Source organism: Xanthomonas sp., from assembly GCF_017163755.1.
Classification (GTDB): Bacteria; Pseudomonadota; Gammaproteobacteria; order Xanthomonadales; family Xanthomonadaceae; genus Xanthomonas_A.
This window is the reverse complement of record NZ_JAFIWC010000004.1, coordinates 167,274-210,431: the sequence shown is the minus strand read 5'-3', so window position 1 is coordinate 210,431 and position 43,158 is coordinate 167,274. Positions and strand designations below refer to the sequence as shown.

The window sequence follows — 43,158 nt, the reverse complement described above, 5'->3', positions numbered from 1 at the left end:
GCGGTGGGACAGGGTCATGCGATGGCTCTCCGGTTCGGTCAACGCTTGGCGGCGGGGGGCGCCTGCGCGGTGGTTTCGATCAGGTGGACGGCGCCGATGGCGTAGTACGGGCCGCGGATGGGGGAGGTGTAGCGCAGGCACAGGTCGTGGACGCCCTTGTGCGGGGGCAGCGCGGCTTCCAGCGGGAACTGCTCGCCCAGGGCGTCGCCGCGCGGCAGCGGGATCCGCGCCAGCAGCTTGCCCTTGCAGTCGTCCAGGCGCACTTCCAGTTCGCCGCGCGCGGTCCGGGACGGGTACTTCTTGACCTTGGCCTGGTCGTGGGCCAAACCGTAATTGCGCGCCAGCCGCGCCGCGTCCACGCGCAGGCGGGCGATGCCGTCCAGCCGCGCGGCCGGATAGCGCCAGCAACTGGTGAACAGGTCGATGTTGAACACCGGCGCGTCCTTGCCGGGCAGGTCCGGCAGCAGCGGCACGCGCAGGCCCAGGCCGCCGTCGGCGCAGGCGCTCAGGCCCTGGGTGTCGCGGCTGAGCAGGCTGGGGCGGTCGAGCACGCGGCCGCGCGCGGCGGCCAGCAGGCTGCCGTCGTCGGCGAAGGTGGCCGCGCGCACCGTGGCCGGCAGGGTCACCTCGAACGGCGCGGCATAGCGCGGCGATTTGAGCGTGGGTTCGCTGCCGTCGGTGGTGTAGCGGAAGCTGCCGAATTTGGCCTGGTTGCCGATTTCGACGGTGGCCTTGCCGCTGTCCAGCGCGGCGTTGTCGCCGCCCTGGATCTGGAAGTCGGGCGCGAACGCGCCATCGCCGTAGTCGATGCCCCGCGCGCGGTAGCGGTTGAGCTGCGCCGGCAGGCGCTGCAGGAAGCCGTCCCAGCTGCGCGCGGCCATCGGCGACCACGCCGCCTCGGCCAGCGCGTCCAGGCGCGGGTACAGCGCGTGGTCGATGTGCCAGGCCGAGGGGATGTATTCGGACCACAGCGCGGCCTGGGTGCCGAGCACGTGCTTGGCCTCCTCGGCGCTCAGCGCGGCCGGCACCGGGTCGAACTCGTAGACCTTGGCCAGCGGCAGCACCGACAGGCGCCCGTTGGGCTCGTCGCTGCGCGCGCTCTGCAGGTTGTCCAGGTACAGCCAGCCGGCCGGCACCAGCACCACGTCGTGGCCCTGCTTGGCCGCGGTCACCGCGCCGTCGACGCCGCGCCAGGACATCACCGACGCGCTCGCCGGCAGGCCGCCTTCGAGGATCTCGTCCCAGCCGATCAGGCGCCGGCCGTTCTTGGCCAGGTAGTCGGACAGCTGCTGGTTGAACCAGCCCTGCATCGCGTGCGCGTCCTTGACCCCGAGCTTGCGCATCTGCGCGCGCACCGCCGGCGAGCGCTCCCACTGGTCCTTGACCGCCTCGTCGCCGCCGATGTGGATGTACTGCGAGGGGAACAGCGCCAGCACTTCGTCCAGCACGCCCTGGATGAAGGTCAGGCTCTTCTCGTCGGTGTCGAACAGGTAGGGATTGACGCCCCAGTCCACCGACACCTTCGGCCGCTGCCCGGTCACGCCGACCAGTTCCGGATACGCCGCCACCGCCGCCTGCGCGTGCCCGGGCATGTCCAGCTCCGGCAGCACGGTGATGTGGCGCGCGGCGGCATAGGCGACCAGGTCGCGGATCTGCTCCTGGGTGTAGAAGCCGCCGTAGCGTTCCGGCACGCCCTGGGTGCCCGCGCCGGGCGGGGTGCGCCAGGCGCCGATCTCGGTGAGCTTGGGATAGCGCTTGATCTCGATGCGCCAGCCCTGGTCGTCGGTCAGGTGCAGGTGCAGCACGTTGAGCTTGTGCTCGGCCATCGCGTCGATGACGCGCTTGACCGTCTCCGGGTCGTGGAAGTGGCGCGCCACGTCCAGCAGCAGTCCGCGCCAGCCGAAGCGCGGCCAGTCGCGGATCCGCACCTCGGGCACGCGCACCTCGCCCTTGCCGGCATCGGGCGTGAGCAGCTGCCAGGCGCTCATCGCGCCGTAGAACAGGCCGCGCTCGTCGCGCGCGTGGATCAGCATGGTGCTCGAGTCCACGTCCAGCGCGTAGCCTTCGGCGGCCTCCACCGGCGTGCTCGGGTCGACCTGCAGGCGGATGCTGTTGCCGGCCGGGATCTGCTCGCTGCGGATTTCCAGCGACAGGCCGCGGGTGCGCTGCAGCAGCGTGGCCAGTTGCTGCGCCACGCGCATCGCGGCCGGGTCGTCGACCGGCACCGACAGCGTGCTGCCGGCGCCGATGGTCAGCGTGTCGTCGCCGCGCTCGGCGCGCGCCGGCGCCGGAATCAGCGGCAATGGTGCATTGCTCGCCGGCGGCTTCGGCGCCGCGGCGGCAGGTGCCGCGGCGGGCTTGGTGGCGTCGGCAGGCGCGACGTCGTCGCGCCCGCAACCGCCGAGCAATGCGCTGAGTGCGAGCAGCGCAAGCCCCAGCCAGTGGGTGCGGGAAACCGCCGCGACGCCCGCCGGGGCGGTCGTCGGGCAGTGCGGCATACGGGGGCGTGCACCCACTTCGGTCATTCGGTCTACCTCGTGCTGTCCAGATACATATCGTAGGGCCTGCTAACGCTATTGGGACAGGCCACGTTGTCGTGTCCGGCGTCCAGGTGGCCGTGCGTGGCGCCGTGGCAGGCTGGCCGCCTGTCCAAGCCACGCGCGGCCGCCTGGGCGCCGGACACGGCAACCCGCAGGGCCGCGCTTGGGCGCGCACGGTGCGGCGTCATCGCTCGGTCGCTTATCGGCATAAGCTCCCTCCCTCTTCCTTGCCCCGCACGCGCCCAAGCACGGCGTGGCCTATCCCAATAGCGTTAGCAGGCCCTAGTAGATCAGCGCGACGCGGCCGGCAATTCGTCCCACACCTTCGGGTCCTCGGCGCCGAGCACCCAGCAACTGAAGCCTTCCAGGCCGTATTCCTTCACCAGGTCGTAACGCGCGCGGAAGCTGCGCGCATCCGGGCGGAACACCCATTCGCGCATGTCGTCGCGGTAGAAATAGAACCACGATTCCTGCTCGACCGGGTCCCATTGCACGGTGGCGTTCTGCTCGATCGCCAGCGGGAAGGATTCGTCGGCGTCGATGTAGGTCGCCGAGATGTTCGACGCTTCGGTGCCGTCTTCCTTCACCGGGTTGCCGGTGTACCAGCGGTAGCCGTAGGTGGCGATGCCCAGCGACAGCTTCTCCTTCGGCACCTGGGTCAGCGCGTAGTCCAGGTGCTTCTTCATCCACACCATGCCGTCCACCGGGCCGGGCGTGGTCCAGCGGGTGTGCTGGTCGTAGGTCATGATGCTGACCAGGTCCACGGCCTGGCCGAGCGCCTTCAGGTCGTAGGCGCCGCGCCAGTATTCCCACATCCACTTGGAGAACTGCCCGCCCTCGCCGTAGCCCGGCGCGTTCGGCACCACCGCCACCGACATCTTGAAGCCGGCCTTGTGCAGCGCGTCGGCGGTCTGCTTGACCATCAGCGTGTAGGCGTCGCGGTCGGTCCAGGCGATGTTCTCGAAATCGAACTGGAAGCCGTAGTAGCCGTGCCTTTTGCCGTGGATCAGCAGCGAGGCGATCATGCGCTTCTTCGCCTCCTCGTCGTGCATCAGCTTGTGGAAGCCGTCGCGGCCGGTGGTCATCGACAGGATCGGCATCACCCGCAGCTTCTTCTGCTTGGCGATGCCGTACAGGTACGGGTTGGGGGTGCCGTTGACCAGGCCGTTCTGGTCCACGCCGTACCAGGTGGGCACCACCACGTCGATCTTGTCGACGTTGGCCAGGAACGAGTTGGTCGATTTCTGCGTGTTCATCAGATAGAACAGCGCGGTCGGGTTCTTGGCCAGCGCCGGGGCGCAGGCGAAGGCCAGCGCGAGCAACAGCCAGGTCAATCGCTTCATCATCGGGAAGGGCGTCCGTTAGCGGGTGGGGGAGGGCAGGTCGATGCGGAACACGTAGGCGTGTTCGCCGGCGGGCTTGGCCGGCAGGCTCAGGTGCAGGCCGTCGGCGCGCTGTTCGAACGGTATCTTCCTGCCGTTGCCGAGCAGGGTGACGCCGCGCACGCGGTCTTCGGGCTTGAGCGAGCGGATCACCGCCTTGCCGTCGGCCGGCCAGCCCATCTCGATCGCGTACAGCGCGCCGTCGCGGGTGGTGAAGCGGAAGTCCTCGGCGGTGTAGGGCTTGGTCTTGGTGTCCTGGAAGGTGCCGCCGACCACTTCGGTCGGGCCTTCGCCATAGGTCCGCCACGGCTGGCTGTCGTAGATCGCTTCGCCGTTGGTCTTGAGCCACTTGCCGATCGCCAGCAGGATGTCGCGCTCGGTGTCGGGGATCGAGCCGTCGGCGCGCGGGCCGATGTTGAGCATCAGGTTGCCGTTCTTGCTGACCACGTCCACCAGCATGTGCACGATGAAGGTCGGGGTCTTGTAGGTGTCGTTCTCGATGTAGCCCCACGAGGCGTTGCTGACCGAGGTGTCGGTCTGCCAGTGGGTGGGGTGGATGCCGGTGAGCTGGCCGCGCTCGATGTCCAGCGTGCCGGCGCCTTCGGGCAGCGCGCCGAGCTTGTAGTTCACCACCACCCCGTCGCCGCGCGCGGCGCCCTGGTTGTAGTAGTACGAGAGCAGGGTCGGCAGGGTGCTGCGGAAGGTCGGGTGCGCGATCCACCAGTCGAAGTAGATCAGCTCCGGCTCGTAGCGGTCGATCAGCTCGGTGGTGCGCGCCAGCCAGTCGTCCAGCCAGGCCTGCGACACCGGCGTCCAGTCGTTGTGCACGTCGGCGTCGTCCTTGCCCGGCAGGCGCACCTGCGCCGGGCCGTACAGGCCGGCGTAGCGCGGGTCGTTGACGTCCGAGTCGAAGTGGCGGCCGCCGTCGAAGAACCAGTCGTGCTCGGCGCGGTGCGAGGACAGGCCGAAATGCAGGCCTTGCGCGCGGATCGCCTTGGACAGCTCGCCGATCACGTCGCGCTTGGGGCCCATCTTGGTCGCGGTCCAGTCGGACAATTGCGAGTCGTACATCGCGAAGCCGTCGTGGTGCTCGGCCACCGGCACCACGTAGCGCGCGCCGGAGGCGCGGAACAGCTTGGCCCAGCCCTGCGGGTCGAACTTCGGCGCGGTGAACAGCGGGATCAGGTCCTTGTAGCCGAACGTGGCCTGCGCGCCGTACTTCTCGATGTGGTGCGCGTAGTCCTTGCTGCCTTGCTGGTACATGTTGCGCGAATACCACTCGTTGCCGAACGCCGGCACCGAGAACACGCCCCAATGGATGAAAATGCCGAACTTGGCGTTGTCGTACCAGCCGGGCGAGCGGTAGTGCTTCAGCGATGCCCAGTGCGGGCGGAACGGGCCGTTGCGGGCGCCGGCGTCGGCCTGGCGCACCAGCCGCGCGCGTTCGGGCGCGTACTGGGCGGTGGCCTGGAGCCACTGCTGGTCGAGCTGTTCGGGACTGAGCGTGGTGGCGGTGGGCGCGGTCGGCGACGGCGCATCCGCGGCGCAGGCGGGCAATGCCGCCAGCGCCAGAATCAGGGAAAGCGCATTGGCCAGAGTCCTGCGTGCAGCTCCGGCGTGGCGGGATCGGTCCGCGCGGGGGCGGGTCTCGGACGTCATGGAACTGCACTCCTGTGGCGAAGACGGTGCCGGCGATAGCGCCCGGAACCGCGGATTGTAGGAGCGGACCTGGCCGCCACTGCGTCCGTGGACGAGCCGCGCGCGGAGGCGCTCCTGCATGTAGCTTCGTTGCGTGGATCGTGGATCGGCCCGGTAAAAAAAGGCGCGCCACCGTGGAGGGTCGGTGACGCGCCAGCCCTACGTCAGAACTTGAAGTTCAGCTGCGCCTGGTAGCCGCGGCCGTTCTTGTACATGCCGATCGGTGCGTACTTGACCTCGTTGTACCAGTAGTACGTGGAGTCGAGCAGGTTGGTGGCACTCAGGCTCACGCTCATCCAATCGTTGATCTCGTACGAAGCGGTCAGGTCCAGCTGCTTGTACTCGTCGGTAAAGATGTTCGAGTTCAGGCGGCCGATCTGGGTGAAGTACTTGGAGCGGTAGCTGTAGTTCACCCGCACCATCCACGGACCGTTTTCCCAGTACGGGATCACGTTGTAGGTGTTGCGCGACAGGTACGGCAGGTTCAGGCCGTCGCTGCCGCTGGATTCGGCGTAGGTGTAGTTCGCCTGCAGGCCGAAGCCGTAGCCGAATGCCTGCTGGTAGTTCAGCGACGCGCCCTTGACCTTGGCATCGGAGGCGTTGATCGGCGAGCTCACCGTATAGAGGCCGCTTACGCCGGTTACCGCATCGGTCAACTGCTGCTGGGTGGTGGTGGTGACGATGTACGAGCTGATGTCGCGGTAGAACACCTCGGCCGCCAGCATGCTGGACGGGGCGAAATACCACTCCGCGGCCAGGTCGTAGTTGGTCGACTCGTACGGTTCCAGGTCCGGGTTGCCGCCGCTGGCGGTCAGGTTGCCGTTCGTACTGTTGATGGTGAAGGAGCCGGCCAGATCGCCGTAGCGGGGACGGGCCATCACCTTGGCAGCGGAGAAGCGCAGCACCTTGTTGTCGTCCAGATCGTAGGCGACGTTGAAGCTCGGCAGCGGCTTGTAGTATTGCTTGGTCTGCTGCACCTGGTTATAGGTGCTGCCACCGTCGTTGCTCTGCCAATACAGCGACTTGTCCTTGGTGTCGACATAGCGCAGACCCAGGTTGCCACGCCACTTGCCCGACTCGAAGTTCAGCTGCGCATAGAGGTTGCTGGTGATCTCCTTGACGTTGAACGAGGAGCCGTAGTCGATCCGGTAGGGGCCCTGCGGCTGCGAGCGCAGGTAGGCGATTACCGAGTTCAGGTTGGCGGTGGACCAGTTGGTCAGGTCGCCACTGGCGCCCAGGCCGTCGTACAAGCCGCTCGGCGTGGTGCCGGGGCTGAAGTCGGTCAGCGAGACGGCACCGGTGGTGTTGATGCGGTTGCCACGTGCGTCCACGCCATTTTCATGGTTGATGTACTTGTAGCCGACCTGGAGCTTGTTCAGCATGCCCCAGTCCAGATCGCGCGAGGCGTCGAACTGGAAGTACTGCTCCTCGTCCGTGCTCTTGGCGTAGTAGATGCCGCCTGCTTGCATGGCCGAGGCATCGGTGGAGCCAGCAGCCAGCCCGGCCGGCGTGGAAGGCAGGCCCCAGTTCGCCGCGCTGCCATCGGCATAGTTGACCGTGGTATGGCTGCCGTCGTATGCGAAGTCGTAGCCACCGTCCTGCAGCAGGAACTTCATCAGGTACTCGGGGCTTTTGCCGCCGGTTGCCTTGGTGGTACCAGCCTGCGAGGTGAACACCCACTTGTCGCCATACCAGTCGTGGCGCAGGTTCAGGCTCTTGGTGGTGACTTCACTCTGGCGGTAGTTGGTGTCGAGCTGGGCGTACGGCTGGCCGGCGGCGCCATCGCTGACGGTGCCCGAGGTGACATAGCCGTTCTCGACATTGGCGCTGGTGACCTTCTGCAGGTCGTTGTTGCACGCCGGACAGACGTAGCGCGACTCGCTGAAGTTGTTGTACTTGCCCTTGATGTACAGGCCGGTCAGGTTGAACTCGTTCTGCTCGTTCGGCTTCCACTGCAGCGCGCCCTGCAGGCCGCTGCGTTCGCGGGTCTGCTGGAAGAAGGCGCTGTTGATGCCGGCCGGCACCTTGGCGGTTGTAACGTTACCTCCGTCGCCCGTGATAGTGGCACTGCCCGGGATATTGGCGCCGGTGGTGTAGCCGAAGAACTCGATGCCGGCGCGCGCGAGGTCCTGCTTGTCGTGCGTGGCCGAGATCAGCGCGCCGAAGGTCTCCTCGTCGTTCTTCCAGCTCCACAGCGCCGAGCCGCGCGGGTTGCCTTCTTCGGAGCGGTCGTTGTAGTTGTAGCCGACCGAGCCGCGGATGGTGTTCTTGGGCAGGTCCAGCGGCTTGCGGGTGTGCACGATCACGGTGCCGCCGATCGAGCCTTCGTCGATGCGCGCTTCCGGGGTCTTGTAGACCTCCATCAGGCCGATGATTTCCGGCGACAGCAGGGTGTAGTTGAAGGTGCGCCCGCTGGTGTCGGTCGGGTTGCCGCCCCAGTCGCCCGAAGCGATGGTCTGGCCGTTGAGCAGCACGCGGTTCAGCGCCGGATCGGTGCCGTTGATGCTGACCTTCTCGCCTTCGCCGAACTGGCGGTCGACGCTGATGCCGGGCAGGTGCGACAGCGACTCGGCCGCGTTGGTGTCCGGGAACTTGCCGATGTCCTCGGCGCTGATCGCATCGACGATCGAGTTGGCCGAGCGCTTCACCGTCTGGCTCTTCTCCAGCGAGGCGCGGTAGCCGGTGACGGTGATGGTGTCCAGTTCCTGGACGTTCTTCGACTCGGCGCTGGCGGCGGGCGCTTCCTGCGCAGCCGCATTGCCGGACAGATACAGCGCGGCCATGATGCTGATGGCTAACGTGGTGGTGCGGCTATTCATTGGCTAAACCTCTGGGTTAGTACATTGGGCATGAGGTGCCAACCGATGTTCCGGCGTGCTGGCCGCTGCCCGGCCTATGGCGCACGGCGCCTTGCGGCGGTCGCGCGTATCGCGTTTCGGTGCGCGTCGTCCGGGCGCTGACGCGGAAGTAGCCGGCCGGCGGCACCGAGGCGCCGGTCCTTCCGTGTTTCCTGTTGAGATGAGCCAACAATCCAGCAAGTCATTCGCGGTGGTGCCGAGGCCGCTGCGCCGAGCCGTGCGTCGCTTTGGCGCGCTTGGATCCGGTGGTCTGTCGCGTCCGCGTCGTCGAGCGCCGGTGTCGCTCTCGTTGCGGATGCTCGACGTGCCTGCGTAGCGCGGTTTCTCCGCCCCCTGAACGTTATGTGTCTTGAAGATGTAAACGTTGTGTGTCTCGAGTCTGTAATAGCGTTGACAGCGTTGTCAATACTTCCTTCACGGGTTTTTGACAAATCGGCGGTGGATCGCCTCGATTCGCGGGTGCGGCTAGCGGCGCCGGTGCCCTGTCATGCGTGCATGTGTTTGTTTAGCAAGCGTAATTCTGCCGGGCGGGCCTGGGCACAGGGAGTTTCGTTCGACTCCGTATTCATTTTATCGACCGGCAAAACCGGACTTGCATCCCGGAATTTTGTGCGATGCGGCGAAGCGTTTGCGTCGATACTCGGCTGCAGAGGCTCTGCAGCCCGCATCCTGACGAGGATCATGTAGACGTCTTCGCGCATGTCCACCCGTCCGCGTCACCGTCGGCGATAATCGTGGCCGGCAGGGCGTGAATTCGTCTTGACAACGTTGTCAAGATGGCTCGACACTCGGCCGATCATCGTGGTTCGGCGCGCGCCATGTGGCGGCGCAAATGGGAGAGTACGTGTCCGCAAGCAGTTCACCAGTGGCAGCGGCCGGTTCGCGCGCCGAGCCCTTCATTGCCGCCGATGTCGGCGGCACGCATGTCCGTATCGGCCTGGTGTCGCGCGATGACGCCACCGACGCCGCGCAGCCGGTCAAGGTGCTGGATTACCGCAAGTACCGCTGCGCCGACTATCCGGGGCTGGCCGAGATCATCGGCGACTTCCTGTCGCGCGTGTCCGGCCCGGCGCCGACCCGCGGCGTGATCGCCAGCGCCGGCTACGCGCTGGAGGACGGCAGCGTGATCACCACCAACCTGCCGTGGACGCTGTCGCCGCCGGAGATCCGCGAACGCCTCGGCCTGCAGGCGTTGCATCTGGTCAACGACTTCGAGGCGGTGGCCTACGCCGCCTCGTCGATGGACGCCAGCGAAGTGCTGCATGTGACCGGCCCGCGCAAGGCGCAGCGCGGGCCGGCGCTGGTGATCGGCCCCGGTACCGGGCTGGGCGCGGCGGTGTGGATTCCGACCGGCCACGGCGCGGTGGTGCTGGCGACCGAGGCCGGCCACGCGGCCTTGCCGGCCGGCAACGCGCTGGAGATGGCGCTGGTGCAGCACGCGCTGGCCACGCGCAGCTACGTGCCGGTGGAGCACCTGCTGTCCGGGCCGGGCCTGCTCAATCTGTACAAGGCGCTGTGCGTGCTGCGCACCGCGGCGCCGCTGCATGCCTCGCCCAGCGAGGTCACCGCGGCGGCGCTGGCCGGCGACGATCCGCTCGCGCACGAGGCGCTTTCGGCGTTCTGCGGCCTGCTCGGCAGCGTGGTCGGCGACATGGCGCTGCTGTACGGCATCCAGAGCGGCATCTATCTGGCCGGCGGCTTCCTGCCGCAGATCGGCCAGTTCCTGGCCGGCAGCGGCTTCGTCGAGCGCTACTTGAACAAGGGCGTGATGCGTCCGGCGCTGGAGCAGATCCCGGTGAAGGTGGTCGAGCACGGCCAGCTGGGCGTGATCGGCGCGGCGAACTGGTTCCTGCAGCAGCAATAGCGCGCTTGCGGCGCGCTGGCCGCGTTGGCGAGATCGGAACGCGACGTCGTGGCGTGTGGCGTGTCGGGATCGTCGTCGTCGCTGAAAGGACCCCTAGAAAACCTCGCATCCGGAATCGGTGCGATAGGGCATCACCGGCGTGTGCCTTTTTTCTGTCGCGGCTGAAGCCGCTCCTACAAGAGCGAGCGGTGCGGCTTCTGTAGGAGCGGCTTCAGCCGCGACAGAAAGATGAAGCGGTCGCGATGCCAAGGTGCCCCTGAAAAACGCGGCATCAACGCCAGCGACTCCCTCATCCCCGATCCTCCTTTGCGACTTCCCGCGATGTGGGACCTCAGGCCGGAAAACTGCACGCCGAGCGCATCAACGAAGTACGAGCGCATCGGCGCGCGGTTCCGGGCCGCCGCATCGGCCGGGCCGGGGGCTGTCAAAGTTGTGGTGGATCGGCGCTTTTCGGTCGCGACAGGCTGTTCTTGAAGTCGTCGGTGGCGACCGCAAGTGCCGGCGTAGCAACGCTCGCTGGTGCCGCGATGACGAGCCCGCGGAGCGCCGATGCGTGCGACACGGCGGCGGCCCGTGCGGCCGCCGCCGTCGCCACGCCTTACAGGGTGAAGTGCACGCTGAGCATGTAGCCGCGCCCGTTCTTGTACAGGTAGTAGGGCTGGCTCTCCTGGCCGACGTAGCTGTAGTAGGTCTCGTCGAGCAGGTTGGTGCCTTCCAGCTGCAGCTTGACCTTGTCGGTGATCGCGTAGGACACCGATGCGTCGAGCTGGGTGAAGTCGTCGGTCATCTGGTTCGCGCCCAGGCGCCCGATCTGGGTGAAGTAGGCCGAGCGCCAGCCCAGCGTCAGCCGCGCCTCCCACGGCCCCTGCTCGAAATAGGGGCTGAGGTTGTAGCTGTTCTTGGAGTTGTACGGCAGGTTGTAGTCGCCCTGGGTGTCGGCCTTGGAGTAGGTGTAGTTGGCCGCCACGCCGAAGCCGGCGCCGAGCTCCTGCTGGTAGCTCAGCGACACGCCCTTGACCTTGGCCGCGCCGGAGTTCTGCGGCAGCGTCACCTCGTAGATGTCCTCGCGGTCGTAGGTGTTGTTGTGCAGCGGCTGGTTCACCAGGGTCTGCAGGATGTAGTTGGAGATGTCGCGGTAGAACAGTTCGCCGGCCATCACGCTGTTGGGCGCGAAGTACCACTCCAGCGACGCGCCGTAGTTGTTGGAACGGTACGGGTCCAGTTCGGGATTGCCGCTGCTGGCGGTGAGCTTGTTGTCGTCGGCGTTCACGTACGGGGTCATGTCGGCGTAGCGCGGACGCGCGATGACCTTGGCCGCGGCCACGCGCAGGATCAGGTCGTCGGACAGGTCGTAGGCGAAGTTCAGCGACGGCAGCCATTCGCCGTAGGACTTGTTGTAGCGCACCGGCGCGTAACTGTCGCCCTGGTACTGGTAGCCGCCGATCGCGTCGCGGGTGTTGACGTAGCGCACGCCGACGTTGCCGCGGTAGTTGTAGCCGGAGAAATCCGCCTGCACGTAGGCCGCGCGGTTGCGCTCGACCACGTCGAAGGTGCTGCCGTAGCTGGGCTCCAGCGCATCGGTGCCGGGCAGCCCGTTGACGTAGTCGACCAGCGCGCCCGGGCTCTGCCGCGCCCAATGGCGCATGTCGTCGCTGACCGACAGGCCGTCCAGGTAGCCGCCGGGCGTGGTGCCGCCGTAGACCGCGGCCAGCGTGGTGGCCGGGTCGGCCGGGTAGCTGTCGTAGTACATGTCCTGCTGGGTGCTGTGGCGGGTGGCCTTGACCCCGAAGCGCAGCTTGGTGACCGGCCCCCATTCGACGTCGTGGTCGAAATCCAGTTGCGCGTAGCGTTCCTTGTCCAGGTTCGGGTAGCGGTTGACGGTGGCGCCGATGACCGACATCGCCTCCAGCGCGTCGGGCGGCACGGCGTAGTTCACGCCGACGTTGCGATGGTCGATGGCGTAGTCGTAACCGCCGTTGCCGCGCAGGGTGAGGCCGTAGATGCGGTCGGCGCCGCCGGCCGAGCGGGTCGCGCCGATCTGCCCGGACAGGTTCCAGCCGTCGCCGTGCCAGTCGCCGCGCAGGGTGTTGCTGCTGGTCTTGACCGTGGTGTTGCGCACGTAGGAATCGAGGATGGTTTCGGCGTTGTCGCCGTAGGCGCCGGAGGTGGCGATGCCGTCGCTGACGTTCAGCGCGGTGGCGTTGGCGGGAACGAAGTTGGCGTAGCGGCTCTGATTGACGTTGTCGAACTTCTCCTCCACGTACAGGCCGGTGTAGGTCAGCTCGAAGGCGTCGTTCGGCTTCCACTGCAGCGAGCCGGTCACGCCGTCGCGCTTGCGGGTCTGGGTGAACAGCGCGCTGTTGATCGCCGTGGGGTACACGCCCTGCTGGCCTGCGGCCACCGCGTCGGGAAAGCCGGCGCCCTGGATGTCGCTGTAGCCGAAGATCTCCACGCCGTCGCGGCGCAGCGAGCGCTCCGAATGCATCACCGAGCCGAGGATGCCGAGCGTGCCGGCGTCGTTCTTCCAGTTGTACAGCAGCGAGGCGTTCGGCTTGCCGTCCTCGGAGCGGTCGTTGTAGCCGTAGCTCACCGTGCCGGTCAGCAGGTTCTTTTCCAGTTCCAGCGGCTTGCGCGTATGCAGGATCACGGTGCCGCCGAGGCTGCCTTCGTCGATGCTGGCCTGCGGGCTCTTGTACACCTCGGCGCTGCCGATCACCTCCGGCGCCAGCAGCGAATAGTTGAACGAGCGGCTGTCCGGATTATTGGGGTCGCCGCCCCAGTTGGTGGAAGCGATGCTCTGGCCGTTGAGCAGCACCCGGTTCAGCGCCGGGTCGGTGCCCAGGATCGACACCTTCTCGCCTTCGCCGAACTGGCGGTCGACGCTGACGCCCGGCAGGTGCGACAGCGACTCGGCGACGTTGGCGGCGGGGAACTTGCCCACGTCCTCGGCCGAGATCGCATCGACGATGGCATCGGCATTGCGCTTGATGTTGAGCGATTTCTGCAGGCTGGCGCGGTAGCCGGTGACCTTGACCGTGTCCAGGTCCTCGACCGGCGGCTGCGCGGGCGCGCCACTGGCGCTGGCCGCGGCAGCGGGCGTCGAGGCCTCGGTGGCGGGCGTGCCGTCCTGGGCGGTGGCGGCCTGCTGCGCGGACGCGGCGGTGGGCAGCGACAGCGTGGCGGCGATGGCGAAGGCCAGGGGCGTGGATCGGATGGTATTCAAGGGGCGGTCTCCGAGGGGCTGCGTACATACGCGAGAACGTCGCCGGCATCGTGGCGACGAAGCGACGCCGGCCGGCCCCGGAAGCGGGCGCGGCAGGCAAATGAAAGACGACACACGTGCGCTGGCAAAGGACGGGCCCGGCCGCGGGCCGGCAACGCCGATGCCGTGGTGGGTGAGGCGCGAGGGGAGCTGCGGACGGGAAGCCCGGCGGCGCGACATCGGCGATGTCGCGGGCGGGCGGTCCGCTGGCGGCGCGGCGGCGGCCGGTCGCGCGGTGCTGCGGACGAGGGTTCGCATGCGGCCGAACCGTGGAGGGCGAAGCGCCGGAACAAACCGGAAGCACCCCGTGGGATGGCTCAGGAGGAGCCGACTGTCGCGCGCTTGTCCTTCGTTGTCAACGCTTGCTGGCGTAACGTTTTCTGCACGAAACCCGTTGTTTCATGCAGAAATCCAATCGCCGCGACGCCGCCGTTCAGGCGCTGGATTCCATCGTTGCCATCGGGCGCGGTGCGCGCCGCGGCGCCGCTACAGATCGCCCAGCTGCGCCTGCAGCGCGGCGATCGCAGCCAGCCCTGCGGTTTCCGTGCGCAATATGCGCGGGCCCAGGCGCAGGCCGCTGAAGCCGGCATCGCGCAGCGCGGTGCGGTCGCGCGGCGACCAGCCGCCCTCCGGGCCGATCGCGATCGCCACCGTGGCCTCGGCCGTCGCCGCCAGCGCGCGCAGGCGCAGTTCGCCCTGCGGGTCCAGGGTGAGCTTGAGCATCGGCGCCGGCAACGCGCGCGCGGCATCGGCCAGCGCCAGCGGCATGCCCAGCGCCGGCACCCGCGCGCGTCCGGACTGCTCGCAGGCCGAGACGACGACGCTGCGCCAGTGCGCCATGCGCTTGTCGGTGCGCGCCGCGTCGAGCTTGACCTCGGTGCGTTCGGCCAGCACCGGCACGATCGCCGCCACGCCCAGTTCGGTGGCCTTCTGCAGGATCAGGTCCATCTTCTCGCCGCGCGCGATGCCCTGCAGCAGGGTGATCGCCAGCGGCGATTCGTTGTGCAGCCGCTGCGCCGCGCCCAGGCGCGCGCTGGCGCCGCGCTTGCCGACCTGCACCAGCTCGGCGTCGTAGTCGCAGCCGTCGCCGTTGAACAGCACGCACCGCTCGCCTTCGCGCAGCCGCAGCACGCGCACCAGGTGGCCGGCCACGTCCTCGGGCAGCGCCAACTGCGCGCCTTCGTGCAGCGGCAGGTCGACATGGCAGCGGGTCAGGCGCATGCGACGGCCTCGTCGATCGCGGCCAGCGTGGTCTCGGCGAGCAGCGCCAGCTGGGCGTCGTCCACGCAGTACGGCGGCATCCAGTACAGCACGTCGCCGAGCGGGCGCAGCACCACGCCGCGTTGCAACGCGGCCCGATACGCGCACAGGCCCACGCGCGCGCCGGCCGCGAACGGGGTGCGCTTGTCGCCGTCGCGGGTCAGTTCGAACGCCACCACCATGCCGGCCTGGCGCACGTCGGCCACGTGCGCGTGGTCGTGGAACGGCGCGGCCAGCGCGCGCAGCGTCTCGGCGGTGCCGCGGTTGCGCGCGATCACGTCGTCCTGCTGGAAGATCTGCAGCGACGCCAGCGCCGCGGCGCAGGCCAGCGGATTGCCGGTATAGCTGTGCGAGTGCAGGAACGCGCGCTCGCGGCTGTCGTCCAGGAAGGCGTCGTACAGGTGCTGGGTGGCCAGCACCGCCGACAGCGGCAGGAAGCCGCCGGTCAGGCCCTTGGACAGGCACAGCAGGTCCGGCATCACCCCGGACTGCTCGCAGGCGAACAGGGTGCCGGTGCGGCCGAAACCGGTGGCGATCTCGTCGGCGATCAGGAACGCGCCGTTGGCGTCGCACAGTTCGCGCGCGCGGCGCAGATAGGCCGGGTCGTGCATGCGCATGCCGCCGGCGCACTGCAGGCGCGGCTCCAGGATCAGCGCGCAGATCTCGCCCGGGTGGCGGTCGAACAGGTCGGCTAGCGCGTCGGCGGCCACGTCGGCGCGTTCGGCCGGCGATTGCCCGGGCTCGGCCAGGTAGGCGTCGGGCGACGGCGCGAACAGCGCCTCGGCGAGCAGCGGCGCGTATACGCGGCGGTACAGCGGGATGTCGCCCATCGCCAGCGCGCCGAGGGTTTCGCCGTGATAGCCGTTCTCCAGCGCGACGAAGCGGGTGCGCCGTGTCTCGCCACGGTTGTGGAAATAGTGGAACGCCATCTTCAGCGCCACCTCGACCCCGGCCGAGCCGTTGTCGGCGTAGAACACCTTGGCCAGCGGCGCGCGCCCGGCCTGGCGCGGTGCCAGCGCCAGCAACTGCTCGGCCAGGGTCACCGCCGGCTCGTGGCTGAAGCCGGCCAGCATCACCTGCTCCAGCTGCGTGGCCTGCGCCGCGATGGCGGCGGCGATGCGCGGTTCGCTGTGGCCGAACAGATTGGTCCACCAGCTGCTGACCGCATCCAGGTAGCGGCGTCCGGCGTGGTCGATCAGCCACGCGCCTTCGCCGCGGGCGATCGGCAGCAGCGGCAGGGTGTCCGGGTGCTCGCGCATTTGCGTGCACGGGTGCCACAGCACCGCCAGGTCGCGTTGCCGCCATCGCTCGGCCGTCTGTGATGCGGTTAGGTCTGTTAGCATTTCGCGCTCATGAACACGTCCCTCGCTCCGCACATTCTATCGGCCCGCGCTCCGCGGCGTGGCGGGGTGTGCGCGTGACGCGGCGCCTGCCGATCATCCATGCCCGGCGCGAGCGCAGCGAAAGCGCGTCCGGCCGCAACATGGAGGAGCTGGACCTGGAGTTCAGCAACGGCGAACGCCGCGTGTTCCACCGGCTCAAGGCGCCCGGCCACGGCGCGGTGGTGGTGGTGCCGATGCTGGACGCGCAGACCGTGCTGCTGGTGCGCGAGTATGCCGCCGGCGTGCACCGCTACGAGCTGGGCCTGGTCAAGGGCCGCATCGACGCGGGCGAGTCGCCGCAGCAGGCGGCCGACCGCGAACTCAAGGAAGAGGCCGGCTATGGCGCGCGGCGGCTGGACGTGCTGCGTGCGATGACCCTGGCGCCCACCTACATGAGCCACCAATCGTGGCTGGTGCTGGCGCGAGATCTCTATCCCGAAAAACTGCCCGGCGACGAGCCGGAGGAACTTGAAGTCGTGCCCTGGAAACTGGCTGAACTGGATCAATTGATGTTGCGCGATGATTTTTCCGAAGGACGTTCGCTGGCGGCGCTGTTCATCGCCCGCGAGTGGTTGGGTCGCGCCGGATGATCCGCATCACCGCAGACCTGCGTGAAACCGTAATCGCCATCGCCATCGACGCCGCCGCCGCCATCATGGCGGTGTACCGCACCAGCTTCGACGTCGAGCACAAGGCCGATGCCAGCCCGCTGACCGAGGCCGACCTGGCCGCGCACCGGATCATCGTCGAAGGCCTGGAGCGATTGACCCCCGACCTGCCGGTGCTGTCCGAGGAATCGGCGGCGATCGCGTGGGACACCCGCCAGCACTGGACCAGCTACTGGCTGGTGGACCCGCTCGACGGCACCCGCGAGTTCGTCAAGCGCAACGGCGAGTTCAGCGTCAACATCGCGCTGATCCACCAGGGTGCGCCGGTGCTCGGCGTGGTCCAGGCGCCGGCCGACGGGCGCCTGTGGCATGCGGTGCGCGGCGAGCAGGCGTACCGCCGCGATGGGTTCCGCGACAGTGCATTGAGCACGCGGCGGCCCGCCGCCACGCCGTTGCGGGTGGCCGCCAGCCGCTCGCACCGCGATCCGCGCACCGACGCGCTGCTTGCGCGGATGGGCGACACCGAGGTGGTCGCGCAGGGCTCGTCGCTGAAGTTCTGCCGCATCGCCGAGGGCGAGCTGGACGTGTATCCGCGTTTCGGCCCGACCTCCGAATGGGACACCGCGGCCGGGCAATGCGTGCTGCATTCGGCCGGCGGCGCGCTGCTGGCCGCCGGCACCGGCAAGCCGTTCCGCTACAACCGCCGCGACTCGCTGCTCAACGGCGACTTCATCGCGCTGGGCGACCCGGCGCTGCCGTGGCGCCAATGGCTGGATTGAACCACTAGGGCCTTGCAGGCCCTGGCGTCGGCGCGCCGTCGATGCGGGCGCGCCGATGCCTCCTGCCGCACTGCCGCGCGACGCCGGAAATGACGCCGCTGCGCAGCCGGCAGGCGGCGCCGGCGCTGGACGCTGCCGTTCCGCGTCCGTTCGTTAGGGGCACTGACGCCGCCTGGCTGGGCGCAGGTCTTCCAACCAGCCGGTGAGCGTCGAGCGCCGCGTCACGTTGCGTTTGCGCCGTCCGCCGCGCGGCAGCGCTCGGCGCCGGCGCCGTGTCCCGCTGCCCGCGCCGCGGCGCGCCGCCGCCACGGCGGCTCTGCCACACTAACGGTCAGGCGGCACCTTGGCCGTCGCATCGGAAACCCCCACGTGACCGCAGCACGCTACGACCTCCCGGCCCTGCTCGACATCATGGCGCGCCTGCGCGACCGCGAGCGCGGCTGTCCCTGGGACATCGAACAGGATTTCGCCAGCATCGCGCCCTATACGATCGAGGAGGCCTACGAGGTGGCCGACGCGATCGACCGCAACGACCTGGCCGACCTGAAGGGCGAACTGGGCGACCTGCTGCTGCAGGTGGTGTTCCATGCGCAGATGGCGCGCGAGCAGGGCGCGTTCGATTTCGGCGACGTGGTCGCGGCGATCTGCGACAAGATGGTGCGCCGGCATCCGCACGTGTTCGGCGACAGCCAGGTGGACGACGCCGCGCAGCAGACCCTGAAGTGGGAGGAGATCAAGCGCGGCGAGCGCGAGGCCGCCGGCGACACCGACGCGTCGGCCCTGGCCGGGATCTCGCGCGGGCTGCCGGAATGGCAGCGCGCGGTGAAGCTGCAGTCGCGCGCGGCGCGGGTGGGATTCGACTGGCCGCATCCCGGCCCGGTGCTGGACAAGCTGCAGGAAGAACTGCAGGAACTGCGCGCGGAGTTCGCGCATGGTGCGGTGCAGGACAACCAGGCGCGGCTGCAGGACGAGATCGGCGACGTGCTGTTCGTCTGCGCCAACCTGGCCCGGCACGCGCAGGTCGACGTCGGCGCCGCGCTGCGCCATGCCAACCTGAAGTTCGAGCGCCGCTTCCGTGCGATGGAGCAGCTGGCGCAGCGCGACGGCGTGCCGCTGCAGGACCTGTCGCTGGAGCGGCAGGAGGACTACTGGCAGCAGGTCAAGCGCCAGGAACGCGGCGCGCAGTGAAGACGCTGCTGCTGTTCGTGTTGACCGCGCTGGCCGAGATCGCCGGCTGCTATCTGCCGTACCTGTGGCTGCGCGAGCAGCGCAGCGCCTGGCTGCTGCTGCCGGCCGCGGCCAGCCTGGCCCTGTTCGTGTGGCTGCTGACCCTGCATCCGGCCGCCAGCGGCCGCGTCTACGCCGCGTACGGCGGGGTCTATGTCGCCGTCGCGCTGGCATGGCTGTGGGCGGTGCAGTCGATCCGGCCGACGCGCTGGGACCTGCTCGGCGCGGCGCTGTGCCTGCTGGGCATGGCGGTGATCATGTTCGCCCCGCGCCAGGGCTGACCCGGCCGCGTTGCGGTCGCGGCGTGGACGTCGCGCAGCCAGCGACGCCATCGCATGCCGCGCGGTCTGGCGAGCGCTTCCTTCTATCTATATATATGTATCGGCGCGCCCTGGCCGCCGCACGCTCGCGTCCGCCGAGCGCGACCGCCGCATACGCCGAGGCCGCCAGCGTGCTCGACCACGTCCTGGTCACCGCCACCCGTGCACCGACAGCCGGCCGCGCGTGCCGCGACCGCTGTCCGCAGGCACCGCTCGCGAAGGCGCCCGACGGCGGGCGCGGCGGCACGTGCGGTGCCCGCGCATGCGTGGCGATGCACTGCTTGGCTTAGATCGGCAGAAGCGCTGGCCGGCAGCCGGGTCGCTTTTCGTTCGCTTCGCCGCCGGCGCTCGGCCGTCCGGCTCGCCGCCGGGCGCGCGGCCGCTGGCGCGCAGGCCATGGCTATACTGCTTGCTCGACTATCTGGGTAACGGAGCGCCTGATGCCTTCCACCTTCATTCTTGCCGTGGTGATCCTGATCTTCGGCGTGATCGTGCTGTTCAAGACCGTGCGCATGGTGCCGCAGGGGTTCCAGTGGACGGTGGAGCGCTTCGGCCGCTATACCCACACCCTGTCGCCCGGCCTGCATTTCCTGATCCCGGTGGTCTACGGGGTGGGGCGCAAGGTCAACATGATGGAGCAGGTGCTGGACGTGCCCAGCCAGGACGTCATCACCAAGGACAACGCGGTGGTGCGCGTGGACGGGGTGGTGTTCTTCCAGGTGCTGGACGCGGCCAAGGCCGCCTACGAGGTGTCGAACCTGGAGATCGCCACGATCGCGCTGGTGCAGACCAACATCCGTACCGTGATCGGCTCGATGGACCTGGACGAGTCGCTGAGCCAGCGCGAGACCATCAACGCGCAGCTGCTCAGCGTGGTCGACCATGCGACCAATCCGTGGGGGATCAAGGTCACCCGCATCGAGATCCGCGACATCCAGCCGCCGCGCGACCTGATCGATTCGATGGCGCGGCAGATGAAGGCCGAGCGCGAGAAGCGCGCGCAGATCCTCGAGGCGGAGGGCTCGCGGCAGTCGGAGATCCTGCGCGCCGAAGGCGAGAAGCAGGCGGCGGTGCTCGAGGCCGAGGGCCGCAAGGAGGCCGCGTTCCGCGACGCCGAGGCGCGCGAGCGCCTGGCCGAGGCCGAAGCCAAGGCGACCGCGATGGTGTCCAGGGCCATCGCCGAAGGCGACGTGCAGGCGATCAACTACTTCATCGCGCAGAAGTACGTGGAGGCGTTCAAGGAACTGGCGACCGCGCCGAACCAGAAGTTCGTGCTGATGCCGATGGAGTCCAGCGGCATCATCGGGTCGATCGCCGGCATCGCCGAGCTGGCGCGCGAGGCCCTGGGCAAGCAGCAGTCCGCGCCGCCGCCGGTGCCGCGCGCGCCGCGCAACGGAGTCTGAGCCATGCGCACGGAGGTGGTGGTCTGGGGCGCGCTGACCCTGCTCCTGTTCGCCGCCGAGGCGATGGCGCCGGGCGCATTCATGCTGTGGATGGGCTTCGCCGCCGCGGCGGTGTTCGTCGGCGTGCTGGCCGTGCCGGGCATTCCGCTGCTGTGGCAGATCGGCGCCTTCGTGGTGCTGAGCTTCGTCGCGATCCAGGTGTACCGCACCTGGTTCCGCGGCCGCGACCGGGTCAGCGACCGGCCGCTGCTCAACCGCCGCGCCGAGCAACTGATCGGCCGGGTGGTGCTGCTGGACCAGCCGATCCAGTCCGGCCGCGGGCGCGCCAAGGTGGACGACGCGTTCTGGGTGGTCGGCGGCGACGACTTGCCGGCCGGCACCGCGGTGCGCATCGTCGGCGTCGACGGCATGACCTTGCAGGTGGAGCGGGCGTGAGTGAGGCCGGGACTCGGGACTCGGGACCGGGGACTCGGGGACTCGGGGATGATCGCGAGTTCGCTGCATTCGCGCTTTTTTGTAGGAGGGGCTTCAGCCCCGACGCCTTACCGGTAGAGCGTTGGGGCTGAAGCCCCTCCTACAGAAAAGCGGTTGGGCTGAAGCGGGAAGAGCCGTTTTTTCTTCAAAAAATCGGCACTTTTTTCATCAAATCGCTTGACAGCGATCTAGCCCGGGGCAGCATCCTGCCGTCCCGAGTCCCGAGTCCCGAGTCCCGAGTCCCGAGTCCCGAGTCCCGAGTCCCGAGTCCCGAGTCCCGAGTCCGCCTCCCATTCCGCCCCCCTGCACAGGCGGCGATAATGGGGGACTTTACCGACGGACCTGCGCCATGACCCAGAAGACCCTACTCAACGATACCCATCGCGCGCTCGGCGCCAAGATGGTCGATTTCGGCGGCTGGGACATGCCGATCCACTACGGCTCGCAGATCGAGGAGCACCACCAGGTGCGCCGCGACGCGGGCATGTTCGACGTCAGCCACATGACCGTGGTCGACCTGCATGGGGCGCAGGCGCGCGCGCTGCTGCGCCACCTGGTGGCCAACTCGGTGGACAAGCTGAAGGTGCCGGGCAAGGCGCTGTACACCTGCATGCTCAACCCGCAGGGCGGGGTGATCGACGACCTGATCGTCTACTACCTGGCCGAGGACTTCTTCCGGCTGGTGGTCAATGCCGCCACCCGCGCCAAGGACCTGGCCTGGATCGGCGAGCAGGCGCGGGCGTTCGCGGTGCAGGTGCGCGAGCGCGAGGACTTCGCGATGATCGCGGTGCAGGGCCCCAACGCGCGCGCCAAGGTGATCGGCCTGCTGCGCGAGGACGACCGCGCCGCGGTGCGCAAGCTCGGCCGCTTCGCCGCGGCGGACGCGCTGTCGGCCACGGGCGTGCCGCTGTTCGTCGCGCGCACCGGCTACACCGGCGAGGACGGGTTCGAGATCGTGCTGCCGCAGGAGCACGCGGTGGCGTTCTGGAACGCGCTGCTCGAGGCCGGGGTCAAGCCTGCCGGCCTCGGCGCGCGCGACACGCTGCGGCTGGAAGCCGGCATGAACCTGTACGGGCAGGACATGGACGACAGCGTGTCGCCCTACGAGGCGGCGCTGGCCTGGACCGTGGCGCTGGACGAGGACCGCGCCTTCATCGGCCGCGAGGTGCTCGAGGCGCAGAAGGCCGGCGGCGCGCCGCGGCAGATGATCGGCCTGGTGATGGACGACAAGGGCGTGCTGCGCCACGGACAGAAGGTGCTCACCGCGCAGGGCGAGGGCGAAGTGCTGTCCGGCACGTTCTCGCCGACGTTGGGCAAGGCGATCGCGTTCGCGCGGGTGCCGGCCGGCGAGCCGGGCCAGGTGCGGGTGGACATCCGCGGCAAGGAAGTGCCGGTGCGGGTGGTGAAGTTCCCGTTCGTGCGCGAAGGCCAGGTCCAGCCCGGCGTCGCCGGCTGAGCCGGCGGCGACGCATGGCTTCTTCCTTGCGCATCGTGTTCGCTACACTAGCCACCCGTCCCCGACCATCGTCTTTTCCCGGAGCAGCCCCATGAGCGAGATCCCTGGCGACCTCAAATTCCTCAAGTCCCATGAATGGGCGCGCGTCGAAGGCAACGGTCGCGTCACCGTCGGCATTTCCGATCATGCCCAGGGCCTGCTCGGCGACCTGGTCTATGTCGAGCTGCCCAACGTCGGCGACCACGTCGAGGCCGGCAACGGCGCAGCCGTGGTCGAGTCGGTCAAGGCCGCGTCCGACGTGTACAGCCCGCTCACCGGCACGGTGGTCGAGGTCAACACCGCGCTGAGCGACAAGCCGGAAACGATCAACGAGGACGCGTACGGCGAGGGCTGGATCTTCGTGCTGGAAGTCGACGACCCGGAGCAGTTGAACGAACTGCTGGCGCCGGACGACTACGCCGAGCTGCTCGAGGAAGACGGCCACTGAGCCGCCGCTCCCGCATCGATCACCCGACCGGCCGCTCATGCGGCCGGTTTTCGTTTTGGGCCCCGCATGCGTGCCGGCGCGTCCGCGGTGCGCGCGCCGGTGCGCTGCGACGGCGCGTTCGCGGTCCGCTCGCCCGGGATGCGTCAACGCCGTGTGGAGACGATGGCCATCGGCGCGTCTCGATGCGCGCGGCAGCGCGCCAGCGGCATGCGGGCGTGTGCGGACCGCGGCGTGCGGCAGCCTGCGGCGGTGACGCGAGCGGCGGACCGCAGCGCCGGCAGCGGACGTGCCGGCGGCACCGTCAATTTTTTGCCGCTTACCGGATGCCGTTTTTTGTCCGGCAGGCGCGCGTACGCACCGCTCGCTCGGCTTTGCGGCGCCGACCGCCGCGCCGCGCGATGCCATGGCGATGCGTCGGCGGTGCCGCGACCGCGCCTCGCTCGCGCGCTGCCGCCGCGCGGCCGCGCTCGACGCGCTTGCTGCGTTGCTGTCGTCGACGGCGGGCGATGCGCCGCCGCCGAGCCGCCGCATCTCGCCTTCGCCGGTCGATGCGCATGCGCACGACGAACGCCGAGATGACGCCAGCGTGAGCGTGCAGCGGACGCCATGCGATGCGTCGCGGCGACGCGATCGCACCCGCGCCGATGCCGATCCGGCGCTTGCATGCGCGGCGTTCGGCGCCGACAGCGGCGAAAAAGTTTGCGCAGTTTTGCGCATTTGCTCTTGTGCGACGCCAGAAGCGCGCAACGCATGCAAAGTTTTTTTCAGCTTGCGGACAGGCTGGGCGAAGCGCTCGTCGCGCCCGTGGCGATGCGTCCGCGCCGGTCGCGATGGCGCGCTCGTATTCGGGCGATTGCAAAAAACCACGGGAATTACCGCTGTTTTTTTTCGAAGCGATGTTTGTCGGCGCGTGTTGCGGGCATCGCGGCGGCGGTTTCGGCGCGCCTGTCCGGACCGGCAACGGCGTCGGCGCGTGCGGCTTTGGAAAAAAATCGTGCGCAGAAGTGTTGACAGTAAAAAAAAGCGTGATTAGGTTTCGCCCAGCAGACGTTGCTGCGAAAAGAGAGTGAGCCGGATCAACATCGAAACTCGAAGCACAACTTGGACATCCGCCAGGAACCCGACGATGGTGGATCAGGTGTCGCTTCCCTCCGAGAAACGCAACGTCTCCCCTGGCATGGCACCCGTATCGGCCTTCGATGCGGGTGTTTCTGTATCCGACCCGGCACGCGCGACGCGTCGGCGGATCCTGCAGGCGGCCCATCGCCGCGGGTTTGCTTCAACTGGGCGTTTTCAATCCATAGTTCACTGACGAGGAGCCATCCCATGGCCACGAAAAAAGCTGCGAAGAAAAAGCCGGCCGCTAAGAAAGCGGTCAAGAAGTCTGCCGCCAAGAAGTCGGTAGCCAAGAAGGCCTCCGCGAAGAAGGCGGTCAAGAAGGTAGCCAAGAAGTCGGCCGCCAAGAAGGCGGTGAAGAAGACCGCCAAGAAGGCAACGGCGAAGAAGGCGGTAAAGAAGTCCGCCACCAAGAAGACCGCGGCCAAGAAGACCGCCAAGAAGGCCACCGCGAAGAAGGCGGTGAAGAAGTCCGCCGGCAAGAAGACCGCCAAGAAGGCGACCGCGAAGAAGGCAGTGAAGAAGTCCGCTGCCAAGAAGCCGGCTGCGAAGAAGGCGACGGCAAAGAAGGCTGTGGCTAAGAAGAAGCCGGCTGCTCGCAAGAAGAAGGCCGCTCCGGTTGCACTGCCGGCAACGCCCGCGCCGCTGATCTAATTCCATTCCGATTAGCCGTACCTAAGCTCTCTCCCCGGTGCCCAGCGGGGAGGGAGCTTTTTTATTGGGCGCCTGACGGGTGCCACGATACGCTCCGCGGCTCCTCCTGCGTGCCGCGCCCCACGCCTGCACGGCGAGCCCGACGGGCGCGGGAAAGCGGCGATGCGCAGTGGTGCCATCGCCAGTGCCATCGCCATTGCCGCCATCGCCGCGTCCGGCGGCGTAGCCGCAGCGTCGCCGGCTGCAACGTCGGTCCGAGGTCGTTGATCGAGGGCCGTGGAATGCAGGTGGCTTGAAGATGTCCTCGTCGATATCGGCGCAGGCACGATCCGGCTCGCTGCACGTGTCGCACACCTGGGCACTTGCTCCGGATCGGGACGGGTTGACAGACCGGTGGACGCGGGTCGGTGCGAGCCTGCCTGCGGGCCGCTCATCCCCGGCAGCGACACGTCCATCGGCAGATGTGCAAGGCGCCCAGATGCTGGTGGCATCGATGGGGATCCGCCACCGCGACCCGGCCCTGCAATGCGGCTTTGCGAGTAGCGGGCTGTCCGCCGACAGGCCGCGCGAGGTGCGTGGCGCCTAATGGCGCGACGCGCGCCTCACATGGCCTGTGTGCCGCCGCATCGCCAGCGCGAGGGTCGCGCCGCGCCGGACCCGGGCGAGGCAGGGCGCAGCGCACGCCGCGCCGCCCGCATCGACACGTTTGCCTGAGCATGGTGCCGGCTCCAGACGGCGGCGGGCGCCGCGTCGTCGTGCCGCGGATCTGCCGAGCCGGACCGGGCGAGCGCAGACTGCAGTGCATGCCGCTATGCGCGCACGATACGTCGTGTGTCTGAGCAAGATGGTGCCGGCTCCGGACGGCGGCGCTGCCGCGTCGTCGTGCCGCGATCTGCTCAGGACCGAAACCTCGCCGTACGCCGTTCGCGATTCGGGTTGCCGACGCACCGGTATCACTCCGCTCCCGTGGTGGTGGAACGGCGTCGATGCCGCCGCGCGATCGCCCGGCCCGGATTGGCGCCGCCCGTGCCGGCGGCAACTTCCGGAACGACGCCGGCCCAGACAGCACGAAGGCGGCTCGCGCCGCCTTCGTGATTCCGTGGCGTGCCGGTTGGCGTATCAGCGCGGCGAGGCGACCGACTTGGACGACGAGGCGCCCTTCTTGTCGTTCGGGTCCGGACGTTCGGCCATCAGGTTGTCGCTGCCGAAGTCGGTGTCCACGTCCAGCCAGCGCTGCGCCGGCAGGCCGATCGCGCGGTCGAGGATGGTCGGCAGCAGTCCCGACGGCAGGCCGCTCTCGCCGTTCCACAGGATCGCCACGCCAAGGTCGCGTTCGGGCATCAGCGCGACCAGGCCGCGGTAGCCCTGCACCGCGCCGGCATGGAACACCACCTGGTGGCCGGAGTAGTCGAACACGCGCCAGCCCAGCGCATAGCTGGCCGAGTTGACCCGTTCGCGGCGCCAGCCCGAGCGCATTTCGCCGGGCGTGGAGATCAGCGGCGCGTGCAGCGTGGCCAGCAGCGGCGCCGGCAGCACGTCGGGACGATGGCCGGTCTGCGCGATCAGCCACTGCGCCATGTCGCTGATGCTGGCGTTGACGCCGGCGGCCGGCGCCAGGCGGTAATAGGTGGGCTTGGGCGTCAGCGACACCCAGCCGTTGCGGCTGCGCACGTGCGGACGCGCCCAGCGCGGGCTGGCCTGGATGCCGGCCAGGCCCATGCTGGCGTCGTTCATGCCCAGCGGTTTGAAGATGCGGCGCTCCACCGACTGCTCGTAGAAACTGCCGGACGCGGCGAACACCACGTCGCCGATCAGGCTGAAGGCGACGTTCTGGTAGGCGTAGCACTCGCCCGGCGCGCACTTCAGCGGCGCGTAGGCCAGCTTGTGACTGAGCGTGTAGTAGTCGGCGTTGGACTCGACGTCGCGGTCGTAGGCGTTGTAGGTGAGGCCGACGCGGTGGCTGAGCAGGTCGGCGACGTTCAACTGGCGCGTGGCGACCGGGTCGCTGAGCTGGAAGCCGGGCACGTAGTCGGTGACCTTGCTGTCCCAGCGCAGCGTGCCGTCGTTGACCAGCAGCCCGGCCATGGTGCCGGCGAAGGCCTTGGACAGCGACGCCAGGCGGAACACGGTGTGCGCATCGACCGGCTGCGGATTGTTGACGTCGGTGACGCCGTAGCCGCGTGCGCTGATCACGCGGCCGTTCTGCACGATCGCCACCGCCATGCCCGGTACGCGTTCGCCGTAGGTGAGCTGCTCGGCCATCGCCTCGAAGCTGGCGGCATCGAAGTCCTTGGCCAGCGGCAGCACCCGGCTCTCGGGCAGCGCGGCGCGATAGGGCAGCGGCTGGGTCGGGGAGGTGTAGCGCGTGGCCTCGGTGTACAGCGGCTCGGCCGGTGTCGGCGTCTGCGCGGTGGAGGACATCGCGAGGGGCAAAAGCGCCCCGAGCAACCCGGTTGCCACCGGTCGTAGGATCCGGTGCCTGCTGTTCTGTGTCATCGCGCGTGATGCCTGTGAGGTGCTGCCGAAACCGATTCTAGCGCCGCTTTTCGCCATTGCACAAACCGGGAGAAGATGAATGGGCATCGCCTTGATCCTGCTGGTGATTTGCCGTGCCAGGACAGCCGCTTCCGCGGCCCTGCCGAGGCCCGCCGCCACGAGCTTGGCGGTGCGGGAAGCCATGCAATCCGCATGCCGCGGCATGTGCCGGCATGGCGGCACATGCGCTGCCGCCGGCCGGCTGCGGTTAAGCCAGCCGCGACCAAAGCCGCAGTGACCGGGCCTGGCGCGCAGGCGATGATGGCCGCCATGACCGCAATGCGCTCGACCACGCAGGCAGGAACCCACGGCACGACCGGCCTGCTGCTAGGCTGGGCGTTCGTGCTGGTCTGGTGCACCGGCTACATCGCCGGCAAGTGGGTGGTCGCCGAGGCCGCGCCGTTCACCGCCCTGCTGTGGCGCTTCGGGCTGGCCGCGCTGTGCTTCGCGCTGGCGGCCGGCCCGGCGCGGCTGGCGGCGGTCGACCGCACGGCGTTGCGGCACAGCGTCGTGGTCGGGGTACTGATGCTGGCGATGCAGTTCGGCGGCGTCTACGGCGCCTTCGCGCTGGGCGCCAGCTCCGGCGTCGCCGCGCTGGTGATCGGCGCGATGCCGTTGCTGGTCGCCTGGGCCAGTCCGTGGTCGGGCGGCGAGCGTCTGCGGCTGCCGCAGTGGGGCGGGATGGCGCTGGGCTTCGCCGGGGTGGCCACGGTCGCCGCCGACCGCATCGACGGCGCCACGCCGTGGTCGGGCTGGCTGGCGCTGCTGGTGGGCCTGCTCGGGATCAGCGCCGGCACCCTGTACCAGAAGCGCCACGCCTCGCATATCGACCTGCGCGTGGGCCTGGCGATCCAGAACGCCGCCGCGGCGCTGGCGTTGCTGCCGCTGGCGGCGATGGAGGGCTTCCGCTTCCATGCCGGCAGCGCGTTCGTCGGCGCGATGGCCTGGCTGGTGCTGGTCAATTCGGTCGGCGGCTTCGCGTTGTTGTTCCTGCTGATCCGCCGCGGCGCGGCGACGCGGGTGGCCGCGCTGTTCTTCCTGATGCCGCCGGTGACCGCGGTGTTCGGGCACCTGCTGCTCGGCGAGCATCTGACCGCGCTGAAGCTGTGCGGTTTCGCGCTGGCGGCGCTGGGCATCTGGCTGGCGGGACGCACGCGCTGAGGCGCGCGCGGCGAAGCCTCATTCGCGCAGCGGCGCGCGTCCGCGGATCAGGTCGGCGGCGCGTTCGGCGATCATCATCGTCGGCCCGTTGGTGTTGCCGCTGACCAGCCCCGGCATCACCGAGGCATCGATCACCCGCAACCCGGACAGCCCGCGCAGGCGCAGCTGCGGATCGACCACCGCGTGCGCGTCGCTGCCCATGCGGCAGGTGCCGATCGGGTGGTAGATGGTCTCGGCCTTGGCGCGGATGAAGGCGATCAGCCCGGCCTCGTCCAGGTCGTCGCGCGCGGGGAAGATCGGCGCGCCGCGGTAGGCATCGAACGCCGGCTGCTGCAGGATGCGCCGCGACAGGCGCGCGCACTCGACCAGCATCTTCAGGTCGAAGCCGTCGGCATCGCTGAGGTAGCGCGGCTGGATCCGCGCCGGCGTGCGCGGGTCGGCGCCGTCGAGCGATACCCGGCCGCGGCTGCGCGGCTGCAGGTGGCAGGCGTGCAGGGTGAAGCCGTCGCCGGGTAGCCGGTTGCGGCCGTGGTCGTCGAGCATCGCCGGCACGAAATGCAGCTGGATGTCGGCGCGCGCGTCCGGCGCCAGCGGCGAGCGGACGAAGCCCCCGGCCTCGGCGATGTTGCTGCTGCCGGCGCCGCGGTGCCCGCGCAGGAAATAGTCGAAGGCGATCTTCGCCTGGTTGCTGCGGTCGTAGCTCAGTCCGGGGCGGGTGCGGTACAGCGTGCAGACATCCAGGTGGTCCTGCAGGTTGGCGCCGACCTGCGGCTGGTCCAGCCGCACCGCGATGCCGTGCCGCCGCAGCTCGTCGGCCGGACCGATGCCCGACAGCATCAGCAACTGCGGCGAGTTCACCGCGCCGGCGCTGAGCAGCACCTCGCGCTCGGCGCGCGCCTGCAGCTCGCGGCCGCGCAACGCGTAGGCCACGCCGGCCACGCGCCCGCCCTCGACCAGCAGCCGCAGCACCAGCGCGCCGGTGACCACCTGCAGGTTGGCGCGCGCGCGCGCGGGCGCCAGGTAGGCGGTGGCCGCCGAACAGCGCGCGCCGTCCTTCTGGGTGACCTGGTACAGCCCCACGCCCTGGTGCTGCGGGCCGTTGAAGTCGGCGTTGTGGGCCAGGCCCGCCTGCTGCCCGGCCTCGATGAACACCTCTGACAGGGGATTGTGGTGGCGCAGGTCGCTGACATGCAGCGGCCCGTCGCCGCCGTGCAGCGCGTCGCCGCCGCGGCTGTTGCGCTCGCTGCGCTTGAAGTAGGGCAGCACGTCGCGCCACGCCCAGCCGTCAGCGCCGGCCGCGGCCCAGTCGTCGTAGTCGGCCGGCACGCCGCGCACGTAGCACATCGCGTTGATCGAACTGGAGCCGCCCAGCACCTTGCCGCGCGGCCACCACAGCCGGCGCTGGTTCAACTGCGGCTCCGGGGCGGTGGCGTAGTTCCAGTTGATCCTGCGGTTGTTCGCCAGCCGCGCCAGCCCGGCCGGCATGTGGATGAACGGGTTGCGGTCGCGCGGCCCGGCCTCGATCAGCAACACCTTGCAGTGGCGGTCTTCGCTGAGCCGGTGGGCCAGCACGCAGCCGGCCGACCCCGCGCCGATGATGATGTAGTCGTACACCCGTTGCCCCTTGTTCCGGTGCGCCGACGCTAGCCATGGGGGATAGAGCATATGCTCGGCGCCGCTCCGCGGTGCAACGGGGCAGGCCGGGCGAGGCGCGGCCGCGCCGCGCTGGCGGTGTTGCAGTGCATCAGCTACCGTGCGCGTTTCGCGCCCCAGGAATTTCGGATGTCCCGCCGCCACACGCCGTTCCCATGTCGCCGATGAACGCCCGTCCGCCGCCCAGCGGCGCGCTGGCCCGGTTGCGCGGAGCCCTGCGCGAGTCGCCGCCGCTGGCCTGGGCGTTCCTGTATTTCTTCTCGCTGCTCAGCGGCTACTACGTGCTGCGCCCGGTCCGCGAGGCGATGGGCGCGTCCGCCGACGTGGCTGCGGTGTTCCCGCCGGGCATGATCGCCTTCTTCGCCGCGCACGGGATGCCGCTGAAGGACTTCACCCTGCAGGTGCTGTTCACCTGCACGTTCCTGATCATGCTGCTGCTGCAACCGGTCTACGGCGCGCTGGTCAGCCGCTATCCGCGGCGGGTGTTCCTGCCGGTGGTGTACGGCTTCTTCATCGCCACGCTGCTGCTGTTCTACGTGCTGTTCGACAGCGGCGTGCCGGGGCGCGGGATGGCGTTCTTCCTGTGGATCACCGTGTTCAACCTGTTCGCGGTGGCGGTGTTCTGGAGCTTCATGGCCGACGTCTTCAGCAATGCCGAAGCGCGCGCCTACTACGGCTACATCGGCGCGGCCGGCACCGTCGGCGCGTTCCTGGGGCCGGCGATCACCCGCGGCCTGGTGGAGCGGATCGGCATCGCCAACCTGATGCTGGTGTCGGCCGGGTTCCTGCTGGTGTGCGTGGTGTGCCTGCTGCGCCTGCGGCTGTGGGCGGTGGCGCGCGAACGGGCGCGCGGCATCGTCGGCGGCGAGGTGCCGATGGGCGGGGAGGTGCTGGCGGGACTGAAGCTGATCGTGCGCGAGCCCCTGCTGCGCTGGCTCGCGGTGATGGTGGTGTTCGGCGTGGGCGTGGGCACCCTGCTGTACAACGAGCAGGCCGCCATCGTGCGGCGGCTGTATGCCGACTCGGCATCCAGCACCGCGTACTACGCAGGCATCGACCTGGCGGTCAACGCGCTGACGCTGGTGCTGCAGTTGCTGGTCACGCGCACGCTGCTGTCGCGCTTCGGCATCGCGCCGGCGCTGCTCATCCCCGGCGGCGCGATCATCCTGGGCTATTGCGCGCTGGCGGCGTCGCCGCTGCCGATGATGGTGGCCATCGTGCAGGTGGTGACCCGTGCCAGCGAATTCTCGCTGGCCAAGCCGGCGCGCGAGACGATCTACACCCGGGTCGCGCGCGAATGGCGCTACAAGGCCGGCGCGGCGATCGATACGGTGATCTACCGCGGCGGCGACCTCAGCTTCGTCTGGCTGCACAAGCTGCTGTCGGCGTTCGGCTCGCAGGTGGTGTTCGGCGTCGGCCTGCTGGTGGCCTCGGGCATGACGCTGGGCGCCTGGCGCCTGCTGCGCGAGGCGGCGAAGCTGCCGGCCGAGCGCGCGCCCGACGCACCGCCGCCGGACGCACAACCGCGCTGATCCGCGCCGCGGCGGCGGCCATTTGGCCGCGCGCAGGCGAGGATCTATGCTGTGGCCTTCCTGGTCTGCCGGTGCGCGCGTGATGATCCTGATGGCCTCGGTTCTGGTGGGCATGGTCGCGCTGCTGCACCTGTATTTCCTGGTGCTGGAGATGTTCCTGTGGACCCGCCCGCTGGGCATGAAGGTATTCGGCAACACGCCGGAAAAGGCGCAGCTGACCCGCGTGCTGGCAGCCAACCAGGGGCTGTACAACGGCTTCCTCGCCGCAGGGCTGGCGTGGGGCCTGGCCGCGCAGCGCCTGGACGTGATGCTGTTCTTCCTCGGTTGCGTGGTGGTGGCCGGCCTGTACGGCGCGTGGAGCGTCAGCCGCAAAATCCTCTACGTGCAGGCGCTGCCGGCGGCGCTGGCGATTGCCGCACTGCTGCTGGCCAGGTAACGCGGCGCACGCGTCGCGGACCGGTCAGCCTCGCCCCGGCGTGCGCGGCGATACCCACATCGCGATGCGGGCGAAGAATACCGATTCGCCGCGCGCATCGCGGATGTCCACGCTGACCGGCAGTTCGTAGCCGCTGGGCGCCTCCAGCAGCGGGATGTCCGGGGTCGCCACCGCATGCAGGGTGCCGGTGGCCTTCTTGCGGTATTCCACGGTCATGCCCTTCGGGATCCAGCGCATGGCCGCCGGCAGGCTGGCATCGACCATGACCCCGCCGACCAGCTCGGCCAGGTTGCACAACGCGATCGCATGCACGGTGCCGAGGTGGTTGCTGACCCTGCGCCGGTGCGCGATGCGGCCTTCGCAGCGGCCCGGCTCCAGCCGGGTGATGCGCGGCGCGATGCTGGCGAAGTAGGGCGCCTTGAAACACACCGCGCGCGAGAACAGCCAGCCGCCGGCCGGCCAGCGTTGCATGCGCCGGTAAAGCGACAGCAATCGGCTCATCCGTCCTGCTCCCAATGAAGGACGGCGGGCCAAAGCCCGCCGTCGTGATCGTTCGTCCTGGCTCTCTACCGCCGTCAGGCGGCTTCGCGCGAGCGGCCGTCGTCGGCCGCTGCGCGGTCGTAGTGGCTGGCCGCGCGCAGTTCGTGCGTATCGAAATCGTCCACGCCGATGGTGTCCAGCGTGATCTCGCGCAGTTCCTCCAGCTGGCGGCGCTCGTCGGCCGACAGCACGCCTTCGCGCACCGCTTCGTCCAGCTGCGAGGCGAAGTCCAGCGCCTCGATGCCCTTGCTCTTGAGCGCCTTGATGAACTTGCGCTCGACCGGCTCGGCCAGCACCGCCTTGGTCAGGTAGCTGGCGATGCGCCCGCCGGGGTTGTTCTCGCACGGGGTCAGGAACACGCCCTGGCCAAGCCGGTCGCGCGCTTCGTTCGGCGCCATCAGCAGCGCGGCGACGCGGTGGCCCAGGCGGTCGCCCGGCGCTTCGGCGCGGCGGCCCCACGGGAAGATCAGCGCCCACATCAGCCAACCCACCGGACGCACCGGGAAGTTGCGCAGCGCCGCCGACAGCGCCAGTTCGATCTTGTGCACGCTGTCGTGGAACGCCCACGCCAGCAGCGGCTGGTCGGCGACCGGCGTGCCTTCGTCGTGGTAGCGCTTGAGCATCGCGCTGGTCAGGTAGATATGGCTCAGCACGTCGCCCAGGCGCCCGGACAGCGATTCCTTGAACTTCAGCTTGCCGCCGAGCATCAGCATCGACACGTCGGCCATCAGCGCCAGGTTCGCCGAGTAGCGGTCCAGCTTGCGGAAATAGCGCCTGGTGTAGGCGTCGCCCGGCGCGGCGCCGATGCGCGCGCCGGTCAGGCCGAACCAGAACGAACGCACCGCGTTGGAGATCGCAAAGCCGATATGCCCGAACAGGTTGCGGTCGAACTCGTCGACGCCGGCCTGGTGGTCCGGGTTGGCGGCGGCCTTCATCTCCTTCATCACCCACGGATGGCACAGGATCGCGCCCTGGCCGAAGATCAGCAGGCTGCGGGTCATGATGTTGGCGCCCTCGACGGTGATGCCGATCGGCGCCGCCTGCCATGCGCGGCCGGCGAAATTGCGCGGCCCCAGGATGATGCCCTTGCCGCCGACCACGTCCATCATGTCGCTGACGACCTCGCGGCCCATCGTGGTGCAGTGGTACTTGGCGATCGCCGACGGCACCGACGGCACGTCGCCGCGGTCCACCGCCGCGGCGGTGGCCTGCGACAGCGCACTGATTGCGTAGGCCTTGCCGCCGATGCGTGCCAGCGCTTCCTCCACGCCTTCGAAGCGGCCGACCGACAGGCCGAACTGCTTGCGGATGCGCGCATAGGCGCCGGTCACGACCGCGCCGAACTTGGCGCCGCCGCTGGCAGTGGAGGGCAGGGTGATCGAGCGGCCCACGGCCAGGCACTCGTTGAGCATGTTCCAGCCCTTGCCGACCATGTCCACGCCGCCGATCAGCTGGCTCAGCGGGATGAAGACTTCCTTGCCGTGGATCGGGCCGTTCTGGAACGGCGAGTTCAACGGGAAGTGGCGCCGGCCGATCTCGACCCCCGGGGTCTCGCGCGGCAGCAGCGCCAGGGTGATGCCGATGTCCTTGGTGTCGCCGATCAGCCCGTCCGGATCGTACATGCGGAACGCCAGCCCGATCAGCGTCGCCACCGGCGCCAGGGTGATGTAGCGCTTGTCGAAGGTCAGCTTGACGCCGAGCACGTTGGCGCCGTTCCACTCGCCCTTGCAGACGATGCCGTAGTCGGGGATCGAGGTCGCGTCGGAGCCGGCGAACGGGCCGGTCAGGCCGAAGCAGGGCACCTCCTGTCCGACTGCCAGGCGCGGCAGGTAGTAGTCCTTCTGCTCCTGGCTGCCGTAGTGCAGCAGCAGCTCGCCCGGGCCCAGCGAGTTGGGCACGCCGACGGTGGAGCTGACCACGCTCGACACCGAGGCGATCTTCTGGATCACCTTGTGGTGGGCCAGCGCCGAGAAGCCCAGGCCGCCGTATTCCTTCGGAATGATCATGCCGAAGAACCTGTGCTTCTTGACGAAGCTCCACAGTTCCGGCGGCAGGTCGGCATGGACGTGGGTGATCTCCCAGTCGTTGGTCATCCGGCACAGCTCTTCCACCGGTCCGTCGAGGAACGCCTGTTCCTCCGGCGTCAGCTGCGGCTTGGGCTGGTCGAGCAGCTGGTTCCAGTCCGGGTCGCCGGTGAACAGTTGGCCTTCGAACCCGACCGAGCCGGTCTCCAGCGCGATGCGCTCGGTCTGCGACAGCGGCGGCAGCACCTTGCGGAACACCGTGAGCATCGGCGCGGTCAACAGCGGCTTGCGCACGAACGGCAGCAGCAGCGGCACCGAGACCAGCGCCAGCAGCACCGCGGCGACGATCGTGGCGGCGGGATTGGCGCCCAGCAGCCAGCACGCCACCAGCAAGGTGGCGCTCAGCGCGGCCCAGACCGCGAGCCGCATGCGGTGATAGGCAGCGAAACCGCCCGCCAGTAACAACACAAGGAAGGGTGCGACGATGCTCATGGACTTGCTCCGGGGACGTGCTCGGTGACGGCGGACGGTGCGCCGGCGTGCGCCGGTGGCAGTGCGTCCAGATAGTGCAACACAGTGGCGGTAAATGCGCCGTTGTCGTCGCCGGCCAGCATATGCGTGGCATCGGGCAGATGCGCGTGCTGCGCATGCGGCACCAGCGACAGGAACTCGGATATCGTCTGCGGCGTGACCAGGTCGCTGCGCCCGCCGCTGATCAGCAGCAGCGGGCAGCGCACGTTGCGCGCGGCCTGGGCGATGGCGTCCTGGTGCTGTTCGCTGTCGCGCGCCAGCTCCTCGACCAGGCGCGGATCCCAGTGCCAGTACCAGCGCCGGTCGTCGTGCTGGCGCAGCACGCTGCGCAAGGCATCGGCGGATTTGCGCGAGCGCTGCGGCAGATAGGCGGCGATGGCGTCGCCGGCGGCGTCCAGCGAAGCGAACCCGTGCGGGTGCGCGGTCATGAAGGCGAGGATGCGCTCCACCCCGGCCGGCTGCCAGCGCGGAGTGATGTCCACCAGCACCATCGCGCGGAACAAACCGGGCCAACGCGATTCGGCCATCAGCCCGAACAGCCCGCCCATCGACGCGGCCACCAGCACCGGCGCCTGCGCCATCTCGCCGGCGATCACGATCAGGTCGTCGGTGAACTGCTCGCCGCGATAGGGAACGGCAGCCGGATTGCGCTGCGAATCGCCGTGCCCGCGCGCGTCGTAGGCCACGCTGCGATAGCCGCTGCGGTTCAGCGCGGCCGCGGTCGCCGACCAAGCATGGCGGGTCTGGCCGAAGCCGTGTGCGAACAGCACGCTGCCGGCATCGCCCTGCGGCAACGTGGTGGCCGCCAGGCGCAGGTCGTCGGCAACGGTCAGCGGCGCGGTCGACACGGCAGGGGCGGAGGTGGCTGAAATGACCATACGAGATGGTATGGATAAGCCGACCGCCTTGTCAATACGATAGGGTATGGTTTGCCAAACCCTTCGCCGACAGGCATTTGCGCGCGGTTCATGGCGTGCACATACTGCAACCGACTGCGGCGTATGGTTAAATCGTCGGATGAACGACGCCTCCGCTCCCTCTTCCGACGATGCCGCCGCTCCGAGTGGCGGCCGCAACAACCGACTCAGCGCCGAGGATTGGGCGCAGGCCGCTTTGGACCTGATCGCCGAACAGGGCGTCAGCGCCGTCGCGGTGGAGCCTTTGGCCAGGCGTCTTGGCGTGACCAAGGGCAGCTTCTACTGGCATTTCCCCTCGCGCGATGCCTTGCTGCAGGCCGCGCTGGAACGCTGGGAGGTGGTGGAACAGCAACAGGTGTTCGGCAGCCTGGAAGAAGTCCCCGACCCGCGCACGCGCCTGCGCGCGCTGTTCCAACTGGTCGCGCACGAGGTCAAGCCGCACATCATCTACAGCGAGTTGCTCAAGGCGCTGGATCACCCGGCGGTGCGCCCGGTGATCGACCGCGTCTCGCAGCGCCGCATGGACTACCTGATCGCCTCGTTCCGCCAGGCCGGCCTGAGCCGCACCGACGCCCAGCACCGCGCGCGCCTGGCCTATGCGGCCTACGTCGGCTTCCTGCAGCTGTCGCTGCAGCTGCACCAGCCCAAGCAGGCCCGCGAGGAATTCGAGGCCTACGTCGAGCACGTGATCGTGACGTTGATTCCGGGTTGAGAGCGAAGGCGGGCACGCAAGCGGGGCTCTGCTTGGTTGTGTAAGTCCCGGAGCGTAAGTCTCGTGGTCGACTGCACCTCCTGCATCGGTTCACTCTTCGTAAAGTGGTTACGGGTGACTAGTTCCGAGCGCAGATGAAGAGGGGGCGAACTGCGAATAGCCACGTCTTCAGCTGACGGTCTTTTGAACAACCGCTCGCAGCAATTCTCGATCGATGCGTCGAAGCCAGTTTTAAAAAACAACGGCCCCTTTCGGGGCCGTTGTGGTGACGCCATCGCGAATTTCTACGCGATCAGAAGCGCTGCTGGTACTTCATGTAGATGAAACGACCGATGTCATAACCGCCGTAGTACGAGTAGCCGGAGTTCGGCTGCGCGTATGCAGGAGCGGAGTAATGCTCGAACACATTGTTCGCGCCCACCGCGACGGTCGCATTCCACGGCGTGTTGTAGCTGACCTGCACGTCATGGAAGGTGTTCGAACCGATCTTGTTGACGGGGTAGGTGGCGCCTGCGTACTCCGGCGCGCTGAAGTCCGGAGTGCTGCAACGTTCGTCGAAGAAGCACTGCTCCTTCGTGCTGGAGTAGTAACGCGTGCTCCAGCTGACGGCCCAGTCATTCATCTGCCAGGTCAAGGTCAGGTTCGAGCGGACACGGAAGTAGCCGCCATAGCCGTTCTGCTGGCTCGGCGGGTTGTCCGAGTTGTCCTGCTTCAGCTCGTTCTTGACCACATAGGTGCTCAACCACGCGGCGTTGAAGTTGCCCCAAGGAGTATCAAAGCGGTAGTTCAGGTCGAAGTCGTAGCCTTCGGTTTCCTGATAACCGGCATTGCGCAAGCCAAAGGACAGCTCCGTGACGTTGCCCGCGGCGTTGCGGGTGAAGCCGGTGCAGCGCGATTCGATGCCACGCAGATAGCAGTCTTCGAGCAGCGTGGTCGGGTCGTCGGACACGATCGTGTTCTCGATGCGGACATGCCACCAGTCAAGCGACGCGTTCAGACCGCTGATGAATTCCGGGCTCCATACCAGACCCAGGGTCTTGGAGGTGGAGGTTTCCGGGGTCAGCGTCGGCGTGGAGCCGGAAATGAACGGCACATTCGACTGCTCACCAGGACCCGGGGCCACGGTGGTGCCCGAAGCGTTGAGCTGGCGGAAACCGGCCGGCACGTCGGCCAAGCAGCGCGGATTGCCGCCAGCCGTACCGAACGAGGTGTCGCACGGATCGGTGTAGTTCTCAAAGCTCTGAGACAGGCCACCATACAGATCGGCGATGGTCGGGGCACGGAAGCCTTCCGCCCAGGTGCCGCGGACCAGCAGCGAGTCGATCGGCTTCCACTTGAAGCCGAACTTGCTGTTGACGGTGTTGCCGAAGTTGTCGTAGTCCGAATAGCGGCTGGCGAGCGACAGGCTCAGTTCCTGAGCGAACGGCATGTCCGCGAGCAGCGGTACCTGGAACTCGGCATAGACTTCGTCCAGGCTGTACTTGCCTCGGGTCGGGCCCGCAGCCAGATCGGTGGAGATGCCGGTTTGCGCCATCGCGTCGGGAGAGAAGCTACCGCTTTCCTCGCGGTGTTCGAGACCGACCGCAACACCCAGGTCACCGGCAGGCAGGCTGACGATGGTGCCGGAGATGTTGGCGAAGAAGTTCTTCGTTTCGGTCTTCGAAACGGCCTGGCCATCCTGATACAGGAAGCCCTGCACGTTCGGATCTGCCAAGCCGTTGGCGCCGTTGTAGCCGTACGGGACCAGCGGGTTCCACGGGGTGCAGTTGCCGGCCGAGGTGCCCAGCGGGATCGGGCTGGCTGCCGTACCGCACTGCGCCACACCTTCGGCATTGATGAAGGACGGACCGGTGGCCAATCCGACCGCATAGGTGTTCAGGTTGCCGGTGCTGACCTGGACCCCCTTGTTCTGGTTGTACAGATAGCCCGCGTCCCAATCCCAGAACTTGTCGGCGCCGAACTCGAAGGTGCCGCTGAATGTGCCGGTGAAGCGGTACGTGGTGACGCTGTTATGCACTTCGCGCGGAACTTCCCAGCCACGACGCACGTACTGAACTGCCTGCGGAGCGACGCCCGGAGGAAGGGTACCCGCTGCCTGGTTGCCCAGCGGATTGAAGACGCTGTCTTCCGACAGGCCGCCTGCGGAAAGCTCGAAATTCGCGCTATTGAACGGATAGCCTGCATTCTGCGCAAACGACTCGCGGTCGGTGTACAGGACGCTGGTGTCGAACCGAACGTTGTCGGTGAAATTGAACGTACCGTTCAAGAATGCCGACTTGCGCTCGATGCCGCTATAGACAGTGGAGGCGAGCGCAGGGTTGGATACGTCCGTGCCGTTCAGCGGGCGGTAGCTGCTGAAATCGGCCGGATTCAAGCCGGCGACATCGCGACGCAGCGTACGGGTTGCGAAGATGGGGTCGCCATCGTCGTCCACGGTGCCGGTGTCGTAGCTGAAACGGCCGAACTGCGTGGTGCCGGACAGGCCGCCCGGACGCGGATCGGACTTTTCACCGGTGGGGAAACGGTCGCGGCTGAACCAGCGGTCCCGCGCCCACACCGGATCTTCCTTGGTGTATTCGACGCCCGCGGTCAGCGAGCCGCGCTCGCCGGTGGTTCCGATGATGAAATCGTAGACCTGGCGCTGGCCGTCGCCCTGGCCCCACTGGCCAATATAGGCATTGGCTTCGGCGCCATCGAAATTCTTGCGGGTGATGATGTTGATTACGCCGGCAATGGCGTCGGAACCGTAGATGGTGGACGCGCCATCCTTCAACACTTCAATGCGCTCGACCGAGACGGCTGGGATCGAGGAAACGTCCTGCAAGCCGCCGTTGGTAGCGCCAAGGCGCTTGCCGTCGACCAGGATCAGAGTGCGGTTGGCACCGAGATTGCGCAGGTCGATGTAGTAGCCACCGACGTTCTCACCCGACGCCAGAGGCGAGGTACGGCTAATGGCTGGAGAGCCTGCGGTCGGAATGTTCTGCAGGATGTCCGCTACGGACTTGAAACCCTGCTTCTCGATCTGGTCACGGCTGATCAGCAGCACAGGCTGCGCGGTTTCCGTATCCACTTGGCGGATACGCGAACCGGTGACTTCGATGCGATCCAGGTTGGTGGCGCTTCCACTGCCGGCATCCTGCGCAAACGCAACGCCGGTGGTGCCGCTGGCGCCCACGACAAGCGCGAGCACAACTGCATCGCGCAGTTTGTTGGTCTTGCAATTCATTAGCTCTCTCTCCGAATGAGATCTGGGTTTGACCCATGGTGTGCCTGCCGGTGGAGTCGAAAGCGCGACGCCAAAACCTTCAGGGTGACCCGATGGTATCCCGCCTTGAGCAAGAATTAAAGTAGCGTTAACAAATTGATGGAATCGGGTGAAGGTCAATTCCTGGATACCTCGCATTCAGCACAAAAAAAGCGCCCAGCGGGCGCTTTTTTCTAAGGAGACATGGGGCCAGAGGGGCTCAGAGATCCTGCTCGTACCTTACATACGGCACCGTACCCTCGTCGGTGCTGACGTTGTTCGGCGCGAACGGGTTCTTGCCGCGGGTGATCACGTTCTCGGCGCCGACCGTCAGCTGGCCGCTCCACGGGGTGCGCCAGGTCAGGCCCAGGCCCACACCCTCCCACTTGCCGGGCTGGCCAGGGACGTCGACGACGCGGCCGATCACGTTGGCGCTGAACGAGCCGTAGCCGCCACCCAGGGTCAGGCTCTTGCTGTCCCACTGGTCGACCAGCGCCGGCGAGGCGTCGGAAATCGGGACCAGGCGCGCGCGGGCGTAGGTGCCGCCGATCGACACGAAGCCCTCGCGGCCGATGTTCTGCTGCGCGAACACGGTCAGGTCGTTCTGCTCCATGCGCAGCGACGGGGTCTTGTTGGCGCCGGCCAGCCATGCCGGCAGGTTGTCGCGGCCGGTACCGGCCGACAGCGACAGCCGCCCGCCGGGACGGTTGAAGGTGGTGGTCGCGGCCAGGCGCTGGCCGGTGTCGTTGTCGTCGTCGCCGAGGCTGGCGAGCATGCAGTGGCTGGCCAGCCCGCTGATGCTGCTGCCACTGGCGCTGCTGCACAGCAGGCCAAGCGAGTCGCCGGACGACAGGCCGAACGCGGCGTCCAGCGAATTGCGCCCGAAATGCCAGCGCGCGCCGACCGCCTGTTCGCCGGTCGGTTCCAGATAGAGCAGGGCTTCGACCTTGCCGCTGCCCTTGTTCCAGACCGGCAGGACAGTGCTGTCGCGATTGCCGGCCGACGGCTTGCTTTGCGCATGCGCGCCCGTGCTCGCCGCGAGGGCGATCAACAGGGCAACGGTCAGGCGCAATAGCGGTCGCATCAGGGGTCTCAGACTCTGGCGGGAACGCAAAGTTCCCGCCGGGCGGGGTGAATGATGCTAGAGGATTTATGTTTCTTTAACAAGTTCGCCTCCCCAGACGCTTCGCCCTTTCCACTATTGCAAGCGCTCCGGCGGGGGCGGTTCAGCCGGCGTTACAGCGAACAATACGCCGAATTCCGTCAAGGGGAAGTCATAACGGCGTCCGCAGAACTCGCAGCGGATCTCGACCTGGCCGGTGGCCTCGGCGGCGGCCCGCGCTTCCTCCTCGCCCAGCGAGCGCAGCATCGCCGCCACGCGCTCGCGCGAGCAGGAACAGCCGAAGCGCAAAGGCTTGCGCCCGAGCACTTCCGGGGCTTCCTCGTGGAACAGCCGGTGCAGCAGGATGTCGGCCGGCAGCGACAGCAGTTCGTCTTCGGCCACGGTCTCGAACAGCGCGCCGGCGCGGTTCCAGCCGTCCTGGTCGCCGGCGTCGCCGGGCAGCTTCTGCAGCAGCAAACCGGCCGCCCGTGCGCCGTCGGCGGCCAGCACCAGCCGCGTCGGCAGCTGTTCGGACTGGCGGAAGTAGTCCTCGAACGCCTCGCCCAGCTCCGCCGCCGACAGCGCCACCAGGCTCTGGTAGCGCTGCGGCTCGCGCGGGTCCAGCCCCGGGTTCTCGATGGTGATGGCCATCAGCGCCTGCTCGCCGAGTTCGCGCAGGTCGCGCGGCGCGTCGTGGCCGTCGACCAGTTGCGCGATGCCGCGCAAGGTGCCGGCGGCGGTGCATTCGGCGAACAGCGTGCGCAGCGCACCCTGGCTGCGCAGCTGCACCGACAGGCGGCCGTCGACCTTGGTGTGGCCGGTGAACAGCGCCGCGGCGACGCAGGCCTCGCCGAGCAGTTCGGTGGCCGCGACGGGATAGCTGGCGCGGCTGAGGATCTCGCGCCACGCCTGGCCGAGCTCGACATGCACCCCGCGCACGCCGGCCGCCGGCAGCAGGAAACGGGTCAACTGGTCGTTGGCGCTCATCGCGGGCTCGCTGCGCATGGGAAGATGGCGGCAGAAGGATAGCGGGTCATCATGGTGAAGAAAGTCGAAGAACGCATAGCAATGGGGGCGCGGGCGGACGTTGCAAGTGGCGCGCCGCCGGCGCGGCCGCGATCGCGGTGGCGGCGCTGGGGCCGCTGGCTGCTGGCCGCGCCGCTGTTGTTCGCCGCGGCGAGCGTATTGCAGGTGGCGGTGCTGCGCTTCGTCGATCCGCCGTTCTCGGCGATGATGGCCGAGCGCCAGCTGCGCGCGTGGGGCCAGGGCGAATGGTCGTTCCGCATCGCCTACGACTGGCGCGACGCGCAGCAGATCGCCCCCAGCCTGCCGATCTCGCTGGTCGCCGCCGAGGACCAGCGCTTCCCGCTGCACCACGGGTTCGACCTGGACGCGATCGAGAAGGCGCGCGACCACAACGCGCGCGGCGGGCGCCTGCGCGGGGCCAGCACGATCAGCCAGCAGGTCGCCAAGAACCTGTTCCTGTGGCAGGGCCGCAGCTGGATCCGCAAGGGCCTGGAAGCCTGGTACACGGTGTTGATCGAGGCGCTGTGGTCCAAGCAGCGGATCCTGGAGGTCTATGCCAACGTCGCCGAGTTCGGCGACGGCGTGTACGGCGCGCAGGCGGCGGCGCGCCGCTTCTGGGGCAAGGACGCGGCGCGGCTGAGCCCGGCCGAGAGCGCGCGCCTGGCCGCGGTGCTGCCGGCGCCGCAGCGCTACAGCGCGGCGCGGCCGGGGCCGTACGTGCAGCGCCGCGCGAACTGGATCCAGCGCCAGGCGCGGCAGCTGGGCGGGCCCGGCTATCTGCACGCGCCGGCGCGCTAGCTGGTGAACGCCGGACCGGCTCCGTACCATCGGCCGATGGAACCCGAGCGCCTGACCGTCGTCGTCACCGCCTTCAACGAGGCGCAGACCCTGCCGTTGCTGCATCCGCGGATCCGCGCCGCGATGGACGGGCTGGACGGGATCGAGGGGCGGGTGCTGTACGTGGACGACGGCAGC

Annotated in this window: 32 protein-coding genes (1 of these 32 cut by a window edge); 17 read left to right on the top strand and 15 right to left on the bottom strand. The window is 68.5% G+C overall.

All coding sequences use genetic code 11. From position 1 onward, the window contains the following. Window positions 1-38: 38 nt before the first annotated feature. From JR065_RS04620 to JR065_RS04605, 4 genes are all read right to left on the bottom strand, one after another. Entirely contained in the window at window positions 39-2,525 is a 2,487-nt protein-coding gene (locus tag JR065_RS04620; protein WP_206232518.1) for a family 20 glycosylhydrolase, read from the bottom strand. Window positions 2,526-2,830: 305 nt separating this feature from the next. Then, a complete protein-coding gene (locus tag JR065_RS04615; protein WP_206232516.1) occupies window positions 2,831-3,886 on the bottom strand; it encodes a glycosyl hydrolase family 18 protein in 1,056 nt (351 codons plus the stop codon). A gap of 15 nt (window positions 3,887-3,901) precedes the next feature. Then, on the bottom strand, window positions 3,902-5,581 hold the full coding sequence (locus JR065_RS04610) for an alpha-L-fucosidase (RefSeq protein WP_206232514.1): 1,680 nt from the start codon (window positions 5,579-5,581) through the stop codon (window positions 3,902-3,904). 203 nt (window positions 5,582-5,784) lie between these two features. After that, window positions 5,785-8,439 carry a TonB-dependent receptor gene (locus JR065_RS04605; RefSeq protein ID WP_206232513.1) on the bottom strand — a complete coding sequence of 885 codons (2,655 nt, stop codon included), beginning with the start codon at window positions 8,437-8,439 and terminating at the stop codon, window positions 5,785-5,787. An 883-nt stretch (window positions 8,440-9,322) separates the two neighbouring features. On the opposite strand from JR065_RS04605, the gene JR065_RS04600 reads away from it, so the two are divergent. Next, window positions 9,323-10,342 carry a glucokinase gene (locus tag JR065_RS04600; protein ID WP_206232511.1) on the top strand — a complete coding sequence of 340 codons (1,020 nt, stop codon included), beginning with the start codon at window positions 9,323-9,325 and terminating at the stop codon, window positions 10,340-10,342. A gap of 598 nt (window positions 10,343-10,940) precedes the next feature. Here the strand turns inward: JR065_RS04600 and JR065_RS04595 are convergent. From JR065_RS04595 to bioA, 3 genes are all read right to left on the bottom strand, one after another. Next, window positions 10,941-13,565, bottom strand: coding sequence for a TonB-dependent receptor (locus JR065_RS04595; protein ID WP_206232509.1), 2,625 nt, complete (start codon window positions 13,563-13,565; stop codon window positions 10,941-10,943). A gap of 525 nt (window positions 13,566-14,090) precedes the next feature. Continuing rightward, on the bottom strand, window positions 14,091-14,825 hold the full coding sequence (locus tag JR065_RS04590; RefSeq protein WP_206232507.1) for a 16S rRNA (uracil(1498)-N(3))-methyltransferase: 735 nt from the start codon (window positions 14,823-14,825) through the stop codon (window positions 14,091-14,093). Continuing rightward, window positions 14,816-16,207 (bottom strand): adenosylmethionine--8-amino-7-oxononanoate transaminase, encoded by a 1,392-nt coding sequence (gene bioA / locus JR065_RS04585; RefSeq protein ID WP_206232505.1) that lies wholly within the window; start codon window positions 16,205-16,207, stop codon window positions 14,816-14,818. The genes JR065_RS04590 and bioA overlap by 10 nt, the downstream gene beginning before the upstream one ends. Before the next feature lie 74 nt (window positions 16,208-16,281). Here bioA and nudE point away from each other — a divergent pair, with 74 nt between their 5' ends. From nudE to JR065_RS04535, 10 genes are all read left to right on the top strand, one after another. Continuing rightward, on the top strand, window positions 16,282-16,836 hold the full coding sequence (gene nudE / locus JR065_RS04580) for an ADP compounds hydrolase NudE (protein ID WP_206232503.1): 555 nt from the start codon (window positions 16,282-16,284) through the stop codon (window positions 16,834-16,836). Continuing rightward, complete coding sequence (gene cysQ / locus JR065_RS04575) at window positions 16,833-17,633, top strand: 3'(2'),5'-bisphosphate nucleotidase CysQ (protein WP_206232501.1); 801 nt, start codon at window positions 16,833-16,835, stop codon at window positions 17,631-17,633. Before nudE ends, cysQ begins: the two co-directional genes overlap by 4 nt. A 411-nt stretch (window positions 17,634-18,044) precedes the next feature. Then, complete coding sequence (gene mazG / locus JR065_RS04570; protein WP_206232549.1) at window positions 18,045-18,821, top strand: nucleoside triphosphate pyrophosphohydrolase; 777 nt, start codon at window positions 18,045-18,047, stop codon at window positions 18,819-18,821. After that, window positions 18,818-19,141 (top strand): YnfA family protein, encoded by a 324-nt coding sequence (locus JR065_RS04565; protein ID WP_206232499.1) that lies wholly within the window; start codon window positions 18,818-18,820, stop codon window positions 19,139-19,141. The genes mazG and JR065_RS04565 overlap by 4 nt, the downstream gene beginning before the upstream one ends. Window positions 19,142-19,617: 476 nt before the next feature. Next, entirely contained in the window at window positions 19,618-20,583 is a 966-nt protein-coding gene (locus JR065_RS04560; protein ID WP_206232548.1) for an SPFH domain-containing protein, read from the top strand. Between the two features lie 3 nt (window positions 20,584-20,586). Beyond that, window positions 20,587-21,018, top strand: coding sequence for an NfeD family protein (locus tag JR065_RS04555; RefSeq protein ID WP_206232498.1), 432 nt, complete (start codon window positions 20,587-20,589; stop codon window positions 21,016-21,018). Window positions 21,019-21,406: 388 nt separating this feature from the next. Further along, complete coding sequence (gene gcvT / locus JR065_RS04550; RefSeq protein WP_206232496.1) at window positions 21,407-22,513, top strand: glycine cleavage system aminomethyltransferase GcvT; 1,107 nt, start codon at window positions 21,407-21,409, stop codon at window positions 22,511-22,513. 91 nt (window positions 22,514-22,604) lie between these two features. Further along, window positions 22,605-23,000: a glycine cleavage system protein GcvH gene (gene gcvH, locus JR065_RS04545; RefSeq protein WP_206232494.1), complete on the top strand. Its 396-nt coding sequence runs from the start codon at window positions 22,605-22,607 to the stop codon at window positions 22,998-23,000. A gap of 286 nt (window positions 23,001-23,286) precedes the next feature. After that, entirely contained in the window at window positions 23,287-24,033 is a 747-nt protein-coding gene (locus tag JR065_RS04540; protein WP_206232493.1) for a hypothetical protein, read from the top strand. Window positions 24,034-24,326: 293 nt separating this feature from the next. Further along, window positions 24,327-24,770: a hypothetical protein gene (locus tag JR065_RS04535; protein WP_206232491.1), complete on the top strand. Its 444-nt coding sequence runs from the start codon at window positions 24,327-24,329 to the stop codon at window positions 24,768-24,770. A 1,119-nt stretch (window positions 24,771-25,889) separates the two neighbouring features. Here JR065_RS04535 and JR065_RS04530 read toward each other — a convergent pair. Beyond that, a complete protein-coding gene (locus JR065_RS04530; RefSeq protein WP_206232489.1) occupies window positions 25,890-27,230 on the bottom strand; it encodes a serine hydrolase in 1,341 nt (446 codons plus the stop codon). Window positions 27,231-27,575: 345 nt separating this feature from the next. On the opposite strand from JR065_RS04530, the gene JR065_RS04525 reads away from it, so the two are divergent. Next, the gene (locus JR065_RS04525; RefSeq protein WP_206232487.1) at window positions 27,576-28,466 is read left to right on the top strand and encodes a DMT family transporter; all 891 of its coding nucleotides are present in this window, start codon (window positions 27,576-27,578) and stop codon (window positions 28,464-28,466) included. Between the two features lie 18 nt (window positions 28,467-28,484). On the opposite strand, the gene JR065_RS04520 is transcribed toward JR065_RS04525, so the two are convergent. After that, a complete protein-coding gene (locus JR065_RS04520) occupies window positions 28,485-30,080 on the bottom strand; it encodes a choline dehydrogenase (protein ID WP_206232546.1) in 1,596 nt (531 codons plus the stop codon). Window positions 30,081-30,283: 203 nt separating this feature from the next. Here JR065_RS04520 and JR065_RS04515 point away from each other — a divergent pair, with 203 nt between their 5' ends. Both JR065_RS04515 and JR065_RS04510 read left to right on the top strand, forming a co-directional pair. Next, window positions 30,284-31,651 carry an NTP/NDP exchange transporter gene (locus tag JR065_RS04515; RefSeq protein ID WP_206232486.1) on the top strand — a complete coding sequence of 456 codons (1,368 nt, stop codon included), beginning with the start codon at window positions 30,284-30,286 and terminating at the stop codon, window positions 31,649-31,651. An 82-nt stretch (window positions 31,652-31,733) separates the two neighbouring features. Next, window positions 31,734-32,087, top strand: coding sequence for a DUF1304 domain-containing protein (locus JR065_RS04510; RefSeq protein ID WP_206232545.1), 354 nt, complete (start codon window positions 31,734-31,736; stop codon window positions 32,085-32,087). Window positions 32,088-32,111: 24 nt separating this feature from the next. On the opposite strand, the gene JR065_RS04505 is transcribed toward JR065_RS04510, so the two are convergent. From JR065_RS04505 to JR065_RS04495, 3 genes are all read right to left on the bottom strand, one after another. Next, entirely contained in the window at window positions 32,112-32,588 is a 477-nt protein-coding gene (locus JR065_RS04505) for a hotdog fold domain-containing protein (protein WP_206232484.1), read from the bottom strand. Window positions 32,589-32,662: 74 nt separating this feature from the next. Then, window positions 32,663-35,143, bottom strand: a complete 2,481-nt coding sequence (locus JR065_RS04500; RefSeq protein WP_206232482.1) for an acyl-CoA dehydrogenase — start codon at window positions 35,141-35,143, stop codon at window positions 32,663-32,665. Next, on the bottom strand, window positions 35,140-36,060 hold the full coding sequence (locus JR065_RS04495) for an alpha/beta fold hydrolase (RefSeq protein WP_206232480.1): 921 nt from the start codon (window positions 36,058-36,060) through the stop codon (window positions 35,140-35,142). Before JR065_RS04495 ends, JR065_RS04500 begins: the two co-directional genes overlap by 4 nt. A 139-nt stretch (window positions 36,061-36,199) precedes the next feature. Here JR065_RS04495 and JR065_RS04490 point away from each other — a divergent pair, with 139 nt between their 5' ends. Then, entirely contained in the window at window positions 36,200-36,811 is a 612-nt protein-coding gene (locus JR065_RS04490) for a TetR/AcrR family transcriptional regulator (protein ID WP_206232479.1), read from the top strand. 292 nt (window positions 36,812-37,103) lie between these two features. Here JR065_RS04490 and JR065_RS04485 read toward each other — a convergent pair whose 3' ends face one another. From JR065_RS04485 to JR065_RS04475, 3 genes are all read right to left on the bottom strand, one after another. Continuing rightward, window positions 37,104-40,037, bottom strand: coding sequence for a TonB-dependent receptor domain-containing protein (locus JR065_RS04485; RefSeq protein WP_206232477.1), 2,934 nt, complete (start codon window positions 40,035-40,037; stop codon window positions 37,104-37,106). Between the two features lie 238 nt (window positions 40,038-40,275). After that, window positions 40,276-41,139: a hypothetical protein gene (locus JR065_RS04480; protein ID WP_206232475.1), complete on the bottom strand. Its 864-nt coding sequence runs from the start codon at window positions 41,137-41,139 to the stop codon at window positions 40,276-40,278. 114 nt (window positions 41,140-41,253) lie between these two features. Continuing rightward, window positions 41,254-42,144: an Hsp33 family molecular chaperone HslO gene (locus JR065_RS04475; RefSeq protein ID WP_206232473.1), complete on the bottom strand. Its 891-nt coding sequence runs from the start codon at window positions 42,142-42,144 to the stop codon at window positions 41,254-41,256. A gap of 81 nt (window positions 42,145-42,225) precedes the next feature. Between JR065_RS04475 and mtgA the strand changes: the two genes are divergently transcribed. Beyond that, the gene (gene mtgA, locus JR065_RS04470; RefSeq protein WP_206232543.1) at window positions 42,226-42,981 is read left to right on the top strand and encodes a monofunctional biosynthetic peptidoglycan transglycosylase; all 756 of its coding nucleotides are present in this window, start codon (window positions 42,226-42,228) and stop codon (window positions 42,979-42,981) included. Between the two features lie 36 nt (window positions 42,982-43,017). Then, window positions 43,018-43,158: the start of a glycosyltransferase family 2 protein gene (locus JR065_RS04465; RefSeq protein WP_206232471.1), read on the top strand. The gene runs 888 nt beyond the window's last position; only the first 141 of its 1,029 coding nucleotides appear in the window; it begins with the start codon at window positions 43,018-43,020; its stop codon lies off the right edge, out of view.

What these genes read in the sequence shown, in the direction of transcription:
- JR065_RS04620 (WP_206232518.1), bottom strand. Translation starts at nt 2,525, where the DNA reads ATGACCGAAGTGGGTGCACGCCCCCGTATGCCGCACTGCCCGACGACC.
- JR065_RS04615 (WP_206232516.1), bottom strand. Translation starts at nt 3,886, where the DNA reads ATGATGAAGCGATTGACCTGGCTGTTGCTCGCGCTGGCCTTCGCCTGC.
- JR065_RS04610 (WP_206232514.1), bottom strand. Translation starts at nt 5,581, where the DNA reads ATGACGTCCGAGACCCGCCCCCGCGCGGACCGATCCCGCCACGCCGGA.
- JR065_RS04605 (WP_206232513.1), bottom strand. Translation starts at nt 8,439, where the DNA reads ATGAATAGCCGCACCACCACGTTAGCCATCAGCATCATGGCCGCGCTG.
- JR065_RS04590 (WP_206232507.1), bottom strand. Translation starts at nt 14,825, where the DNA reads ATGCGCCTGACCCGCTGCCATGTCGACCTGCCGCTGCACGAAGGCGCG.
- bioA (WP_206232505.1), bottom strand. Translation starts at nt 16,207, where the DNA reads ATGCTAACAGACCTAACCGCATCACAGACGGCCGAGCGATGGCGGCAA.
- cysQ (WP_206232501.1), top strand. Translation starts at nt 16,833, where the DNA reads ATGATCCGCATCACCGCAGACCTGCGTGAAACCGTAATCGCCATCGCC.
- mazG (WP_206232549.1), top strand. Translation starts at nt 18,045, where the DNA reads ATGGCGCGCCTGCGCGACCGCGAGCGCGGCTGTCCCTGGGACATCGAA.
- JR065_RS04555 (WP_206232498.1), top strand. Translation starts at nt 20,587, where the DNA reads ATGCGCACGGAGGTGGTGGTCTGGGGCGCGCTGACCCTGCTCCTGTTC.
- gcvT (WP_206232496.1), top strand. Translation starts at nt 21,407, where the DNA reads ATGACCCAGAAGACCCTACTCAACGATACCCATCGCGCGCTCGGCGCC.
- gcvH (WP_206232494.1), top strand. Translation starts at nt 22,605, where the DNA reads ATGAGCGAGATCCCTGGCGACCTCAAATTCCTCAAGTCCCATGAATGG.
- JR065_RS04535 (WP_206232491.1), top strand. Translation starts at nt 24,327, where the DNA reads ATGGCCACGAAAAAAGCTGCGAAGAAAAAGCCGGCCGCTAAGAAAGCG.
- JR065_RS04525 (WP_206232487.1), top strand. Translation starts at nt 27,576, where the DNA reads ATGACCGCAATGCGCTCGACCACGCAGGCAGGAACCCACGGCACGACC.
- JR065_RS04515 (WP_206232486.1), top strand. Translation starts at nt 30,284, where the DNA reads ATGAACGCCCGTCCGCCGCCCAGCGGCGCGCTGGCCCGGTTGCGCGGA.
- JR065_RS04510 (WP_206232545.1), top strand. Translation starts at nt 31,734, where the DNA reads ATGATCCTGATGGCCTCGGTTCTGGTGGGCATGGTCGCGCTGCTGCAC.
- JR065_RS04505 (WP_206232484.1), bottom strand. Translation starts at nt 32,588, where the DNA reads ATGAGCCGATTGCTGTCGCTTTACCGGCGCATGCAACGCTGGCCGGCC.
- JR065_RS04500 (WP_206232482.1), bottom strand. Translation starts at nt 35,143, where the DNA reads ATGAGCATCGTCGCACCCTTCCTTGTGTTGTTACTGGCGGGCGGTTTC.
- JR065_RS04495 (WP_206232480.1), bottom strand. Translation starts at nt 36,060, where the DNA reads ATGGTCATTTCAGCCACCTCCGCCCCTGCCGTGTCGACCGCGCCGCTG.
- JR065_RS04490 (WP_206232479.1), top strand. Translation starts at nt 36,200, where the DNA reads ATGAACGACGCCTCCGCTCCCTCTTCCGACGATGCCGCCGCTCCGAGT.
- JR065_RS04485 (WP_206232477.1), bottom strand. Translation starts at nt 40,037, where the DNA reads ATGAATTGCAAGACCAACAAACTGCGCGATGCAGTTGTGCTCGCGCTT.
- JR065_RS04480 (WP_206232475.1), bottom strand. Translation starts at nt 41,139, where the DNA reads ATGCGACCGCTATTGCGCCTGACCGTTGCCCTGTTGATCGCCCTCGCG.
- JR065_RS04475 (WP_206232473.1), bottom strand. Translation starts at nt 42,144, where the DNA reads ATGAGCGCCAACGACCAGTTGACCCGTTTCCTGCTGCCGGCGGCCGGC.
- mtgA (WP_206232543.1), top strand. Translation starts at nt 42,226, where the DNA reads ATGGGGGCGCGGGCGGACGTTGCAAGTGGCGCGCCGCCGGCGCGGCCG.